Here is a 56,738-nt window from a genome sequence, read left to right as displayed (position 1 = left end):
CGGGAACTTCAACCAGCCCGACGGCTACATCGACCACTTCCAGATCGTGCACGCCGGCGAGGACGAGTCGGCCGGCGGCGGCGTCCAGGGCAGCAATGCCCTGTGGGCGCACCGCAGCTACGTCTACGGCACGCTGAACGGCACGGCCGGTCCGGCCGACAACAAGCTCGGCGGCACCCAGATCGGCAACACCGGCCTCTGGGTCGGCGACTACACCATGCAGCCGGAGAACGGCGGCCTCGGCGTCTTCGCCCACGAGTACGGCCACGACCTCGGCCTGCCCGACCTGTACGACACCGTGGGCCCGAACGACAACTCGGTCGGCTTCTGGTCGCTGATGTCCTCCGGCTCCTGGCTGGGCACCGGCAAGAACGCGATCGGCGACCGGCCCGGCAACCTGGACGCCTGGAGCAAGCTGCAACTCGGCTGGCTGAGCTACGACAAGGCCAAGGCCGGCACCGGCTCGACCCACCACCTCGGCCCGGCCGAGTTCAACACCAAGCTCCCGCAGGGCCTGGTCGTCGACCTGCCGAAGAAGACCGTCACCACCGAGATCAACACCCCGTACGCGGGCAAGGGCGAGTGGTGGAGCGGCGCGGCCGACAACCTCGACGTCGCGCTGACCCGTGACCTCGACCTGACCGGGAAGACCTCCGCGACCCTGTCCGCCAAGGCCTGGTACGCGCTGGAGAGCGGCTACGACTTCGGCTACGCCGAGGTTTCCAGCGACGGCGGCGCCCACTGGACCGCGCTGGACGGCACCTTCAACGGCACCGCGATCCCGCGCAACGCAGGCGACAAGGCGGCGCTGACCGGCGACTCCGGCGGCAAGTGGGGCGATCTGGCCTACCCCCTGACGGCCTATCTGGGCAAGACCGTGAAGATCCGCTTCCACAACACCACCGACGGCGGGCTGCACTTCAACGGCCTGGCGCTGGACGACATCACGGCCACCGCCGACGGTGCCACGCTCTTCAGCGACGACGCCGAGAACGGCGACAACGGCTGGCAGGCCACCGGGTTCTCACGGATCAGCGGCTCGTTCTCCAAGGACTACGCCCAGTACTACATCGCCGAGAACCGCCAGCCGATCAGCTTCGACGACACCTTGAAGACCGGCCCGTACAACTTCGGTTCGGCCGCCCGGCCCGGCTGGGTCGAGCACTACTCCTACCAGCCCGGCCTGCTGATCTGGCTCTGGGACACCTCGCAGAGCGACAACAACGTCAGCGCGCACCCGGGCCACGGCCTGATCCTGCCGGTCGACTCGCACCCGGCACCGCTCACGTGGGCCGACGGCACGCTGATGAAGTCCCGTCTGCAGGGCTACGACTCCACCTTCGGCTCGCGGCGCACCTCCGGCCTCAGCCTGCACAAGGCCGACGCGCTCACCACGATCCCGCGCTCGCGCGGGGTGGACGAGTTCAACGACGGACGCTCGTACTGGGACGCCACCGACCCGTACGCCGGCGTGATCGTGCCGAACACCGGCACCAGCATCGAGATCGAGAACGAGAGCTCGAACTACCTGGAGAGCTGGATCCGGGTCCGCCCGGTCGGCTGACCGGCGGGTCCGTGCACGCCGTCGCCCCTGCTCCTCCCCGGGCAGGGGCGGTGGCAGGGGCGGTGGCGTGGCCGGGGCCGGTCCCTGGTAGTCATAGGGCGTGCGCTTTGACACCGTTCCGATGCCGCAGACCGTCCAGACCAGGCCCCGCGACGCCCGCGGCTACCCGGTGCCGGCCATCACCCCGTGGGAGGGCGACGAGCCGCAGTTCGCGCTGACCGACTACGGCCGCAGCGCCGACTGCGCGCGCGAGCGGCTCTGCTCGGTCTGCAACACCCTGATGCCGCGCGGCAGCGTGTGGCGGGTGGTGGGCGCCGCCGAGGCCACCGCGATCGGCGAGGCGCTGGCCGCCGGGCGGCCCTACCGCAACCTCTCGCCGACCCTGGAGGCACCGGGGCACCGCGCGTGCATGCTGTACGCCTCCATGGTCTGCCCCTACCTGGCCCGGCCCAACGCCCGGCGCGGCCTGACCGCCGACCAGCCGGACGAGTTGACCGCCCACGTGGTCCGCGGCGCCGTGCGCGGCACGCTCGGCGCCGTGGTGGGCTTCGCCGACTACGAGTTCGCGATCACCGGGACCCAGGTGCTGTTCCGCTTCCTCGACGTGGTCGAGTTCCTGCCGCACGACACCGCCGACGCCCACCTCGCCGAGCTGGAGGCCGAACTCGCGCGGCGGGCCGCGCAGTAGAGCTGGGGTCAGCCCCGGTAGGCGGGCAGGCCCGCGACCGTGGAGATCAGCTTCGGGACCGCCGAACCGTTGACCGGCAGGGTCGCGACGCCCTGCGGGGTGCGGACCGCGATGGTCTTGCCGTCGGGCGAGAAGGCGGGCTCGGAGTAGTCCGTGGTGGCGGCCGGGGTGAGGTCCTTGGCGGGCTGGCCGGGGACGCCGTTGCCGGCGAAGAGGTGGTCGTGGCCGTCGACCGAGCGGACGAAGGCGATGGTCAGCTGGTCGGGCGAGAGCGCGGGCTCGGAGCCCTGCTGGTACACACCGCCCTGCTGGCGCAGGTAGTCGTCCCGGATGTAGACGTCGCCGTTGGCGGAGTTGGCGTAGACGGCGGAGCCGACCTTGCCCCCGACGTTGGGCCAGGCGTTCCCGGTCGTCGGGTTGGCCGGCAGGTCCTCGCCGCCCTCGATGTTCAGGCTGAGCTCCGCGGGGGTGCCGTGGACGGCGGTGGCCAGGACGCCTTCGAGCCGCGAGACGCCACCCTTGGAGGCGGCGAACAGGATGTTGTTCTTCGGCGGGACGCCGTTCGCGTCCCCGGAGGCCGTCACCTGCCAGGTGGGGTGCGACCAGCTCTCACCGCTGGGGGCGACGGCGACGGTGACCCGGCCGGTGCCGTCGGGCTTGCTGGTGTCGAGGTTGCCCGAGCCGTCGATGAAGGCGGCCCGGCTGCCGTCGGGGGACCACGCGAGGTCCCGCACGACCGTGCCGAAGTCGACCGAAGTCCCGTTCATCACCACGAAGTTCGTACCGTTGCTGATGGTCAGTCCGGTGTGCGCGGTGCCGTTCAGGCTCGGCGCGGCGACGGTGCCGGAGGGGCCGGCCGGGGACGTCGGGGACGTCGGGCGGGCGCTGCCGGTCGGCTTGGCGGAGGCGCCGGGACGGGCGCCGCCGGTCGGCGCGGCCGAGGAGCCGCCCGCGCTGATCGGCGCGGCGGAGGCGACGTTCCCCGGGCCGGAGGACTGGCCCGGGGAGCCGGCGCCGGGCGCGGCCACCGCGGTCCCGGGGGTGTCGGGCCCGCAGCCGGTCAGCAGCGCCGAGCCGGTGACGGCGGCGATCAGGGCGACGGCGACGAGGGTGCTACGGCTGCGGGTACGAGCGGACATGAGCGGTTCCCCCTGGGACGTGAAAAGCGGCTTGGGAGAAGCCTGTCAGCCGATCGTCCAGGATCCGTGTGCCGTCCGTCACGGGCCTGCAACAGCAACCTTGTTCGGGAAGCCGGCACTTCTGTCAGTGCCATTCCTCGGTGTCCGGGGCCAGCGAGAGGGTATGGACGGCGGCGACGGCGCCGGTGGCCACGGCGCTGACGGCGGCCTGCCGGTCGGGGGCGGAGAGGGCATCCAGAGCGGCGGTGACGCCGAGGGCCGCGGTGAGGACGGCGGCCACGGCGAGGACGGTCTGCCGCTTGACGGTGCTGCCGAGCGCGGTCATCTCAACTCCAGGGTCCCGGGCGGTTGTTGCTGACGCCATGACAGTAGGTGACCGCCGCTTCGATCGCTTATCGTTTTCCTTTCGGCCCTGACCTGCGGCGATATCTCCGGCCGTCAGACCGCGAGTTCGGCCAGCGCGGCCTCCGCACGGCGGCGCGAGGGGGGCGAGTCGATCTGGGTGAAGAGCAGTTGGGCGCGCTCGAAGTGCCGGCGGGCCTCCGCGGTGCGGGCCTGGTCGCGGTGGAGCTGGCCGATCGCCAGCTGGACCCGGCCCTCCGCGAGTGGACTGTCGATCCGGCGGGCGATCCGCAGCGCGGCCATCAGGTCGCGCTCGGCGTCGCCCGGCAGGCCGAGCCCTACCCGGGCCTCGCCGAGGCCCAGCAGGACGTACGCGGTGCCCAGCAGGTCGCCCTTGGCCCGGACGATCCGCTCGACCTCCAGGAAGGCCTGCTCGGCCGAGCGCAACTCCCCCTGGACCACGTAGCCGCGGGCCAGCCGGTAGAGCGACTGGGCCGCGCAGCGGGTCTCCCCCGTGCCACGGGAGACCCGGACCGACTCGCGGCCGAGCCGGACCGCCTCGTCGGCGTCGCCCTGGTCGAGCGCGTTCTGCGCCAGATACCCGAGGGCGTGCGCCTGCGAGGAGGCGTCCCCGACCCGCTCGAAGATCACGGCCGCCTCGCGCAGCCGCTCCCCCGCGCCGTCCAGATCGCCCTGGAGGCGCTGCATCACCGCGAGATGGCGCAGGGCCAGCGCCCGGCCGTGCTCCTCGCCGAGCTCCTCGAACAGCTCCAGGGCCGAGCGCAGGCACCCGGCGGCCTCCTCGAGCCGGACGGCGCGGATCCTGCTCGCGCCCAGCTCGGTGAGCATGAACGCGCTGCCGCGCGGGTTGCCCGCCGCCCGGGTCGCCGCCAGCGCCCGCTCGCAGCAGAGCTGCCAGTCCTCCAGGTAGCCCCGGATGTCGAAGAGCACCAGCACCGATCCGGTGAGGTCCCAGGCCAGTTCGTCCCGGCCGAGCCGGGCGGCCTGCTCGATCACCGCGATCAGCGAGAGCCGTTCGGCCTCGTACCAGTCCAGCGGTGTGGCGATCAGCTCGTCCAGCAGGACGGGGTCCACCGGCCGGCGCGGGGAACTGCCGTGGATCACCGCGTAGTCGCCGCCGTACTCGCGCCGGTGCGCCTGCTCGGCGATCGCCAGCCAGCTCCGGAAGGCCCGGTCGCCGGCCTGCGCCGCCTCCTCGGCGCTCTCCTCCTGCTGGGCCCGCTCCTGGGCGAAGAGCCGCAGCAGGCTCTGGAAGCGATAGCGCAACTGGCCGGTCGCATCCACGCCCACGCCCTCCAGGAGTTGGACGTCGACCAGGTGCTCCATCAGCCGTTCGGCTTCGAAGAGGTCGTCGTCCAGCAGCGCCGCGCCCACCCAGCTGGTGAAGTCGGGTACCGGCAGCAGCGCGAGGCGGCGGAACAGCCGGGCGGCGTCCGGCGCGAGGTAGCGGTAGCTGAGTGCCAGGCAGGCCCGGACCTGCGACTCGCCCTGGCTCAACTCGTCCAGCCGGCGCCGCTCGTTCTCCAGCCGGGTGACCAGGTGGCGGACCGTCCAGTGCGGCTTGGAGGCCAGCCGGGCTGCGGCGATCCGCAGGGCCAGCGGCAGGCGGTCGCACAACTCGCTGAGCCGGGCCGACTGTTCGGGATCGGCCACGATCCGTTCGGCCGGCACGATCCGGGCCAGCAGCTCGATCGCGGCGGTCGGCGAGAGCACCCCCAGCTGCACCCGGACCGCGCCGTAGCGCAGCATCAGCTGCTCCAGCGGGTCGCGGCTGGTGACCAGGACGCAGCACTGGCCGTTGCTCGGCAGCAGCGGGGTGATCTGGGCGATCGAGCGGGCGTTGTCGAGCACCACCAGGATCCGGCGGTCGGCCAGCATGCTGCGGTAGAGCGAGACCCGGTCGGCGAGTTCGGCCGGGATCTGCTCGCTCGCCACGCCGAGCGAGCGCAGGAACCGGCTGAGCACGTCGGCGGGCGCGGCGGGCTCGTTCACCGCGTCGTGGCCGGACAGGTCGACGAAGAGCCGGCCGTCCGGGAACTGGCCGGCCACCCGGTGCGCCCAGTGCACGGCCAGGCCGGTCTTGCCGACCCCGGCGACGCCGGTGATGAAGCCGATCGCGGGCGGCTGGGCGTCGCTGCGCTCGCCCAGCAGGTCGTTGAGCAGCCGGGTCTCGGCGGAACGCCCGGTGAAGGAGGGGATGTTGGGCGGCAGGTCGGACGGCGCGACGCGGGGCTGCGCGGCCTCCGCGACACCCGCACCACCCGGCGGCTCGGCCGCGACGGCGCCGGCGGCGGGCTCGGCAGGGGTCAGCGCCGGGTCGTCCCGCAGGATCGCATCGTGCAACTCCTGGAGCGCGGGCCCGGGTTCGATGCCCAGCTCGCCGATCAGCAGCCGACGCCCCTCCCGGAAGGTCTCCAGCGCCTCGGCCCGCCGGCCGGCCCGGTACTGGGCCAGCATCAGCGAGTGGCGGGTCCGCTCGCGCAGCGGATGTTCGCGGACCAGCGGGACGAGCTGGCCGATCAGCTCCTGGTGGTTGCCGAGCGCCAGTTGCAGCGCGATCGCCTCGTCGTGGGTGACCAGGCGCAGCTCCTCCAGCCGCTCGGCCTCCTCCTCCACCAGCCGTCCGGTGACGCCGGACAGGACCGGACCGCGCCAGAGCCGCAGCGCGCGCTCGAAGTCCTCGGCGGCCTCGGCGGTACGGCCGGCGGCCGCCAGCCGTTCGGCGCCCTCCACCAGGCCGGTGAACTCCAGCAGGTCGACCCGGTGGCCGGCCGGATTGAGCTGGTAGCCGGGGTGGTCGGTGCTGATCAGCTCCTCGCCGAAGCCCTCGGCCTTGAAGATCTTGCGCAGCGCGGCGATGCAGATCGCGACCTGGGTCCTGGCGGTGGCCGGCGGGTCGCCCTGCCAGACCGCCTCGACCATCGCGTCCACCGAGACGACCCGGCCCGGGGATATCAACAGGAGGGCGAGAATGGTCCGTTGACGTGCCCCGCCGACCGTGATACGTCGTGCACCGACGGAGACCGCCAGCGGACCGAGCACGCCGAAGTCGAGCTGCCCGTTCACGAGACCCCCCGGATTGCGTCCCTTCGGCCCATTCAGAAGGGAGGCTACCCGGATCCCGGGCAATTGCGCCGGTGCTCGGAAAGGCCTCCGGAACAAATCTTGGCGACGTCCGGATGCCGGGCACCGGCGCCGGATTCGCACCGGGCACAGGATCCGCGATCCGAGGACCGATATCGAGTCAATATCCGGCCGATGCTCCGGTTCTCTACGCTTCGGGCCGCGGGGCCCAGACCCACCCCCGTTCAGGCCATGACCCGACGCGTCCGGGCGGCGCCCGCGGCGACGACACGAGAGAAGGTGCCCCATGGAGTTCCGCATCCTCGGGCCGGTCCACATCTGGACCGCCGGTCGACAGGACTCTCTCAGCGGAACCAAGCAGCGCACCACCTTCGCCGCGCTGGTGCTGGCCGGCGGCCGCGCCCTGACCGACGAGCAGTTGAGCCGGATGCTCTGGGACGGCAACCCGCCGAACACCGCCGCAGCGCAGCTGCACACCTACGCCTCGCGGATCCGCCGGCGGCTGGGGGACGCGGTGCCGCTGGTCAGAATCCGCTCCGGGTACCGGCTGCTGGCCGAGGGCATCCCGTGCGACTACACCGAGTTCGGCCGCCGCTCGCGGGCCGGCCTGCAGTCGTTGCGGGAGCAGGACTTCGAGCGGGCCAGCGAGCAGCTCGGCTCGGCGCTGGCGCTCTGGCAGGGCGAGGCGCTGGCCGAGGTCACCGACCAGCTGATCGACGCCGAGCGGCCGCAGCTGGAGGAGGAGCGGTTGGAGACCCTGGAGGCCTGGATCGAGGCCGAGTTGATCCTCGGGCGACACCGGCAGCTGGTCCCCGAGTTGACCCGACTGGTGGCCCGGCACCCGATGCGCGAGCGCTTCCGGGCGCTGCTGATGACCGCGCTCTACCGCTCCGAGCGGCAGGCCGACGCGATGTCCACCTACCTGGCCGGCCGGCGCCTGCTGGCCGAGGAACTCGGCGTGGAGCCGGGGCGGTTGCTCACCCGGACGTATCAGGCGGTGCTCAGCGGCGAGGTGCGCTCCCTGATGCCGCACCAACTCGCCTGACGAACGCGGACGACCGGCCCGGGGAGCACGGCTCCGCGGGCCTCGGCGTGTCCGGCCGCCGTGTTCAGCCTCCGTGCCCGGCCGCAGTGTTCAGCCTCCGTGCCCGGCCGCCGTGTTCAGCCGAACGGGGTCAGCGGGCCGCCGGTCAGCGCGGCGGCGGCCAGCGACGCGCCGTAGGCCACCGACCGCTCCGGGTCGCCCGGGCACCCGGCTGGGCCCGACTCGCCCAGCAGCGCGTGCAGTCGGTCCGCCAGCTCGCCCAGCGCCGCGCGCAGCCAGCCGGCCCCGGTCCAGAGCGGGCGCCCCGCCGCGGCGGCCGCGTGGGCGACCCACAGGTGCAGGCAGGCCGCGGCGGCGTAGAGCAGCCCGTAGGCCTCGGCGAGGACGCGGGCCACCGGCTCGCCGATGGTGCGCACGTCGGCCATCCGCCGGTGCAGCTCGTCGCCGGCCGCCAGCACCGCGCCCGCCCGCTCCCGGACGGCCGCGGGCGCGCCCAGGAGGGCCAGTTGACGGACGGCGGCCGGCAGCGCCTGCACCACGCTGCACCCGGCCCGGGTGGGCCGCCCCAGCAGCGCCCTGCCCTCCCCGACGGGCAGCGAACGGCCGGGGCGGGCGGCTTCGGCCACCGCGTCGAGATCCGCCGTCTCCGCCGCGAACGCGTGCACCAGCACCGGGAACTGGTCGATCAGTAGGTCCGCGTCCCCGAGTTCGGCCGCCTGCTCCCCCGCCGCCGCCCCGAGCAGCCGGGGCAGCACGGTGTCCACCACCACCGCCGTCACGGCCGCCTCACCGGGCAGCAGGCGGGCCGAGCGGCTGCCGAGCAGCGCGGCCGCCTCCGCCGCCGCCAGCAGGCCGCCGGCCCGGCCCGCCCGCCGTGCGCCGCAGGTCAGCGCGGCCAGCACGGTGCCTTCGGCGGCGTCCGACACCCGGGCCGGCCAGGCGTCCAGCTCGTCTGTTGAGGTGTCCATGTCCCCGCCTTCGGTCGTAGCTGTTCGCACAGCGTGCAACGCAGTCCTATGCGGACCCTGTAATCGGCCCATGCAGCCCCCTGGAACCGACCGCCGAACCCGCCCCACACCAGCTCTGAGCAGGACTTATATGCCACGCATGGGGGGCTGATAGAGGTCGCCCGAACACTTCACCTCACGGCGAATCGCTCACCAGTGCAGCCGAGTCCACAGGAAGGTGCGGGTTCATGGCACGAAGAGCCTTGGAAGGCCTCCCGAGAATCATCGGCGGCACACCCCTGATCGACCTGAAACGCCTCGCCCCCGACCTCCGCTCGCGCGTCCTGGTGAAGGCGGAGCGGTCCAACCCCGGCGGCAGCGTCAAGGACCGTACCGCGCTGGCGATGCTGCTGGACGCGATCGACAGCGGTGAGGTCGACCCCGAGCACTCGGTGGTCGTGGAGTCCAGCTCCGGCAACCTCGGCGTCGGACTCGCCCAGGTCTGCCGCTACTTCGGACTGCGCTTCGTCTGCGTGGTCGACGCCAAGACCACCACCCGCAACCTCCAACTGCTGCGCGCCTACCGGGCCGAGGTGGAGGTGGTCGAGCAACCCGACGCGGAGAGCGGCGAGTTCCTGCCCGCCCGGCTGCGCCGGGTCAGCGAGCTGGTGGCGGCCACCCCTGCGGCGTACTGGCCCAACCAGTACGCCAACCCCAACAACCCGCGCGCCCACCGGCGGACCATGCGGGAGATCGACCGGGCACTGGACGGCCGGGTCGACTTCCTGTTCGTCTCGGTCGGCACCTTCGGCACGCTGCGCGGCTGCGCCGAGTACATCCGTGAGCACGCCCTGAACACCCGGGTGATCGGCGTGGACGCGGTCGGCAGCGTCATCTTCGACCAGCCGCGGGCACCCCGGCTGCTGCCCGGCCACGGCGCGAGCATCCGCCCGCCGCTGACCGACCACGCGCTCGTCGACGAGGTGGTCCACGTCTCGGACCTGGACGCCGTGGTCGGCTGCCGCACGCTCCTGCAGCGTGAGGCGATCCTGGCCGGCGGCTCGTCCGGCGCCGTCACGGCGGCCCTGCTCGGCCACCGCGACCGGATCCCCGAGGGCTCCACCTGCGTCCTGATCCACCCCGACGGCGGCGACCGCTACCTGGACACCGTCTACGACGACGACTGGGTCTTCGACACCTTCGGCGAGGTCTCCCACCTGTGGAAGGAGGCGGCGACCGGATCCGCCGCGCCGACCGGCTGACCCGCTCCCACCCTGCCAATCCCCCGAGGGAGGTATCCCGTGAACACCAGAAGGATCCGCGCCCTGTTCCCCGGCCAAGGCAGCCAGGAGCCCGGCATGGGCAGGGCGCTGGCCGCCGCGTACCCGGCGGCGGCGGCCTGCTTCGACGAGGCGTCCGACGTGCTCGGCCTGGACCTGCGCGCACTGTGCTGGGACGCCCCGGCGGCCCGGCTGGCCGAGACCCAGAACGCCCAACCAGCCCTGCTCACCGCCGCGGTGGCGACCTGGCGGGTGCTGGAGGAGCACGGCGTCACGCTCGCCGCGACGGCCGGCCACAGCGTCGGCGCGTTCGCCTCGCTGGTCGCCGCCGGCAGCCTGCCGTTCCCGCAGGCCGTCGAACTCATCCGACTGCGAGGCGAGTTGATGGCGAGTGCGCCCGGCGAGGGCGGCATGTGCGCGGTCATCGCGGTCGGCCCGGACCGCGCCGAGGCCCTGGCGGCCGTCGAGCGGCACGGCCTGGACCTGGCCGCCGACAACAGCCCGCGCCAGTTCGTGGCGGCCGGCGCACTGGCCGACGTCCGCGCCTTGGCCACCGAACTCGGCGCACGCGCCAAGCTGTTGGAGGTCTCACATGCCTTCCACAGTCGCCTGATGGCGCCGGTCGCCGAGCGCTGGGCGCAGGCCGTCCAGCGGACCGAGATCGCCGACGCCGCCGTACCGGTCGGCCTGGTGGCCATCGGCTCGTTCGGCACCGACGCCGCCGACCTGGCCAAGGATCTCGCCGCGGCACTCTGCGCGCCGGTCCACTGGCAGCAACTGATGACCGAACTGGGCGCCGAAGGGCCCCCGTTGGCGGCGATCGGACCGGCCAAGGCACTGGTCGGCCTCGCCAAGCACTTCCCCGACCGCCCCAGACCCACGCTCGTGAACACGCCGGTATCGCTGGAGGCCTTCGTGCGCCGGCTGGAGACAGAGGACAGATGACGACACCCGAATTCGCCCCGGGCACGGTGGCCCTGGTCACCGGCGCCTCGCGGGGCATCGGCCGGGGCTGCGCCCTCGCCCTGGCCCGGGCCGGCTGCGACGTGGTGGTGCACTACGCCACCCAGGAGGAGGCGGCCAAGGAGACCGCCGAGGAGATCCGCGCGCTGGGCCGCGAGGCGATCACCGTGCGGGCCGACGTGGGCGTCGAGGCCGACGTCAAGGAGCTGTTCCGGACCGTCCGGACGACCTGGAAGCGGCTCGACGTGGTGGTGGTGAACAGCGGCATCACCGCGGACGGCTTCCTCGCCACGATGAGCCTGGACAAGTGGCAGCGGGTCATCACCACCAACCTCACCGGCGCCTTCCTGACCTGCCGCGAGTCGGTCAAGCAGATGCACCGCACCGGCGGCTCGATCGTCGTGATCGGCTCGACCAGCGGCATCGTCGGACAGCCGGGTCAGCTCAACTACACCGCCAGCAAGGGCGGCGTGATCGCGCTGGCCAAGGGCCTGGCCCGGGAGGTGGCCGACCGCTCGATCCGGGTCAACGTGGTCGCCCCCGGCTTCACCGAGACCGACATGCTGCGCGGCATGGAACCCCGGGCCCGCGACCAGCTGGTCGGCCTGGTGCCGATGAAGCGCACCGGAACCGTCGAGGAGGTGGCCGCCGCGGTGGCCTTCCTCGCCTCGCCGGCCGCGAGCTACATCACCGGCAAGGTGCTCACCGTCGACGGCGGCCTGACCTCCTGACCGCCGGCCCCCCATACCCGTCCCTGTCCCCCAAGGAGAACGAAATGTCGCAGTCCCACGACGCGTTGCTGTCCACGGCCCAGGCCCGCGCGGCCCTGAACCAGCGGGTGAAGGTCCTGCTGGTGGAGAGCCTGGGCCTGGAGATCCAGCCCGCGCTGATCGGCGACGACCAGCCGCTCTTCGGCCGCGGCCTGGAGCTGGACTCGCTGGACACCCTGGAGATCGTGGTGATGTTCGAGGAGCACCTCGGCGTCACCATCTCCGACGACGACCGCGCCGCGTTCGGCTCGGTGAACAAGCTGGTCGACTTCGTGGTCGAGGCCCTCGGCGAGATCCCGCGCATGGAGGCCCTGGCATGAGCGCGGCCGCACCGGTCGTCCCGGACGGGCGCAAGCTGAGCTTCGACGCCAACCAGATCCGCCAACTCCTGCCGCACCGCTGGCCGATGCTCTTCGTCGACCGCGCCTACGACGTCATCCCCGGCAAGTCCGGCTACGGCATCAAGAACGTGACCGTCTCGGAGCCGTTCTTCGCCGGGCACTACCCCGACCAGTCGATCATGCCGGGCGTGCTGATCGTCGAGGCGATGGCCCAACTCACCGCCGTGGTCTACGCCTCCGCCTGGAAGGAGGAGACCGCGCCGGACGACGAGGCGGGGGTCGACACGGCCGGCCGGGTGGGCTACCTGGGCGCGATCCGGCAGATGAAGTTCAGCCGGCTCGTGGTCCCCGGCGACCAGTTGGTGCTGCGCGCCGAACTGGGCAACGCCTTCGGCACGCTCACCCCCGTCACCGTGCAGGCCAGCGTCGGCAACGAGCTGGTCGCCAAGGGATCGCTGACCGTCACCGAGCGAGGGAGCGGAGGCGGGAATGGCCTCCAGTGACCTCGTGATCCGACCCTTCGCCGACGGTGACGCGGCTGCGGTCGCCGAGCTCTACAACCGGCACGCCGACGCCCCCAACCGGGTCGAGCGGACGCTGGACGCGGCGATGGTACGGGCCGAACTCGCCGAGCGGGGAACGGTTCTGTTCCTCGTCGCGGAGGAGGACGGCGAGGTCCTGGGCACCATCGGGATGTTCCGCAGCACCGGGCGGCGCGCCGTTCCCGAGGGCGAGGTGGTCGGGGACATGTTCTTCCTCAGCCCCCGGGTCCGCGGCGGCGCGCCGGCCGGGCGGCTCTTCTCGCAGGCCTTCCGCACCCTGCGCGAGCAGGGCGTCGAGGCCATCCGGCTGACCGTGAACCCCGGCAACCAGCTGGCCCTGCCGCTCTACCGGCAGCTCGGCTGCGTGGTGAGCGGACCGGCCGAGGCCGGCGAGGACGGCAACATCGAGATGGTCAGCTACATGCCGAAGATCGTCACCCGGCTGCGGCGCGACCACGCGGAGCTGATCCCGGCCTCCCTGCGGATGACGGCCGCCTGGCGCTACCAGGTGGACGGCATCGCCGGGCAGCAGCTGGGCCGCGAGACCGAGCAGCTCGGCGGCCGGACCGTGCTGCGCACCGCGCTCGCCGTCGGCGACCTGGTGTTCCGGGCGATCCTGGACCCGGAGACCGGCGAGATCCTGCACACCGCCGTCGGCGCGGACGCCGGGCCCGACCCCGACCTGCCGGCGAAGCCGGACCGGCCCGCGCCGACCGTCTCCAGCCACCGGGTGGGACCGCTCACCCTGACCGTCCGGCACAGCGACGGCGCCGTCCGGGTGTTCCACGACGACCACATCGGTCCGGTGCTCCAGGAGACCTGGCCGGTGGCCGGCCCCGGCTATCTGACCGGCTGGCGCCAGGCCCTGCGCCGCGAGCTGACGGTCCGCCCGCTGCCGGACGGCTGGCTGGTCAGCGAGCAGCACCCGGACGGCGTGCTGCACCGTGAGAGCCGACTGGTCGGCGCGACCCTTAACCAGCGGATCCGCTGGACGGGCGGCCCGGCCCCGGCGGGCCGGCTGCGCACCGTCCTGCACAACGGGCTGCGCACGGCCCTGTTGCTGGACGGCACGGGCTACCTGCCGGCCGGCCGCGGGCTCGCGCCGATCGACGCGACGGAGTTCGGCGCGGCCCGCACCCGCCTGGCCCCGGAGCACCCGGTCGGCTGGTGGGACGCCCGGACCGGCCTGGCCGTCCGGGTGCACTGGGCCCAGCCCGCCGAGGCGGGCCTGCTGACCGACTCGCTGCTGACCCTGGACCACCCGGCCTCCTACACCTACCGGGTCTGCCTCGACCCGGCGACCGAACCCGAGCAGGTCGTCCCCGACAGCCGCCCGGCCGCCGCCACCGGCCTGGCACCGCGACCCGGCGAGCCGGCGACCCCGACAGCCGTTCCCCGGCCCGCCGGACCGGCCACGGGTGTCCTGGACGAGCGGGTGGTGGCCCGCCGCCCGGTGCACCGGCTGACCTGTGCGGAGCACACCGTGCTGGTCGACCCGGCGGCCGGCGGGGTGGTCTCCTGGCAGTCGGCGGGCCGGCCCGTGCTGGCCACGCCGTTCCCCAAGTCCCGTGCCTTCGCCCGTAATCCGTCCTGGCGGTGCGGGCTCTGGGTGACCTCGCACGGTGTCCGCGAGGACGAGAACCGGGGCCTGGGCTGGGGCGGCACGAGCACCGACACCCGCTGGCTGGTCGAGCGGCACGACAGCGCCGCCGTCCTCGGATCACCGGGCCTGCGCTGGTCGTTGGAGCCCGCCGAGGGCGGCTTCACGCTGGCCGTCCGGGCTCCGGGCGGGGCGGCGGACGGCGAACTCGTCGGCTGGCTGACCCCGGCGGGCCGCAAGGCGCCCGAGTTCCTGCTGCCCGGCCGGCCCGGCGAGCTGTGGTCGCTGACCAAGCCGGGCGCCTGGCAGCGCTGGACGGACCGGGTGGCGGTCCGGCTGGCCGACGGCCGCTGGCTGGCCACCGCCGCCGAACGTCCCTCGCAGGCCGAGATCCTGGTCCGTTCCACGCCGTCCGGCCCGCTGCTCGCGCTGGTCGCCCGGCACCCGCGCGGCGAGGCGGTCACCGCCCACTGGCCGCTCACCGTCCTGGCCGACACCGCGGCCGCCGAGCAGTACCTGCGCGCGGGCACCGACCCGTTTACTCACTGAACTTCCCTTCCCCGCAAGGAGATCACCATCATGACCGGCACCGCTCAGCACTACGACCGGATCCGCGCCACCGTCGGCGTCTACACCCCGGGCAGCAGCCTGGTCGCCGTCTCCGGCCTGGAGCGCGGCGTCGTCCTCGGCCGGATCCTGGCCAAGGACAGCGAGTACGTCGAGCCGGACACCGCCCGCGACACGCTGATCCTGGACGAGCAGGGCGGCATCTGGGACGCCGTCATCCACATCGAACTGGACAACACCAGCTGGCTGATCGCGCAGTCCCGCACCGACCTGGCCGAGCTGCTCCGGGAGGCCGCCGCCGACCTGGAGGACGTCGAGGTGGTGGACGCCGCCGAGGAGCAGAGCGCCGTCGCCTTCGAGGGCCCGAAGGCCTGGCGGATCGCCGCGAACCTGGTCGACTTCGAGATCTCCAGCCTGGTGCTGCACGGCGTCACCGCCGTCGACCTGCCCGGCGCGGAGGGCGGCGAGTCCGGCGTGCTGGCCCGGATCGGCACCACCGGCGAGTACGGCTACCTGCTGCTCGCCCCGGCCGGCGCCGACCCGCTGGCCACCGTGCTGCGCCAGGCCGAGGCGCTGGACGGCGGCGAGGTCGACCCGGCCGCGCTGGCCCGGGCCCGGGCCGAGGTGCGCCACCCGCAGATCGCCGAGCAGACCGCCGGGCTGACCGTGCGCGAGGCCAACCTGGAGTGGCTGGTGAGCTGGAACCGCGAGGACGAGTTCCGCGGCGGCGCGGCCCTGCTGGAGGCGCCCGCCCCCGAACGCGGCCTGGTCACCGTCAGCGCTCCGGCGGGCTCGGCACCGGCGGCCGGCGCCGCGGTCCTGGCGGGCGAGGTGGCGGTCGGCGAGATCCGCACGGTCTTCCCGAGCGCCCCGGGCGCCGACGAACTGGCCCTGGCGCTGCTCGCCAAGCCGTTCGACGTCCCCGGCTTGGAGCTGCACAGCACCGCCGCCGACGGCTCCGCCGTCACGCTCAGCACGGTCGCCTCCCCGGTGGTCGTCCCGCAGTCCTGGACCGAGCGAATCGGAGCCTGATCGCCATGCGCATCGTCATTACCGGGCTGGGCATGATCTCAGCCGTCGGTACCACCGCCGACGAGTGCTGGGCCGCCATCCAGGCGGGCCGCAGCGGCGTCGGCGAGGTCACCGTGGTGGACACCACGGGCCTGGTCACCAGCAAGGGCGGCCAGTCACCGGTCCCCGACCAACCGGGCGTGGACCGCTGCCTGACCCTGGCCGTCACCGCCGCCACCGAGGCCGTCGAGCACGGCAGGCTCGCCGAGGCCGGCTACCGGGCCGACCGGGTGGGCGTGGTGGTGGGCAGCAGCCTGGGCACCAGCCGCAGCGTCGAGAAGTTCCACGAGCAGTGGATCAAGGAGGGCCTGCGCAAGGCCGACAGCCGGCTGCTCAAGGGCTACGCCCTGCACAGCGTGGCCGACCTGCTGGCCGAGCGGCTCCAGCTGACCGGACCGCGCTCGCTGCTCTCCAACGCCTGCGCGGCGGGGGCGGTGGCCATCGGCTACGCCTGCGAGCTGCTCTGGAGCGGCGAGGCGGACGCGGTGCTGGTCGGCGGCGTCGACCCGCTGGCCGGGCTCTCCTTCCACGGCTTCAACTCACTCGGCGCGCTGGACTCCGGCTCCTGCTCGCCCTACACCCGCTCGGCCGGGCTCAACCTCGGCGAGGGCGCCGGGTTCCTGCTGCTGGAGAGCGCCGAGCGGGCCGCCGCGCGCGGTGTCCCGGCGATCGCCGAGGTGGCCGGCTACGGCCTCTCCGCCGACGCCCACCACCAGACCGCGCCCGACCCCGGCGGCGACGGCGCGGCCCGCGCGATGGCCGCGGCGCTGCGCAGCGCCGGCCACACCGTGGACCAGGTCGACTACATCAACGGCCACGGCACCGGCACCCCGACCAACGACAAGGTCGAGCCCAAGGCGATCCGCAGCCTCTTCAGGACGCCGCCGCCGACCAGCTCCACCAAGTCGATGATCGGCCACACGCTGGGCGCGGCCGGCGCCGTGGAGGCGGTGGTCTGCGCGATGGCCGTGCGCGACGGCATCCTGCCGCCGACCGCCAACACCGGTGGCCTGGAGCCCCCGAGCGGGCTGGACATCGTGCCCGAGACGGCCCGCCGCGGCGCGGTCGACGTGGTGGTCTCCAACTCCTTCGCGTTCGGCGGGAACAACGCGGCGCTGGTGATCCGCAACGCCGCGCTGACCGACACCCCGCCACCGGCCGCGGTCGCCGCGGCGGTGGGCCGGGACGTGGTGATCACCGGCATCGCGGGCATCGCCGGCGCCGCGCACAGCCACGCCGAGCTGCTGGCCACCCTCGCCTCGGGCGAACCGGCCTACCGCGAGCAGATCCCGGTGGAGGGCTTCGGCACCCGCCCGGCCGGCACCGTCGACTTCAAGGCGATCGCGGCGGGCATCAACCCCGCCGTGCTGCGCCGGATGGACCCGACCAGCCGGCTGGCCGCGGCGGCGGTCGCCGAACTGCACCGCACGTACGGCAAGCCGAGCCGCCAGCAGGCCGAGCAGACCGGGCTGATCTTCGCGACCGGCCTCGCGCCGATCACCCCCGTGCAGGACTTCAACGAGGGGATCGTGCTGGCGGGCGGGCCCTCCGGCGCCAACCCGAAGTTCTTCCCGAACACCGTCGTCAACGCGGCCGCCGGCCATGTGGCGATCCTGCACCGCTTCAAGGGCATCACCGCGACGGTCTGCGCGGGCGGCACCAGCGCGCTCAGCGCCCTGCACTACGCCTACCGGCTGATCGCGCGCGGCGCCGCCGAGCGGATCGTCGTGGTGGTCGCCGACGAGTGCCCGGACGCCCTGGTGGCGGGCCACGTCAAGGTGCCCGGCTTCCTCAGCGACAAGGGCGTGCGCCCGTTCGCGGGCGGCGGCACGGTCCTCGCGGCCGGCGCCGTCGCCATCCTGCTGGAGTCCGCGGCCGGCGCCCGGGAGAACGAGAGCACGGTGCTCGCCAAGGTGGCGGGCTTCGGCCTCACCGGCGACGACAGCGGCATCGCGGGCCTGCGCCAGGACGGCGACGCCTGGTCCCGCTCGCTGGCCGAGGCGGTCGCCGGCGCGGGCCTGACCCCCGAGGACATCGGCCTGGTCGCCTGCGCCGCGATGGGCCGCGAGGTGGTGGACGGCGCCGAGATCGCCGCGCTGCGCGGCAGCGGCCTGGACCGACGGCCGGTCACCGCCACCAAGTCGCTCTTCGGCGAGACCTACGGCTGCGCGCCCGGTCTGGCCCTGGTCGCGGCCGTGCAGGCCATCCGGGACGGATTCCTGCCCGGCACCTGGGGCGCGGACGTGGCCCCCGAGGCGCTCCCCGGCCTGGTGCCGCAGGGCGGCCGGGCCGGCACCGTCGACCACGCGCTCGTCTCCAGCTTCGCCTACGGCGGCAGCTACCTGTCGCTGGTGGTCTCCCGGTGGGAATCATGACGATCGATCAGAGGGCAACGGACGGCACCGCGGCCCAGGCCGGCGGCACCGACGTGCTGGCCGCCCACGGGCTGGTCAAGCGGTTCGGCGACCGCACGGTGGTGGACGGCGTCTCGCTGCACGTCGGCCGGGGCGAGATCCTCGGCTTCCTCGGCCCCAACGGCGCCGGGAAGTCCACCACCATCGCGATGCTGACCGGGGCGCTGGCTCCCGACGAGGGCGAGATCACGGTGGACGGCGTCGCGCTCGCGGCCGACCCGATGCGGGCCAAGGCGCTGATCGGCGTCGTCCCGCAGGAGATCGCGCTCTACCCGAGCCTGTCCGCCCGGCAGAACCTGGCCTTCTTCGCCGGCGCGTACAAGCTGGCGCGCGGGCTGCGCAAGGAGCGGATCGACTGGGCGCTGGAGGTGGTCGGCCTCAGCGACCGGGCCGGCGAACGGGTCTCCTCGTACTCGGGCGGCATGCAGCGCCGGGTGAACATCGCGGCGGCGCTGCTGCACAAGCCCCGGCTGCTCTTCCTGGACGAACCGACGGTCGGCGTGGACGCGCAGAGCCGCAACCAGATCTTCGAGACCGTGCTGCGGCTACGCGCCGAGTTCGGCATGTCCGTGGTGTACACCAGCCACTACATGCCGGAGGTGGAGCAACTCTGCGACCGGCTGGTGATCGTGGATGCCGGCCAGGTCCTCGCCGAGGGCACCCAGCAGGAGTTGCTCAAGCCACTCGGTGAGGGCCTGCTCGAATGGGCCCTCAACGAGGCCGAACTCGCCCTGCTGGAGAAGGGGATCGACGATCTCGCGGTCGCCTTCACCGAGCACGGCGAGGTGACCGTGACCACCTCCGGCGACAACGTCCCGACCATACGGGTCCGGGTGGAGGACATGCCGGCCACCCTGCGCAAGGTCTCCGACTTCGCCGCCGAGAACTGCCTGGGCCTGGGCGGCATCCGGCTCGGCCGGCCCGATCTGGAGTCGCTCTTCCTCGACCTGACGGGTCGCCAGATACGGGACGGTGCCTGATGTTTCCGATGATCCGCAAGGAACTGCTGGTCCTGCTGCGGGACCGCGCCTCCCTGATCACCCTGTTCATCTCCCCGGTGCTCTTCATGACCGTGATGAGCTTCGCGCTCGGCAACTCCTTCGCCAACCTGGGCTCTCCGGGCAAGCTCAGCATCTCGATCGTCGACGAGGACCACAGCCCGGCCGCCCAGGCGGTGGTCAGGGCACTCTCCAGCAGTGGCCGACTCCAGGTCACCAGCGCGGTGGACGGCGTGCCGCTGAGCGCCGCGCAGGCACAGAGCCGGGTGCACGCGCAGACCGACGCCTTCAGCGTGCTGCTGCCGGCCGGCTTCCAGCAGCAGGTCGCGGACGGCGGCGCGCCGAAGATCGGCTTCGTCGTCGACCCGTCCTCCTCCCGGCAGGTGGTCGACCCGGTGGAGTCGGCGATCAGCAGCCTGGTCGTCACGGTCACCTCGCAGGAGGGCACCACCCTGGCGCTCACCCGGCTGAGCGACACCCAGAGCGATCCGGCGGTCAAGGCCGCGATCCAGGCCCAGGTGGCGGCGCTGGACAGCACCACGCACCAGGTGGACTCGACCGTCAGCTTCCCGGCGGGCGAGGGCGCGAAGAAGTACCCCTCGGTCTACCAGCAGGAGGTCCCCGGCTACACGGTGATGTACGTCTTCTTCATCGTCACCATCATGGCCGGCTCGATCATGGTCGAGCGGCGCGAGGGCACCTTCCGCCGGCTGCTCTCGGCCCCGATGCCGCGCTGGCAACTGCTGCTCGGCAAGGTCGCGCCGTACCTGCTGGTGGCGGTGGTCCAGGTGGCCATCCTGCTCAGCTTCGGCCGGTTCGTGTTCGGCATGAACCTGGGCCTCCACCCGCTGGCGCTGATCCCGATCAGCCTGGCGCTGGCCGCCTGCGCGGTCGCCCTGGGGCTGCTGCTCGCCTCGGTGACCCGCAGCGAGGCGCAGGTGATGGGCATCGGGACGGCCATGGTGCTGGTGCTCGCGGCGCTCGGCGGGTGCATGGTGCCCGGGGTCTTCCTGCCGCACTTCATGCAGAGCATCACCCACTTCATCCCGCAGGGCATCGCACTCAACGCCTACCAGGACGTGCTGGTGCGCGGCGAGTCGATGGGCGCGGTCCTCCCCGGGGCCGGGATCCTGCTGGCCGTCGCGGTGGCGATGTTCGCCCTGGCGGTGCCGCGGTTCCGGTTCGTGCGATGAGCGCAGCCGACCGGACGGGGGTGCTCCACCTCCACACCGGCCGCACGCCCCGGCTGCCGCGGGACGCGTTCGGCCGCCGGGCCAGCCCCTCGGGCCGGGCCCTCCTGCTGGACGCGGCCCGCGGCGGCGACCGGTCGGCCGGCCGCCCGGCCGGCGCGCCGGTGCACGGGCCGGACCGCCGCTGGTACTGGCCCGGCACCGGCTGGCGCGGCTCCGTCTCGCACGTCGGCGAGGCGGGGCTCGCCGGCCTGGCGCACGACGTCTGGATTGGCGTCGACATCCAGGACGAACGGCCCAGGCCCGCCGCGCTGCGCTGGCTGGCCCGGGTGCTGGACCGGCCCGTCGAGCAGGTCACCCTGCGGGACTGGGCCGAGACGGAGGCCCTGCTGAAGGCCCAGGGCATCGCCGGCACCCGCCCCGAGCGGGTCGACCTGCCGCCCTGGGAGCCGGGGTGGCGCCCGACCCGGTGCGGCTGGTGGGTCCGCAGCAGCCCGACCGCCCCCGGCGGCGTCCACCTCGCCCTCGCCGCCCAGGAGCCGCTGCCGCTGCGCTGGAGCGGCGACCGCGTCCACACCCGGCCGACCGAACGGAGCCTTCTCGGATGACCCCCGCCCCGACCCGCCCGCGCCCCGCGCCCGCCGGCTACAGCCGCCGCATCTCGCTGACCGAACGCAGCTACCTGATGGGCGCGTTGCTCGCTCCACCGATGGCCATCCAGGTCTTCGTGGAGGGGTTCGGCGCGCTCGACCCCGATCGGCTGGCCCGGGCCGTCGCCACCGCCTCGGCCGCCTGCCCCGGCGCCCGGGTGGTCCGGCGCGGCCCGTCCTGGGTGGACAGCGGGACGAACCCGCCGGTCACCGTCGTGGACGGCACGCGGATCGACCGGACGACCTTCGACGGCGCCGCGCTGCGCCGCCCGTTCGATCCGGCGCGCGGCCCCAACTGCGAGGTGCTGCTGCTCACCGGGGAGCCGGCCACGCTGGTCTTCCGGGTCTTCCACGCCGTGATGGACGGCAAGGGCGTGATGGCCTGGATCACCGAGGTGTTCCGCGCGCTGCGCGGCGAGAGCGCGCTGGGCGCCGCGGACACCGACACCGAAGAGGGCCTGGTCGCCCGGTTCGCCCCCGGCGCCGCCACTCCCCCCGCCGACACCGCGGCCGGGCGGGACTGGCCCTCGCCCTTCGACGCCCTGGCCGTCAGCGGCACGACAGCCGACAGCGGCAGCGACCTCGACTGGATCTGGCGCCGGCACACCGTCCCCGGCAGCCACGTCGGCCTGACCGCCAAGGCCGCCGTCGCGATCACCGCCGCCACCGGCGCGGCGGGCCGCTTCATGGTGCCGGTCAACCTGCGCCGGCACGACCCGTCGGTGCGCTCCACCGCCAACCTGACGCTGCCGGTGCTCCTCGACGTGCCGCCGGGCGCCACCTGGCGGGCGACCCAGGGCCGGCTGGTCCAGGCCCTGATGGAGCGCCGGGAACTCACCGCGGACGGCCCGCACGACGGCGCCACCCGGCTCGCCTCGCTCGCCGCCCTCGCCCCCGGCCTGGCGGACGCCCGCTCGGCCGGCGAGCGGCGCTCGCGCTACCGGGCCTCGGCGATCCTCTCCGAGCTCGGCAAACCCGACCTGCCGAGCCTGTGCGGCGCCGGCTTCACCGCCCGCACGGTCTACTCGCTGCCGATGTACGTGCCCTACGCACCGGCCTTCCTGACGATGTACCAACTCCCCGACCGGGTGGAGATCGGCCTGTCCTGCCGGAGCGGGCCGGGCATGGGCGCTAAGGCCGACGCCCTACTGAGCCTCGTCGAGGCGGCACTCAACTCCTGAGGAGGCACTCGTGAACGACCGTATCCGGCACGGCATCCTGGCCACCGTGGGGCACACTCCGCTGGTCCGCCTCACCGGCGTCGCGGCCGGCTCCGGCCTGGAGGTCCACGCCAAGCTGGAGCGCTTCAATCCCAGCGGCAGCACCGAGGACCGGACCGCGCTCGACCTGCTGATGCCGCCGATCCGGTCCGGGGAGCTCGTCCCGGGCCGACCGGTCGTCCTGGAGGCCGACTCCGGCAACCTGGCGGTCTCGCTCGCCCAGGCCTGCCGCTACTACGACCTCGACCTGCACCTGGTGGTCGACCCCGACACCCTCGCGCCCTGGCACCGCGCGATGCTGCGCGCCTTCGGGGCCCGGGCGCACGACGAGCGGCTCGACCGACTCGCGCAGCGGGCCGACGCGTTGGCCGCCACCCTGGCCGGCTCCTACCGGCCCGCACAGCCGGCCGGGCCGAACGGCGCGCTGATGCGCGAGATCTGCCAGGCGCTGCCCACCGACACCGACTACCTGTTCTGCCCCAGCAGCAGCCCGGGCGCGCTGCGCGGCGTCCTCGCCTTCGTGCGCAGCCGGCAACTCCCCACCAGGGTGGTCGTGGTGGCCGACGATCCGGCCGCCGTACCGGCCCTGGGTCCGAGCGACCTGGTGGAGAGCGTCGGTGCGGCGGCGGCCGCGGCCGGCTGCCGACGGCTGCTCGACCGCGAAGGCCTGCTGGCCGGACGTTCCTCCGGCGCGGTGGTGGCGGCACTCGCCCAACTGCACCGCCGGCTCGACCGCGGCGCCGTCTGCGTCCTGGTCCTGCCCGACGGCGGCGACCGCTACGCCGAGACCCTCTACGACGACGCCTGGGTGGCGTCCCAGCTCGGCACCCTTCCCGAACTCCCGCTCGGCCGCCAGGAGACAGCGCGATGACCCACTCCACCCTGCTCGACCTGCTGGCCGAACGCGCCGCCACCGCGCCGCAGTCGCCCGCCCTGCTCACCTCCGAGGGCCGCGCGCTGAGCTACGCCCGACTGGACGCCCTGGTCCGGGCGACCGTCGTGCGCCTGGCCGGGCTCGGCCTCGAACGCGAGGACCGGGTGATGGTCTGCGCGCCGGGCGACCTGGACGGCGTGGTGCTCCAACTCGCGGTCATCAGCACGGCCGTGTGCTGCCCGGTCAACCCGCTGCTGGCGCAGGAGGAGTTCGGGCAGGCGCTGGAGCTGCTCGAACCCTCGGCCGTGCTCGGCTTCGGTTCGACCTCGGCGAAGCTGCTCCGCGCGGCCGACCTGCACCGCACCGCGGTGATCGAGGCGGTTCCGCAGCTGTTCGGCGAACCACTGGAACTCCACTTCGCCAGCGGTGAGTTGCACCCCGACCGGATGCAACCCCGGCCCGTCGCGGGAGAGTCGCTGCTGCTGCGCACCTCCGGCACCACCTCGGCCGGCAAGCTCGTCCCGCTGGCGATGGGCCAGCTGCTGGCGGGCGCCATCGCCTCGGTCCGCGCCTTCGGCCTCGGCCCCGCCGACCGCTGCCTGAACGTGATGCCGATGTTCCACATCCAGGGCCTGGTCGGCTCGGTGGTCGCCTCGCTGGTCGCCGGGTCGAGCGTCGTCCTGCTCCCGGCCTTCGACGCCAAGCAGGCGCTGCGCTCGCTGGAGGACACCCGGGCGACCTGGTTCTCCGCCAGCCCGACCGTGCACCGCCTGCTGCTCGACCGGCTGGGCGAGGAGCCGGTCGACCGCGGCAGCCTGCGGTTCACCCGCTCCGGCGCCGCGAGCCTCCCGGCCGCGCTCCGCGAGGAGCTGGAACTCGCCTACGGCGTCCCGGTGCTGGAGACCTACGGGATGTCCGAGGCGCACCAGATCGCCTCCACCCTGCTGCCGGACGGCGGCCCCCGGCCGGTCGGCATGGTCCCCACCGGCTCGCGGGTCGCCGTGCTGGACGCCGAGGGCGCGGTGCGCACCGAGCCCGGCCCGACCGGCGAGCTGGTGGTGCGCGGCGCCAACGTGATCGAGCGCTACGTCCGCCCACAGGACGGCGCCGACGCGTTCGTCGACGGCTGGCTGCGCACCGGCGACCTGGGCCGGCTGGCCGCCGACGGTTCGGTCCAGGTCACCGGCCGGATCAAGGAGATGATCAACCGGGGCGGCGAGAAGGTCTCCCCGTACGAGGTGGAGGAGGCTCTGCTGCGGCACCCGGCCGTCCGCCAGGCGGTGGCCTTCGGGGTGCCCGACGAGGTGTTCACCGAGCAGGTGGTGGCCGCCGTGGTCCTGCATGAGGGCCGCACGGCGGACGAGGCCGAGCTGCGGGCGCACACCGCCGCGCACCTCGCGCCGTTCAAGGTGCCGTCGCGGATCGTGCGGCGGGAGGCGCTGGCGGTGAACGCGGTCGGCAAGCTGGTCCGGGCCGACTTCGCCCGCGACTTCGCCGAAGCCCCGGCGGTCCCGGCGGTCCCAGCGGCCCCCGAGGCCGCCGCCTGCGCCGCCGACGTCCCGCTGCTGCCGCGCACCCCGGTGGAGGCGGCGCTGGCCGGCCTCTGGGCGCACGCGCTCGGCCGCGCCGCGTTCGACGGCGTCGACGAGGACTTCTTCACCGCGGGCGGCGAGTCGATCACGGCGGTCGCCCTGCTGCAGGGCATCCAGGAGGCCTTCGGCGTGGCGATCTCCCCGGCCGGCCTCTTCGACGACCTCAACACGGTCGAGCGGCTCGCCGAGGCCGTCCGCACGGCGATCAGCGGCACCGCGCCCCTCCCGCCGGGTGGTGCTGCTCACAGCGCGACGGGCTGATACGAGGGCCGATAGGGGAACGCGCCGGGCGTACGGACGCCGTCGCGGGCACCGCCGATCCGGTCATCAGGCGCTCCGAGCTGACGATATGAACGTCGGATAAAGAGATCACTCCGCCAAGCGCCTGAAATTACCTGTCCGACCGCACTACACGCCGTAGTAGTTGATCGGATTTCGGTACTGCCTCACCGACGGTTACACCTGAATGGTCCCCCAGCGAGTGCCCCGTCCAGGCCTGGCTCCACGCTGCCCCGAATCGCTGCGAGGTCGTGCACGATGTCCCTTCATCCGTCCCAGCCGTCCCACCCATCCGACCCGTCACCGGAGTCCCCTGCCGGCCGGTCCGCGTCCATGTGGGCCGCCGCCACCCGACTGGCCACCGCCCGACTGACCGCCGCGCGCGCCCTGCCGCTGCTGCCCCTGCTCCCGCTGGTCCCGCGCACGCCGGCCGCGCACGGCCTGCCGCGCGTCGACCCGTACGCGGTCTTCTACGGCCCGCACCGCCGCAAGGCCGCCTCGGCCGCCGCCGCCGGCGCCGTGCTGTTCGGGGTCATACTGGCCGCCGTACCGGGCAGTGCGGCCGCCCAGACCGTGCGGCCGACCACCCCGGGCAGCTCCGCGTTCACCGCCGAGCACGGCGGCCCGGCGCAGACCGCCGTGGTCCAGCTCGCCGAGCCGACCGCCTACCTGCTGCCCGGCGGCGCCGGCAGCTCGCAGGACGCCGTCGCGGTGGCGCTCAACCTCACCCCCGGCACCCCGCCGGCCCCGCCCGCCCCGGCCGCCGCACCCGCGCCCGCCCCGGCAGCGCCCGCGCCCGCGCCCGTCCTGCACTGGTCCGCGCCCGTCCCCGGCGCGCCGATCACCAACCCGTACGGCGTGCCGAACCGCGAGTACGCGGCCGGCTACCACACCGGCGTGGACTTCGCGGTGGACCAGGGCACGCCCGTGCTCGCGGTCGGCGACGCCACCGTCGTCTCGTCCGGCTGGGCCGGTTCGTACGGCAACCAGATCGTCCTGAAACTGTCCGACGGCCGCTACGCCCAGTACGCGCACCTCTCCAGACTGGCCGTCAGCGAGGGCCAGCAGGTGCCCTCGGGGCAGCAGATCGGCGCCTCCGGCAGCACCGGCAACTCCACCGGCCCGCACCTGCACTTCGAGATCCGCACCAGCAACAGCTACGGCGCCGTCACCGACCCGATCGGCTACCTCTCCGGACACGGCGTCCACGACTTCTGACCGCCGCCCCGGGGGGGACGGGTCAGGAAACCGGGTCAGGAAACCGTGGTCCCGGCCTCGATCCGCGCGGCGATCTCCAGCGCCACCGTGAGCGAGGCCGCCACGGCCTGCTCCAGGGTGGCCACCTCCTGGCACTCCACCGGGTCCGGGCCGTCGTCGAGGTCCTGCTTGAGCAGGAAGAGCGCGGAGTTGACCGAGAAGAGCGCCATGGTGGCCCGCAACCGGTCCTCGAAGGAGGCGTTCGGGCCGTGCACCAGGCGGATCATCCCGATCATCCGCGCCTTGAACTCCAGCCCGGCCGGGCTCCCCCGCAGGGCCGGCTGGTTCTCGTGGAAGAAGCGCAGCAGCGGCGCCCGTTCGACCATGCCCGCCGCGAACCGGCGGACCAGCTCGTCCCGGAGCTCCGGCGACCAGGGCCGGTTCTCGCCCCAGGCGATCGCCTCGTCGATCGGCTGCGCCATCGTCTCGACGATGCCGTGGACGATGTCGTCCTTGGTCTTGAAGTGGTAGTAGAGCGCGGCCTTGGTCACCCCGAGCCGGTCGGCGATCTCACGCAGCGAGGTCTTCTCGTAGCCGTTCTCCGAGAACAGTTCCAGCGCCACCGTGATGATGCGTGAGCGGGTGTCACTGCGGGGGCTCAGTGTCGTACTCATGGCTTCTCGGCCTGCCTTGATAGCTGCGCTGGAGTGGGGGCGCCGGCGCCCGGGGGCACCAGCCGGCATCTGACCGGTTCCGCCACATTCTCGCCGACGGGGAGGACGTGGCCGAAACCGGCTTGACGCCTGGCTTACACAGACCTTACCGTGCCAACGGACAACAAACTAGCCGGGCGGCAAGTAAGTACCCCGCCCCCAAGGCCCGCCGAGCCGCCGAGCCGCGGTCCGCACTGCGCTTCCGGGAGACGCACCATGGCACAACAGCAGGTCGACGCGAAGGCGGCCACCCCGCCCTCACCCGTCGAGGGGGAGGCCGGCACACCGGCGCAGACGCGGACCCACCGCGAGATAACGCTGGTGATGATCGGTCTGGTCATCACCATGCTCCTGGCGATGCTCGACAACCTGATCGTCGGCACCGCCATGCCGACGATCGTGGGCGACCTGGGCGGCGCCAACCACCTCTCCTGGGTGGTCACCTCGTACACCCTGGCCACCGCGGCGGCGACGCCGATCTGGGGCAAGCTCGGCGACCTCTACGGCCGCAAGGGCACCTTCCTCACCTCGATCGTGATCTTCCTGGTCGGCTCGGCGCTGTCCGGGCTCTCGCAGAACATGACCGAGCTGATCGCCTTCCGCGCCCTGCAGGGCCTGGGCGCCGGCGGTCTGATGGTCGGCGTGATGTCGATCATGGGCGCGCTGGTCTCGCCGCGTGAGCGTGCCAAGTACCAGGGCATGTTCGCCGCGGTGATGGCCCTCGCCACGGTCGGCGGCCCGCTGCTCGGCGGCTTCATCACCGACCACTTCAGCTGGCACTGGATCTTCTACATCAACCTGCCGCTGGGCCTGATCGCGCTCGCCGTGGTCACCGTCACGCTGCACCTGCCCAAGGTCCGTTCCACCGCGAAGGTCGACTACCTCGGCGCCGCGCTGCTCACCACCGGGATCACCTCGCTGGTGCTGATCACCACCTGGGGCGGCGGGCAGTACGCCTGGGGCTCCAAGCACATCATCGGCCTCGCCGTGCTGGCCGTCGCCGCGCTGATCGGCTTCTGCTACACCGAGCAGCGCGCCGAGGAGCCGATGCTGCCGCTCGGACTCTTCAAGAACCTGAACTTCTCGATGGTCTCGATCATCGGCTTCATCGTCGGCTTCCTGATGTTCGGCGCCGTCGCCTTCCTGCCGCAGTACCAGCAGTACGTGCAGGGCGCCTCGGCCACCAACTCCGGCCTGCTGCTGATGCCGATGATGTTCGGCATGCTGGTGGTCTCGCTGGTCGTCGGGCAGATCGTCAGCAAGACCGGCAAGTACCGGATCTTCCCGCTGATCGGCACCACGGTGATGGGCGGCGGCGCGCTGCTGCTCTCCACGCTGGGCACCGACAGCACCCGGTTCACCTCCAGCTGCTACATGGTGGCGCTCGGCGCCGGCATGGGCTTCCTGATGCAGATCACCATGCTGGTGGCGCAGAACAGCGTCGAGCTCAAGGACATGGGCGTGGCCAGCTCGACGGCGACGCTGTTCCGCACCATCGGCGGCTCGTTCGGCGTGGCGCTCTTCGGCTCGCTCTACACCCACCGGATCACCACCGGGCTGAGCCACGTGCCCCAGCTCGCCGGGCACGCGTCGGACGCCTCCGCGGCCAACGCGCTCACCCCCGCGACGCTCAAGGCGAAGCCCGAGTGGTTCCAGGACGCCTTCCGCCACGCGGTGGCCAGCGGCATCCACTCGGTCTTCCTGTGGGCAGCCGGGATCACCGTGATCGCGATCGCCGCGGCCGTCTTCCTGCGGGACATCCCGCTGCGCGGCGGCCCGCAGACCGAGAGCTCCATGGAGGCGGCGGCCATCTGAGCCGCCCCCGCCCCGCAACGCCGCTGCCCCCGCCCGGATCCGTCCGGGCGGGGGCAGCGGCGTTCACACCCTAGACCGACCGGTCTTACTGCGGGAGGCGGTAGACCCCCGGCGCGACCGGCTCCACCAGCCCGTCGGCGACCAGGCCGTCCAACGCCCGGGCCCGCTGGACCGGCTCGGGCCAGACGGCGTCCAGCCGGTGCTGCGGCACCTCGCCGTGCGCGTCGCGCAGTACGGCGAGGAGCTTGCCGCGCACCTGGCGGTCGGTGCCCTCGTACGTCTGCCCGCGCCGGGCCGGACCCTCGTACGGCGGACGGCCGGCCCGCTGCCAGGCGCAGTGCGCGCGCAGCGGGCAGCCGCCGCACTCCGGGCTGCGGGCCGTGCAGACCAGGGCGCCCAGCTCCATCACGCCGACCGCCCACTCGGCCGCCGTCCCCGCCACGTCCGGGAGCAGCTCGCCGGCGGTCCGACGCTCGGCCGCGGTGGTCGCCTGGGCCGGGTACTCGACGCCGGTGACCGCGCGGGCGAAGACCCGGCGCACGTTGGTGTCCAGCACCGCGTGGCGCTGGCGGAAGGCGAAGGAGGCCACGGCGGCGGCGGTGTACTCGCCGACCCCGGGCAGCGCCAGCAACTCGGCGTGGTCGTCCGGGACCTCGCCGCCGTGCCGCTCGGTGATCGCCGTCGCGGCGGCGTGCAGCCGCAGGGCACGGCGCGGGTAGCCGAGCCGCCCCCACATCCGGACCGCCTCGCCCGGTGCGTCGGCGGCCAGCGCGGCCGGCGTCGGCCAGCGCTCCACCCAGGCCGCGTAGGCGGGCAGCACCCGCTTCACCGGAGTCTGCTGCAGCATGAACTCACTCACCATCACCGCCCAGGGCGAGGCGTCCGGGGTGCGCCAGGGCAGGTCGCGGGCGTTCTCCCGGTACCAGTCCAGGACGATGGAGTGCAGCAGCGGGGCGGGGGTGCGGGTACTCGTCGGCATAGCACCTCCGATCCTCGCACAGTCGCCGGACGGGCGGGGGTGCCGACAGGCTCGCTCGGACGGACCAAATGGCGGATCATGTGAAAGAAGGTGCCCGAGGATGGTGTTGTTGCGTCTGGCGGTGCTCCGACTCTCGTAGAGTTTGATCGTGCCTTCTCTGCGTCAGCCCGTCGGACCGCTGCCAGCCTCGATCTACTGGCGGCGGCGTTTCGTCATGCTCGCCGCCGTGGCGGTGGTGGCCCTCCTGGTGGCGTGGTTGACGCTCGGTCAGGACGGCGGCGGGACGAAGCCCGTCGGCGCTCATCCCGCACCCGCCCCCTCGGCGGTCACCTCGATCACCCCGGGCGCGACCCCCACCGGCCCCGCCATCAGCACCCACCCGGGCGGCACCGGCGGCGGCACGGGCTCCGGAGGCAGCACGGGCACCGGTACGGGTGGGACGAACCCGACGACCGCCCCGACCGGCGGCACGGACAGCACGGGCGGCACCACCGGCGGCACGGACACCACCGGCGGCACCGGGACCACCGGCACCTCGGGCGGCGGCGGCTCCGCGACCGGCGGCGTTCCGCCGGTCAACACCGGTGACGTGATGGCCCTCCCGCTCTGCACCGCCTCGCAGCTCACCCTGGAACTGGCCGGCACCCAGAACGCCTACCAGCCCAAGGAGAAGCCGACCTTCGAGCTGAAGATCCGCAACGCCTCCGGCTCCCCCTGCCGCGTCGACCTGAGCCAGGCCGCCTCCGCGATCACCGTCAACTCGGCCAGCGGCGAGCGGATCTGGTCCTCCGCCGACTGCGTCACGGACAAGCAGGGCCGCTGGGTCCAGATCTCCCCCGCCACCGCCCTGACCGAGACCTTCGTCTGGGACCGCACCCGCAGCAAGCCCCAGTGCCCCACCCCGGCGGACACCACCCCCGCCCCCGGCGGCAACTACCTCGTCCAGGCCGAACTGACCGGCCCCGCCGGGGGACCCGTCCCGGCCCGCACCTCCACCCGCCTGGACGGATAGCCGACCCGGCACAGATCACGCCCGCAGGGAATGTCATGCCCATTTCCCGGCGAATGATCGATATCACAAGACGGAAACAAAAGGCCGTCCGGCCCGACCACCCCCGAGAGAATTCACGCACCCCCTGCTACGCTCCCGACCACGAAACTGACGGGCAGTCAGTCTCTGTCGTCCGAGATGAGGCAGGTTCCGGATGAATCCAGCGGAAATGCGGGCACGGCTCGACGAGGTCGAGGCGGAGATCGCTTCGCTCAAAGCCTTTGTCGATGCCGTCGAACGCGGTGAACACGACGACGAGGACAGGATCGCCTCAGCGGTCGCTCGCATGCCCCGTCCGGAGGCCGAGCCCCGACCCAAAGGCCTCTTCGGCCGCAAGCAGCAGCCTGCGCCCGACAACCGGGCCGAGCTGGTGCGGAGCATCCAGCGGTCGGCGCTCCAGAAGAAGGCGCTGGACCGTATAAACCAGGAACTCTATCCGGAGCTGCACGAGCTGCGTTTCAAGCTCGGCCTGCGGTAGAAAAGGAGATCCGATGTCGTACACGGGCGACCAGAAGGACAAGCACTGCAAAACCTGCAGGAAGAAGCAGACCTGGGTCAAATGTTCGAACTGCAACGGCCGAGGCCCGACCTGGTCGACCACCTGCAAATTCAAGTGCACCGAGGGCTACAAATGCGCCACCGCCCCGACGAATCCGCATCACCCCCTCACTGAATAGACCTGAGGCCGCACTCCGGCCGGACAGCCAGCAGCGCGAGGTGCGGCGTCACCAGCGCATCCCCGTCAAACCGGAACACCGACAGGCCGACGTGGTTCTCCGCGTCGGCCGTCGCGCTGTACCGCGTCTCCACACCAGGTACGCCCCGCAGCCTTGGGGGTGTGTGGCTGACCGTTTCTCCACAGGGGGTGGAGGGTCAGACGTAGCGTTCCAGGATCGAGGACTCGGCGAGGCGGGAGAGGCCCTCGCGGACCGAGCGGGCGCGGGTTTCGCCGACGCCCTCGACGGTCTGGAGGTCGTCGATGCTGGCGGCGAGGAGCTTCTGGAGGCCGCCGAAGTGCTCGACGAGGCGTTCCATCACCGTGTTGGGCAGACGCGGGATCTTGGCCAGCAGGCGGTAGCCGCCCGGGGAGACGGCGGAGTCCAGCGCCTCGGGGCTGCCGGAGTAGCCCATCGCCTTGGCGACCGTCTGGAGGTCGAGGAGCTCGGCGTGGGTGAGGGCTTCGAGGTCGGCGAGGACCTCGGGGACGGTGCGTCCGCGCTTGGCGGCGCGCTCGGGGAAGTAGTCGCGGGCGACCAGTTCGCGCTCGGGTTCGACGCCCGCGATCAGCTCGTCGAGCTGGAGCGAGAGCAGCCGGCCGTCGGTGCCGAGTTCCAGGACGTAGCCGGCGATCTCGGCCGCGATCAGCCGGACCATCTCCAGGCGCTGGGCGACGGCGGTGACGTCCCGGACGGTGACCAGGTCCTCGATCTCCAGGGCGGAGAGGGTGCCGGCCACCTCGTCCAGGCGCAGCTTGTAGCGCTCCAGGGTGGCCAGCGCCTGGTTGGCGCGGGAGAGGACGGTGGTGGAGTCCTCCAGGACCCGGCGCGAGCCGTTGACGTACATGGCGATCAGACGCATCGAGTGCGAGACGGCGACCACCGGGAAACCGGTCTGCTTGTTCACCCGTTCGGCGGTGCGGTGCCGGGTGCCGGTCTCGTCGGTGGGGATCGAGGCGTCCGGCATCAGGTGCACGCCGGCCCGGACGATCTTGGTGATGTCCTTGTCGAGCACCACCGCGCCGTCCAGCTTGCACAGCTCGCGCAGCCGGGTGGCGGTGAACTCGACGTCCAGGACGAAGCCGCCGGTGCTGACCGAGTCGACGGTCTTGTCGAAGCCGAGCACGATCAGGCCGCCGGTGTTGGCGCGCAACACCCGCTCCAGGCCGTCCCGCAGGGGCGTCCCGGGCGCGATGGCTTGGAGGGAGGCGCGGAGCAGGGCCTCCTCACGGGGGGACTTCTCCACCCGGTCGCTCGCTGCCACGTGACTCCTCCGGCCGGCCCGGTCCGCTCGCCGCGGTGGCCCGTGGCCCCGGTCCCTCGATCGCAAACTGCCTGATTTGGTGCTGGACAGGCAAAGTCTACGATGCGGGCGCCGCGCCGGGGCCGCGGTCAGGCCAGTTCGTCCGAGTCGACCGGTTCCCAGCCCTCCATGAGCTCCTCCGGATAGGCGGCCGGCGCGGGCGCCGGAGCAGGGACGACGGCCGGCTTGCGGGCCGCGTCGCGCGGCTTCGCGGCGGCCCGGCGGCGGCCCGGGATGGCCTGCAGGGCCTCGCCGATGTCGGCCACCTCGACCACCTTCATGCCGCGCGGCACCTTGCCGGGGTCCGGCGGGACGAGCGCGTGGGTGAAGCCCAGCCGGTGCGCCTCGGCCAGCCGGCGCTGCACGCCGGTGACCCGGCGGACCTCGCCCGCCAGGCCGACCTCACCGATCGCCACCAGGTTGTTGGGCAGCGGGGTGTCGGAGGAGGAGCTGGCGACGGCCAGCGCGATGGCCAGGTCGGCGGAGGGCTCGGAGAGCTTCACGCCGCCCACGGTGGCCGTATAGATGTCCTGCTTGCCGAGCTTGACGCCGCCGTGGCGCTCCACGACGGCGAGGATCATCGCGATCCGCGGCGACTCCAGGCCCGAGGTGGTCCGGCGCGGGGAGGGGATCTGCGAGTCCACCATCAGCGCCTGCACCTCGGCCACCAGCGGCCGGCGGCCCTCCAGGGTGACCGTCAGGCAGGTTCCGGGGACGGGCTTGTCACGGCGGGTCAGGAAGAGGCCGGACGGGTCGGCGAGGCCGGAGATGCCCTCGTCGTGCAGCTCGAAGCAGCCGACCTCGTCGGTCGCGCCGTAGCGGTTCTTGATGCCGCGGATGATTCGCAGCCGGGCGTGCCGGTCGCCCTCGAAGCTGAGCACCACGTCCACCAGGTGCTCCAGCAGGCGCGGGCCGGCGATCGAGCCGTCCTTGGTGACGTGGCCGACCAGCAGGGTGGCCATCCCGCGGTCCTTGGAGGCCCGGATCAGCGCGGCCGCCACCTCGCGGACCTGGGCGGTGCCGCCGGGCGCGCCGTCCAGCTCGGCGGAGGCGATGGTCTGCACCGAGTCGAGCACCAGCAGGCCGGGGTTGACCTGGTCGACGTGGCCGAGCACCGCGCCCAGATCCGATTCGGCGGCCAGGTAGAGGTGCTCGGAGAGCGCGTTGATCCGGTCGGCGCGCAGCCGGACCTGCCCGGCCGACTCCTCACCGGTGACGTAGAGGGTGCGGTGCTGGGCGGTGGCGGCCTTGGCGGCGACGTCCAGCAGCAGGGTGGACTTGCCGACGCCGGGCTCGCCGGCCAGCAGCACCACCGCGCCGGGGACCAGGCCGCCGCCGAGCACCCGGTCCAGCTCGCTGACGCCGGTGGTGCGGGCGGTGGCCACCTGACCGTCGACCTGGCCGATCGGCCGGGCCGGGGCGCTGACCGGGCCCGCCGCGGTGGTCCGGATCGGGACGGCGCCGTACTCCTCCACCGTGCCCCAGGCGTTGCACTCCGGGCAGCGGCCGACCCATTTGGGCAGCTGGTTGCCGCACTCCGTGCAGCGGTAGGCCGGGCGGGGCTTGGCGGTGGTCTTCACGGTGCGGGCTGCCATGCGGCCCACCGTAGCGGGTGGGTCCGACAACGCCGTACCGCCGCTTTGTCAGGCAGTGGTCCGTGTTGTTACCCGAAAGAAGTACAAGGGCCGGGATCCGCCGGGGGCGCTGGGTCCGGCTCTCTACCGTCGAAGGCGTGAACACCAGCAGAGCACAGGGCCGGGCCCTGGAACAGCAGTCCGCCGACCACGTCGCGATGACCGTGCTGCCCGCCTACGGGCGGCTGGCCGACGGGCTGTTCACCTACTGCCTCTCGGTGCTCTGCGACCACGACGCGGCGCTGGCCGCCGTGCGCGAGACCCGGGAGCTTGCGCTGCGCAACGGTTCGCGGCTGGCCGCGCCCGGGCTGCTGCGCGCCTGGCTGTACTCGTTGGCGCGGTACGCCTGCATGCGACGGCTGGCCGAGGGGCTCGCGGTACCGGTGCGTCCCGCCCCGGGCGAGGCGACCCGGCGGCAGAGCGAGCTGGCCTCGCTGGCCTGGCCGGAGGCGGCGGGGACGACGGCCGAGCAGCGCGAGGCGTTGGAGCTCTCGGTCCGCCACCGGCTCACCCCGCTGGAGGTCGCCGCGGTGCTCGGCCTCGGCATCGAGGCGACCCAAGCACTGCTCGCGGCCGGCGGCGCCGAGGTCGCCCGGACCAGGAGCGCGCTGCTGGTGTTGGGCGTCGGCAACTGCCCGGAGCTGGCCCGGCTCGGCGGGCCGGGGGCCGACCACTGGCGGGCCTGGGTGCTCGGCCCGGCGCTGCGGCGCGAGCTGCTGCGGCACGTGGTGGAGTGCCCGACCTGCCGAGGGACGGCCGAACGGGTGACCGGCGAGCTGCGCGAGGGCCTCCCCGGCCTGGCGGTCCTCGCCGCTCCCGCGGCGGCCCGCACCGCGGCCCCGGACGCGGCGCCCGAGCGTCCGGCCGCGCCCGAACCGACGGCGGCGGCGACGGCGGCCGAGCCCCGACCGGTCCACTTCGACCAGCGCGGCTTCCCCCGGCACCGCGTCCCCGGGCTGCTGGACCGCCACCGCGCGGGCGGCGACCTGCACGGGCGCACCGTGCTGGTCCGCCAGCGCGCCCTCACCGCGGGCGTCCTCGCCGCCGTGCTGTCGGCCCCGCTGGTCGCCCTCTGGGTGGCGCACCGGGACGGCAGCGCGACGGACGCCGCCGCCACCGTCTCCGCCGTCCGGGTGGACAGCGGCGGGCCCGACGGGCAGCCCGACGGGCCGGTGACCGCCGTCCCGCTGCCCGGGGGCGGGGCCGGATCGACCGTGGCCGCCGCACCGGCCCTCGGCGGACAACGCGGCGGCAGCCTCTCGGCGGCCCTGCTCCACTCCGCGTCTGCAGAAACGTTGCTTCCGGCGGTCCAGGGGATCGCCGTCCCCGTCGCGTCCCCCGACGCCGTGCCGCTGGGCAGCCCCCAACTGGCCGCCGAGCCGGCTCCCCCGCTGCCGCCCGTGTCGGCCGCCGGGGGTCAGCTGACGGTCGAGGCCACCCCGTACGGCGCCCGGACCGTGCTCACCCTGACCAACACCGGCGACACCACCGTCGACTGGCAGGCCGTCACCACCTGCGACTGGCTGCGCCTGAGCCGCGACTCCGGCAGCCTGGCCCCCGGCCAGCGGATCACCGTCACCGTCACCGTCGACGACGACCGCGCCCCGCAGGATCACTGGACGGCGCAGATCGCGCTGCCCCCGTCCGAGGCCGTGGTCACGCTGGAGGGCGGCGCGGACCGGCGCGGCGGGCCGACCCCGACGCCCTCGTCCGGCCCGACCTCCGCGGGGCCCGCGCCCAGCGCGAGCGCGAAACCGAGTGGCAGCGCCAGCAGCAGCGCCGCGCCGACGCCCAGCACCGGCAGCAGCGCCAGCAGTGGGCCGAGCAGCAGCGCGCTGCCGAGCGCCACCTCCAGCTCCGGACCGACCTCCTCCGCCGGCCCCTCCTCCCAGCCCTCGGCCGGCCCGTCCGCCCGACCGACTACGTCGCCGACCACTGCCTCGCCCGTCACACCCACCACAACCGCCTCCTCCGCACCGACCCGTTGACCGTCCACCCCTTGCACTCCCCACCCCGCCCTCGCGTTGCAGCACCGGGCCGGTCGGGCATCAGTTCTGCCCGACCGAGCCAGGCTGTACGGGCTGGACGGGCGGCAGCCGGTAGGAGCCGTCCAGGACCGCGGCCTGCGGCTGGTAGAGGCGGATCATCGGACGGAAGTCGCCCTCCGGCGTCGGCAGCCAGTTGGCCGCCTGCGCCGCGGTGGCCGGCCGCTCGCGCTGGAGGTAGAGGGTGAGCGAGCCGTCCTCGGCGTACACCAGGCCCGGCGTGCGGTCGCCGATCGAGTAGCGATCGTCCGGGTTGGCGACCAGGAAGTAGTCGGGCAGCGCGTACATGGTGACCGACCAGAACGCGTCCACCGGCGGCGGGCTGTCGAAGGACAGCATGTACGCCTGCGCGCCGGTCAGCTGCTTGCCCTCGGCGTCGGCGAAGGTGCTGGCGTAGACCGCCTCGTAGGCGTGGTTGCCCCAGAGGCCCTCGCGCGCGGCGACGGCGCGGGTGAGGTAGGCCGCCCGGCGGTCCGGGATCCGCCACTGCGGGTCGTCCACCGTGCCGGGGCCCAGGTGGTCGATGTTGTAGTCGAACAGGTGCAGGTTGAAGCTCCAGTCACCGGCCGGAGTGCCCTCGGGCGGCCTGGTCGCCGCCTCGATCCGCTCCTTGCCGGCCGCCAGCCCCCTGGCCAGCGCGGCCGCCCAGTCGGCGTGCGTCGCGGTGTACGGCGACGGGCCGGCGTCGAGCAGACCGAGCGGGGCGAACCGCTGCTGGTACTCGACGTCCGGCGCGGCGGGCGGGAAGGCCGCCATCCAGAGCCGCAGCCGCTCGAAGAAGCGCAGCTCCTCGGGGACCGCCGGGTCGGGCTGCGGAAGTCCGGCGGGCACACCGCCCGGCTCCAGCGCGGTGAGCGTCAGCTGCCGCTGGAGCGCGGCCACCCGCGGCAGGTCCGCCGGGCCGTCGCAGGCGCTGCGCCCGACGATGCTGGCGACCGTGGTGGGCGAGGTGATCACGGGCATCCCGTCCGGCGGGGTGCCGTGCCAGCCGGGCGGGACGATCAGCCAGGTCTGCTCGGCGGTACCGGTGGCGCGGCGGCCCACGTAGGCGAAGTTGTTGCTCCAGGCGTCGACGAACTGCAGCACGTAGTAGGCCCCGGCGTAGTCCGGCACGTGCAGGACCTGCGGGCCCTCGGAGAGGTCCAGTTGGGCGACTGAGTAGACGGTGTCGTTGTTCACCGAGACGAAGTGCTCCTGCGGGCCGGCCAGCTGGTCGGCGTGGGCGAAACGGTTCGCCGGGCCCGGCCCGACCGCGCCGAAGCCCTCGCGGAGGAAGCGGTCGACCATGCTGAGGTCAAAGACCAGCGGATAGCCGTAGACGTACGCGTCGGCGGCCAGGGCGGACAGGGCGACGTGGTCGTGCTCGGGCATGCGGGGTCCTTACAACGGGGGTGGCGGGTGTCAGGGGGCCGGGCTCAGGGGGCCGGGGTGAGCGGCGGGAGGCTCCAACTGCCGTCCGTGACGGCCGGATCCGGCCCGTACACCCGGATGACCAGGGCGAACGGGCCGTCCGGCGCGGGCAGCCAGTTGGCGGCCCGGGCGGGGTCGACGGGCTGCCGGTGGGACACCCACAGGGTCAGCCCGCCGTCCGCGTCGTGGACCAGGCCGGGGGTGCGGTCGCCGATCGAGTAGCGCCCGATGGCATTGGCCACCAGCAGGCGGTCCGGGAGCCCGTACAGGGTCGCCGACCAGAAGAACCGGGCCGGCGGCAGCCGCCCGGGCGGGAAGCGCAGCAGGTAGTCGCGCTGGTGCGCGTCGGGCGGGCGGTGGCCCTCGCTGTCCTGCGGCCAACCGCCGTACCAGGCCTCCTCGGTGGGCAGCCCGTACAGGCCCTCCCGCACGCCGACCGCGCGGCGCAGGTAGTCGGTGCCGAGCTGCGCCCGGGTGCCGAACAGGCCGGCCGAGTCCGCCGCCCCGGCGGACGCCCGGTCCAGCTGTGCGCGGGCGTCCGCGATGCCCAGCAGGACCGCCTCACGGACCGCGGCGGGCAGCGCGGCGGGCTCGAAGTCACCGGACCCGATGCCCAGTTCGGCGAGGCGGCCGCGCAGGTCGGCGTCGGCGGGGAGCTCCGGGAAGAAGCCGAGCAGGAAGTCCAGGAAGCCGAAGAACTCGATGCCGTACCGGGCTTCCTCGCGCCAGAGCGGCCAGACGGGCTCGGCCGCCGGGGGCGGCGGCTCGGTGCCGAGATGGGCGCTGAGCGGGCGCAGGCGGTACTGCTCCTGGACGGCGGCCAGCTGCGGGACGTCCTCGGGGCCGGCCAGGTACGTCCGGCCGAGGATGCCGACCAACTGGGTGTCCGCGTGCAGCACGCCGTCGAAGCCCTCGGGGGCGGCGGGGTGCGCGACGGCCTGGGTGGGGCCGGTGACCAGGTAGCGGCCGGCCCCCGGGCCGGTGGTGCGGGAGCCGACGAAGCCGACGTAGCTGGTGTCCAGGTCGTGCAGGGCCAGCACGTAGTAGCGGTCGGTCGCCGGGACCTCGACCACCCAGGGCTCGGTGCGCAGGTCCAGCCAGGCCCAGGAGTACGGGGTGTCGTTGTTGGGCGTGACCACGTCGGTGTTGGCCGGGCCGAACGGCTGCGGGTAGTGCCGGAACGTCCCGAAGCCGCCGACATGGCGGGGATCCGCGTCGTCGACGGCCTGCGGGTACATCGTGCGGTAGTTCTCGACCAGGGCGAAGCCCCAGATCCAGCCCTCGGCCGCGGTCCGGCGGGCCTCCTCGGGCGTGGGCGGGGTGAGCGGGCCGAGCGGCAGTCCGGTCGGGGTGAAGCTGACGGCGCTCAGGTCGCCGCGCGCCGGGTCAGCCGAGGTCTCGCCCGCCATCTGTTCGCTCCCACCGTCGTCAGAAGTGCTGACAGGTGGATGCTACGTGCACAGCAGGTGATCGGCATGTCGCCGTGCGTACGCTCAGCGGGGTGGGGGGAGCCGGTCCAGGAAGACCTGGAAGGCGGTCGGCCTGATCGCGGCGTCCCCCGCGAACGGGAAGTTCAACTCCTTGATGACGACCAGGGAGAGCACCACCAGGCCGCCCAGCGACAGCACCATCAGGGTGTGCGCCAGGGTGTTGGGCAGGCCGAAGAGGAAGGTGAAGCCGACCGTGAGCACCGCGCCCAGGATCAGCGCCACCCAGAGCAGCACCGGGACCTCGTCGTCCACCTCGTTCAGCCGGGCGCGGCGCTCGGAGGCCAGGTCCTCGACATGGGCCACCGCGTGTTCGTAGAGCACCTGCTGCTGGTCGCCGACGGGGGTGATCGAGAAGACCGTGTCGCGGATCTGGTAGACCAGTTGGGTCGCGGCGGGGCTGCTCTCGTGGTGCGACATCAGCGGCCACTCGGTGGTCATCACGGTCTGCGCGTACGCGAGCGTCTCGTGCTCCAGCTGCGGCCCGACCGGGGCGGGCAGGTCCCGGGAGATCCAGTAGATCCCGGCGAGTGCGTCGGCCTCCTTGAAGGTGGTCTGCCGGGCCGAGTCGTTGGCCGTCCAGACGGTGATCACGACGAAGCCCAGCAGCACCGCGTAGAGCACGCCGACGGCGGCGAAGATGAAGCCGGCGACGTCGTTGTGGGCCTCCCGTACGTGGTGGGGGATGAAGCGCTGGAGGAACCGGAGGGCTACCGCCAGGACGACCAGGACGAGGAGGACGGTGCCTATGTCCGAAAAGCTCATGTGAGGGCGGTCCTTCAGTGGGTTCGGCGGGTCACCAGCTCGGCCAGGACGAGGAGTTCGTCGGCCGCCTCGGGCACCGGCACCGCCGCCGCGAGGTGCTCGATGGCCGCGGCCATCCGCTCGCAGGACTCGCCCTGTGCCCAGGCGCGGCCGCCCGCGCGGTCCACCGCGTCGGCGGCCCGGTGCAACTCGTCGTCGGTCAGCGGGCGGTCGAGTGCGTAGAGCGCGGCCAGCTCGGCGCCGGCCTCGGTGCCCGAGCAGAGCGCGTGCACCACTGGGAGCGACTTCTTACGGGCCAGCAGGTCCGCGCCGGCCGGCTTCCCGGTGACGTCGGGGTCGCCCCAGATCCCGATCAGGTCGTCGATCAACTGGAAGGCGAGGCCGATCTCGCGCCCGAAGGCGTCCATCGCCCGCGCGGCCTCCTCGCCCGCCCCCGCGTACAGCGCGCCGACCGCGCAGGCGCAGCCGAGCAGCGCCCCGGTCTTGGCCTCCGCCATCGCCAGGCACTCGTCGAGGGTGACCGAGCTGCGCTGTTCGAAGGCGCAGTCGGCCTGTTGGCCGTCGCAGAGTTCGACCACGCACTGGGCGAGCCGGCGCATCGCCGCGGCGGCGGCCGGGTGCGGGTCCTCGGCGAGGGTGCGCAGCGCGAGGGAGTGCATCGCGTCGCCGGCCAGGATGGCCTCGGTCGACCCGAACACCCGCCAGGCGGTGAGGCGGTGACGGCGCGTCTCGTCGCGGTCGATCACGTCGTCGTGCAGCAGCGTGAAGTTGTGCACCAGCTCGACGGCGGCGGCTGCTGCCACGGCGGACGGCCGGGCGTCGGGCCCGGCCGGGGCGCGCGGCGCGCAGGCCTGGGCGGCCGCGAGGACGAGGGCGGGGCGGATGGCCTTGCCGGGATCGGCGTCCGAGAGCGTGCCGTCGGCCTCCCGCCAGCCGAAGTGGTAGGCGCCGATCCGTGCCATCGACTCCGGCATGGAGTCGACGGCGGTGCGCAGGACGGGGTCGACGACGGCGCGGGTGCGGGCCAGGATCTCGGCCGCGGTGCGCTCCTCGGCCGGGCCCGACCGTGGCTGTGGGTCGACGGCGGTGTGCGTCGGCCAGGACCGGCCGGTGCGGCCCGGGCGGTCCTGGTTGTCGCGGCTGAGCGTGTGCGTGCCCATGACTGCTGGTCCCCCCAGATGTCGGACGTGCGTGCGAGTTTCGTGGATCTCTGCCGGACGGAGGTCGGCGAACGTCGCGAGATGCGGCGGTGCGGACGACGGACCCGGCAGCCTGGGCTGCCGGATCCGTCGGGTCGAACCGCCGTGCGCCCGCCGCCGCGGGAATTGCCCGGGGCGGCGGACAAGGGGTCTGTCAGTCCCTGGGACGGGCGATTTCGACGTTCTCCAGGACGCCGATGGCATCCGGCACCAGAATGGCGGCCGAATAGTAGGCGCTCACCAGGTAGGAGATGATCGCCTTCTCGTTGATTCCCATGAATCGGACCGAGAGGCTGGGCTGGTACTCGTCCGGAATTCCGGTCTGGTGCAGGCCGATCACACCCTGGTTGTCCTCACCGACACGCATCGCGAGCACGGAGCTGGTGTGGCCGTCCACGATCGGGATCTTGTTGCACGGGAAGACCGGCACGCCGCGCCAGGCCGGGACGTGGTGGCCGTGCACCTCCAGCGGGGCCGGGTAGAGGCCCCGGCTGTTGCACTCGCGGCTGAACGCGGCGATCGTCCGCGGGTGGGCCAGGAAGAACTTGGTGCCACGGCGGCGGCTCAGCAGCTCGTCGAAGTCGTCCGGGGTGGGCGGGCCGGAGTGGGTCTGGATGCGCTGGTCGTAGTCGGCGTTCTGCAGCAGGCCGAATTCGGGGTTGTTGATCAGCTCGTGTTCCTGGCGCTCCCGGAGCGCCTCGATGGTCAGCCGCAACTGCTGCTCGATCTGGTTCATCGGCTGGTTGTAGAGGTCGGCGACCCGGCTGTGCACCTGGAGCACGGTCTGCGCGACGCTCAGCTCGTACTCACGCGGCGCCAGCTCGTAGTCGACGAAGGTACCGGGGAGTTCGTGCTCGCCCTCGTGGCCGGCGGCGAGTTCGATCTCCCGCTCACCGTGCTTGTTCTGGGACTGCTGCGAGTCGGCGAGGAACTGCAGGACCTGGTCGCGCAGCGCCTCGGAACGGTCGGCCAGCTCCTGGAAGGACGGCCACGGCAGGGCCAGCAGGGTGCCGGCCGTGGCGGCCTTGACGCCGTACGCCCAGACGCCGTCGGAGTCGGTCAGCGCCTCGTCGCCCAGGTGGTCGCCGTCGGCCAGCAGCCCGACGACGGCCTGCTCGCCGTACTTGCTGGTGCCGACCTTGTTCACCTTGCCGTGCGCGATCAGGAAGATCTCGTTGATCGGCTGCCCGGCCTCGACCAGGACCTCGCCCGGCTGGAAGTCGCGCTGGGCGAACCGGGTCGCCAGCTCCTCCAGCAGAGCCGCGTCCTGGAAGCCGCGCAGCACCGGGATCTCACCGAGCGTGGGCGGCACTACGCGCACCGAGGCGCCCGTCTTCACGAAGCTGACCCGGCCCCTCCCCACCGCGTAGTTCAGTCGGCGGTTGACCCGGTACGTTCCACCGGCCACCTGGGTCCAGGGCAGCATCCGCAGCAACCAGCGCGAGCTGATTCCCTGCATCTGCGGCTCGGACTTGGTGGTGGTCGCGAGGTTCTTGGCGGCTGCAGTACCAAGGCTCAGCTGCTGCTGGCCGCCCTGTGCAGGAATACCAACATTGGTCTCAGTCGTCATGCCCGGACTCTCCCCCAAGAAGGTTCAGGTTGTTGAGATCAGAGTGACGCCCGAATGGCGGTCAGACAATCACTCGTTCGGGTGACTGAAGAGTCGGAGTAATTAGTACGACTGGATATTGTGCACGATTTCCCGCTAATCCAGCGAAAAATCTATTCATATTCGGTCAGAAGTTGTCGTAAGTCGATGCAGGGCGGTCGGCCCCAGCCTGACCCCCGGCCTCCGGCCCGGCGTACCGAGCCGCTCGCGCGACCGCTACAGTTCCGCCTCAAGGGCAGCGCCGGAGTACCGGCCACCCGAGCAGCGGGCGTGCCCGAGGCCCCCGTCGGCATGCGCCGGACGAGCCCGGACCCGAGACCGGGCCGGGTCGCGGCCCCCGTCAACCGCCCCGCTCCGCAGGGAGACCGCCATGAGCGCGCCCGTACGGGTCTGGCTTAACCGGACCTACGCCGAAAACGTCTTCTTCATCGGTCAGTTGCGGTCGAATCCGGACAGCCGGGCGGTCACGGTGTTCGCCACCCACACCGACCCCGACTCCCCGGTACTCGCCGCCGCCGACCACGCCGCCCTCGAACCGGACGGCCTCGGCGCCGAGGCCTACACCGACTACGCCCTGGACTACTGCGCCCGCAACGCCGTCGACGTCTTCGTCCCCCGGCTGCACCAGTACGCGGTCGGCCTGCACCGTGAGGCCTTCGCGGCGCTCGGCACCGCACTGGCCACCCCGCCGCCGCACGCCGTGGCGGCGCTGGCGAACAAGGCCGACGGCTACCTCGCGATGGCAGCCGCCGGCCTGCCGGTCCCGCCCTGGTGGCGGGTCCGGACCGCGGCGGAGCTGCTGGAGGCGGTCGAGCTGATCGAGGCCGCCGGCGACCGGCCCTGCCTCAAGCCGGTGGCCGGCGCGGGCGGCCAGGGGTTCCGGGTGCTCTCCCGGCAGCCGTTCTCCCTCGACCGGCTGGACGGCAGCCCCGATCCGACCGTCCCGCTGGACCAGGTGCTGCGGGCGCTGAGCGGTGCCGGGGCGGCGGTGGACTGGCTGGTGATGCCCTTCCTGGCGGGCCCGGAGATCTCCGTCGACTGCCTGGCCGCGCCCGACGGCACACCGATCGCCGCGATCGGACGGACCAAGCAGGGCCGGCGGCGCGGCTTCACCCTGGACCCCGCCTATCTGGCGCCCGCCCGGGAGCTGGTCGCGCACTTCGGAGTCGGGTACCTCTCCAACGTGCAGTTCCGCCACCACCGCGGCCGGCCGGTGCTGCTGGACGTCAACACCCGTCCGTCCGGTGGGCTGCACCAGCTGTCGCGCTGCGGGCTCAATCTGCCGTGGGCGGCCGTCCGGCTGGCGCTCGGCGAGCGGGTCGAGCCGTTCCAGCCGCTCGCGGTGGGGGCGGACTACACGCTGGTGTCGGGGGTCCAGTCGGTGCTGGCGGAGCTGCTGCGGCCGGAGGTCGTGGCCCAGGACCTGCGAGTCCCGGCCTGACGCGGCACTAGAGTGGCCCGTCCCAGTCGAGGGTGGGCGGCAGCCAGCCCTCCAGGGTGAGCAGCCAGCGTTTGACGTCGATGCCCACCAGCCCGCCGCCGAAGCCGCCGAGACCGTCGGCGGCCACCACCCGGTGGCAGGGCACCAGCAGGGCTATCGGGTTGGCGCCCATCATCGAGCCGACCGTCCGGGCCGCCAGCCCCGGGCTGTCCGCGATCTCCTCGAACACCCCGCTGCGCTCGGCGAGCCGGCCGTAGGTGACGGTCTCGCCGTACGGCACGGTGCGGTACAGCGTCTCCAGCACCACCCGGTGCGGTCCGGTCGCCAGCCGCAGGTCCAGCGGGAGCCCCAACTCCCGCCGCTTGCCCGCGAAGTACTCCTCGAAGCCGGTCAGCACCGCGGCCACCCGGCGCTCGTCGGCGCAGCGCGGGGCACCGGCCTGCGCGGACGGCACGTACTGCGCCGCGGCCACCCCCAGGTCGGTGACGCCGACGGCCATCGGCCCGCTGGGCAACGGCGTCGGCACGGTGATCCACCCGATCTGCACGTCTCTCACTCTGCCACCGCGCCGCCGTCCGACGCCAACCGGTCCAGACCCGGATCTGCCACCAGCGACTGGGTGTCGGGCCCCGGTCCGTGCAGCTCCTGCAGGGTGGTCTCGCGTTCCCAGCGTGCCAGGTGGGACCGGGCCGCGCAGCCCGGGCCCGCGCGGTGAGGCCCCGGCGATGTGCAACTACCGGACAGTGGCAGCTTTTTCCGGCCATGGTGCTGCGAGGATTTCCGCGGCGGGGGCCAGCGGCGCACAGCGCCAGCAGAGAGAGGACTCGCCACATGCCGAGCCAGGACGAGTGGGACGCCGTCGTGGTGGGAGCCGGAATCGGGGGGCTGGTCTGTGCCGCCTACCTGGCCGTCGCGGGACGCCGGGTCCTGGTCCTGGAACAGCACGACGTCGCGGGTGGCAGCACGCATGTCTTCCGGCGGCGCCGGGCCTACGAGTTCGACGTCGGCGTGCACTACCTGGGCGACTGCGGACCGGACGGCATGCTCCCGGCGATCTTCGGCGGTCTGGGGCTCGCCGACCGGGTGAGCTACCGGGAGTTGGACCCCGAGGGCTTCGACCGGATCGTCCTGCCGGGCGTCACGCTGGACATGCCGGCCGGCTGGCCCGGCTACCGCCGGCGCCTCAAGGAGGCGGTCCCGCAGGACGCGGCGGGCATCGACACCTTCCTCGACGTCTGCGCGGCCGTCGCCGCCGAGATGCGCGCGACGCTGCTGGCCGACGAGCAGCTGACCGTCGCCGAACTGGTCCGGCGCACACCGACGGTGCTCAGCTGGGGACAGCGGCCGCTCACCGCGCTGTTCGAGCACTGCGGCCTCTCCGCCCGGACCCGCACACTCCTCGCCGCGCAGTCCCCCAACTACGGCATGGGCCCGGCCCAGGTGACCGTGGCGATCCACGCGAGCGTGACCGACCACTACCTGCGCGGCGCCTACTACCCGGTCGGCGGCGGCCAGATGCTGGCCGCCGCGCTGGTGGAGGCGCTGGAGGCGAACGGCGGCGAGTTGCGCACCCGCCGCCGGGCCGAGCGGATCACCGTCGAGGACGGCGCGGTCACCGGCGTGCTCCTGGACGACGGTTCGTCGGTCCGCACCGACCTGGTGGTCTCCAACGCGGACTACCCGCGAACCGTGCTGGAGCTGGTCGGCGCACAGCACTTCACCCGCCGGCTGGCCGCGCGGACCAGCGCCGCCGTGATGACGTACCCGTTCGCCTCGCTCTTCGTGGCGCTGGACACCGAACTGCCGCAACGCCCGAACGCCAACCTCTGGTGGTACCGCGGCGAGGACGTCGAGCAGGACTACGCCCGCCTCGCCGCCGGTGAACTCGACCCCGTTCCCTTCCTGTTCGTCTCCTTCGCCTCGCTGAAGGACCCCGGCTCCGGCTCGGTCTGCCCGCCGGGGCACAGCAACTTCCAGGTGATGACGCTCTGCCCGCCCGACCACGCCTGGTGGGGACTGGACGAGGAACCCGCGCCCGGCACCCGCGGCACCCGCTACCGCCGCAGCGACGGCTACCTGGCCCGCAAGCGGCAGCTCACCGAGGCGATGCTCGACGCGGCCGAGGAGGCGATCGGCCCGTTCCGCTCGCACATCGTGCACCTGGAGTCGGCCTCGCCGATGACCCAGGAGCGCTACACCCTGGCCACCGGCGGCACCCCGTTCGGCCTGGCCCGCTGGGGCACCGAGCACCACCGCCCCGACACCCGCACGACCGTGCGCGGCCTGCACGTGGTCGGCGCGAGCGTGCGGTACGGCAGCGGGGTGACCGGGGTGGCGGTGGGCGGCCTGGCCTGCGCCGGGCAGATCCTGGGCCGCCGGCTCGTCCACGAGGTCCACGCCGGCCGGGTGCTCGGCGACCCGTCCCGGCTCCCCGAACGCGCCGCCGGCTGGGACCCGCTGGCCGTCTCCCGCGGCCTGGCCCGCCGCACCGCCCGCGGCCTCGCCAGGATCGGCTGACGCCGGGGCTGCAACCCGTTCGCTCGCCGCGGTGTTCCCCCTGGGAGCGGCTGCTCCCCGGACCCGGGGAGCGAGATCGGAGGACGACGGATGGAACGCGACCGGGGCGGCGCCATCGCTCTGCTGGTGCTGCTGCTGGGGCAGGCGATGGCCAACATCGACCTGGCCGTCGTCAATCTGGCGGCGCCCGCGGTGAGCGTCGACCTGCGGGTCAGCAGCACCGAGTTGACCCTGATGGTGACGTCCTACGCGCTCTGTTCCGCGGTGCTGCTCGCGCCGGCGGCCCGGCTCGGCGAACGGCACGGGGTCCGCCGGGTGTACTTGTGCGGGCTCGGCCTGTTCACCCTCGCGTCGCTCGGCTGCGGCCTCGCCCCGGTGCCCACGGTCCTCATCGCCGGGCGCTGCGCCCAGGGTGCGGCGACCGCGCTGATGATCTCCCAGGTGCTCGTGGGCATCCACCGGTGGTTCAGCGGTCCGGCCCGGGCGCGGGCCCTGGGGTGGCACGCGCTCACCCTCTCCGGCGGTGCGGTGCTCGGGCAGGTGCTCGGCGGGACGCTGGTGTCGGCGAACCTCTTCGGCACCGGCTGGCGGGCGGTCTTCCTGCTCAACGTCCCGGTCGGGGCGCTGATGCTGGCCGCCGGCCTGCGGCTGCTGCCGCACGACAGGCCGTCGGGCGCGCGAGCCGTCGACCCGGGTTCCGACACGCCCGGTGGCCTGCTGCTCGGCGCGGCCACGCTGGCCGTCCTGCTCCCGCTCAGCCTCGAACACCCCTGGTGGCTCTGGCTGTTCCTCGCCCTGGTCGGCCCGCTGGGGGTGGCCTTCGTGCGCACCGAACGCCGCGTCATCGCGCGCGGCGGGCGGCCGGCCCTGGACCTGGCCGCCCTGGGAACCCCCGCCGTCCGCTGGTCCCTGCTCGCCTTCTGCGGAACCACGCTGACCTACATCGCGCTGCTCTACCTGCTGGCACTGCACCTGGAACAGCACCTGCGACTGCCCGCCTGGCAGGCCGGGCTGGTGCCGCTCGGCTGGGTGATCGCCTTCGGCGCGGCGGGATCGCTGCTGCCCCGCGCACCCCGCCGGCTGGCCCGCCGACTGCCGATGGCCGGCTGCCTGCTGCTGACGCTCTCGTACGCGCTGGCGGCCGTCGTCCCGGCCGGCCGGGGCCTGGCCGTCTGGCCGCTGACGGTGGTGCTCTGCGTCGGCGGGTTCGGCCTCGGACTCGCCCACACCTCGCTGCTGGTGCTGCTCACCTCGTCCGTCCCGGCGCGCTCGGCCCCCGACCTGAGCGGCACGGTCAACACGCTGTCGACCGTCGTCGGTGTCATCGGCGTCGCGGTCTTCGGCGCGCTCTACCCGTGGCTCGGCGGTCAGGCGTGGTCCGGGCCCGCCGGCTCCTGGCGGCTCACCTGCGGCGGACTGGCCCTGGTGGCCGCGGGCAGCGCCGTCAGCGCCCTCGCGGCGGTCCGCGGCGCGACAGCGTCCGAGGGCTCCGCCGACCCGACGGACCACCCGGCCACACCCCCCACGAACACCGACCCTCACAAGGAGCCACCATGTGGACTGCCGGAATCGCCTGGGACGGATCGGGCTACGAAGTCGCCTGCATAGCCACCGACGGGACGACCGCGCCGACCGCCCGCTTCCGCGCCGACGACGTCCCGGGCCTGGTGCGGCACCTCGGCGCCGTCTGCGGCGCCCAGGTGCTGGGCGTCGTCGACAGCACCAACGGACTGCTCGACGGCCCGCTGCGCGGCGCCGGCCTGCGGGTGCTGCGCGCCGACCCGTGGGACCTGCCGGCCCGTCCGGTCGCCGGCTCCGTGCCGGCGCTCACGCTGGCCCGTCGCGGGCAGGCGCAGGACCCGCGGCTGGTCGAAACCGACACCGCCTCGGGCACCCTGAAGGGACGCGATGCCGACCTGGCACGGGCCCAGCAACTGAGCGCACCGGTCGCGGACGCGCTCGCCCGCGAGGGCCTGTTCCTGGAACGCGGTCCCGCCGGACTGCGCCAGGTCGCCCTCACCTTCGACGACGGCCCCAGCGCGCCCTACACCGACCGCGTCCTGGACGTGCTGCGGGAGTACGCGGTCCCGGCGACGTTCTTCTGCGTGGGACTGCACGCCCAGGCCGCGCCCGCGGTCCTGACCCGGATCGCGGACGAGGGGCACTGCATCGGCAACCACACCTGGTCGCACCCCTTCCTGCCGGACCTGACCCGCGACGAGGTCCTCTTCCAGGTGGACGCGACCACCCGGGCGATCGCGGCCGTGACGGGCGAGGCACCCACCCTGGTCCGCCCGCCCTACGGCTCGCAGACCCCGGACGCGCTGGAGTGCCTGGCCGAGCGCGGGCTGACCACCGTCCTGTGGGACCGGGACACCACCGACTGGGCCCAGCCCAGCGCCGACACGATCACGGCCAACGCGCTCGACGGCATCGTCAACGGCTCGGTGGTGCTGATGCACGACGGCGGCGGCGACCGCTCCCAGACGGTGGCGGCCCTGCCGGTCATCATCGAGGCGCTGCTCGCCGCCGACTACCGCCTGGTGACGGTCGACCGGATGACCGCCGGCTGAGCGCCGCTGTCCTCACGCGTCGTGGAACACGAGCCCCAGCGCGTGCCGCCGCCCCGAACGCACCGTGCTCACCCCGTGCCGCACGTGCAGGGCGTTCCAGTCCCCCGGCCCGTACCGCAGCAGGATCTGCGCGGACTTGCCCTGCCCGGCCGCGTGACACAGCGCGATCCACTCCCCACAACCCCCCAACTCTGCGCCGCCCCCCACCACCCTGTCCGGCGGAATCCGGACATCACCCACCCACCCGCCGCCCCGACGACAGAAGCCCGGCCCCGCCAGTGAGTGGCGGGGCCGGGCTTCTCGTTCCACGACTGAGCCCCCTGTCGGATTCGAACCGACGACCTACGCATTACAAGTTTGCCCAACCGCCGTCCACCGTCGTCCGCGACGGTACGACGCCCAGTTCAGCGGGCCTGCATGGACTGCCACGGACCACCAGGGACGGCATGGACTGAGACCAGGATTGAGACCACCCGACCGTCCACGTTGCGGCGTCACGCCAGCCACGGTGCCGTGACCAACGACCGTGAGGAGCACGTCACGCAACCAGTTGCCTGCCGTCGTGGGCCCGGATCGCCGGATCCCCGGTGCCCAGCGCATCCCTCACGCGAATGGCGTACATCTCACCCATCCTTCCGAGAGCGTCATCAGGCGAGAGCCACTCGACAGCACTGGACTCGGACGACGTGCACAGCGCCCCTCCCGCAGGGCTGCACCGGAAGACCAAGGCAACGACGCCGAGCGACATGTTCTTGTAGACGCCCGTCAGACGTTCAACCACGACCCTGAGGCCGGTCTCCTCCTGGACCTCCCGGCGCACACCGGCCTCCACCGACTCGCCCAGCTCCAGTACCCCGCCGGGCGGCTCCCACGTGCTGTTATCCGCTCGGCGGATCACCAGCACCTTCCCGTCCTCCCGTACGACGACGCCAGCCACCGATACGGAGTGAAGCGGCGTTGACCGGCCCTGCCGAGTGCTGTTACTCATGTATATGAGCATAGGAGGTTCCACCCGATGAGGAGTGGAAGCACCCGCGAGACGTCCTCACCCCGGTACCTGCAGATTGCCGAGGAGCTCGCGGAGCAGATTGACAAGGGCATCTTGCCCCCTGGGGCGAAGATCCCCAGCGAGTCCGAACTGATGGACCGCTACAAGGTCGCACCAGGGACCGCCAGGAAGGCAGTGGCTGAGCTTCGGACAACCGGCCGGATTGAGACGCACCACGGTCGCGGGTCCTACGTGAAGTCACGTCCGCCCGTTGACCGCAGGTCATCCGACCGCTTCCGGCGTTCCCACCGGAACGCCGGCAAGGCGGCCTACATCGCCGAGACCGAGCAGGCCGGAGCCAAACCCTCGGTACGCGTCCTCTACATCGGCCCCACCGAGGCACCGGCAGACATCGCCGATCGACTCGGTGTCCCGCACGACGCGCAGGTGCTGGCACGGCGCAGGCTGTACTTCCGGGACGGCACGCCGACAGAGGAGGCAACCTCGTACCTGCCATGGGACATCGCGAAGGACATCCCGGAGCTGTTCTCGGAGAACCCCGGCGGAGGCGGGATCTACGCGCGGCTGGAGGAGAACGGCCACACCTTGGCGGAGTTCACCGAGACGGTGCGAGCCCGGCTGGCCACGAAGCCCGAGACCACAGCGCTGAGCCTCAGTCCCGGCACCCCAGTCTTCCACCTGACCCGCAATGCCATCTCCGAGGCTGGTCGCGTGGTCGAGGTCTGCGACACCCTGATGGCCGCTGACCAGTTCGTTCTGGACTACCGCATCCCAGCAACGGACTGACTCCAGCCCCCATCAGGGACCAACCCCCGCGCCAGGACAGGCGCGGGGGTTGACTTATATATAGGAGCAGGGCACTCTGATGCATGTCACTCCTATACATAAGTGCATGAGCACTTGTGTATAGGAGGCGCACCCGATAGGGCTGCTCTGACGTGCACAAACGCATGAATCAACAACTCAAGAGCGTGATCCACCACCGCAGTCCTACCGTGACCACGCCGGTCGGGGTGAGTGGAGACCAGTCGGTAGAGAAGGGGCCTACGCCCTGACACCTCGGTCCGCCCTTAAGACGGCGGGCCGTACATGGGACACGCAGCCGACTCAAAAGACCGACGCGGCTCAACTTAGCCAGCGACGACCTCCGGGAGGGATCTCCCCGGAGCGAGCTTGGACCCGCGTCCAGATGAGACCCAACCCCGCATCACCAGCAACCACGGCGCCCGACATCCCCACACAGCAGCTCACGTGCTGGCGGATGTCGGGCCCCGTGGCCGCTCGTGTCATTTCGAGCAGCCCGGCCTGACAGGTCGGGGCCGCCGCGTCTTCCTTGGCCGGAACGCGGCAGCCCCTCGGGCCCACCTACGACAGCAGAAGAGGTAGTCCCGTGAAGTCGATTGTTGCAGGACAGCGCGCCGTGTCGGCGCTGGAGTTCACCGAGCTGGCGCTCGGCGTGGATGCGGATCCGTTCGGCGCCCTGTTCGCCGGGGTGGCCGGCGAGTCGGCCGCCGACTGGGCGGCGCGCACCGACGTGGCGCGTGAGGTACTGGCGGAGCTGAGGGAGTCCGACCCGGAGTCGGCGGCCGTCGCGGCCGAGTTGCTGCGGAGTGCGCCGGTCCCGATCCGCCGTAAGTCCGCCGGCCGCCGCTCGGCCTGGTCGGGGGTGGCGGCATGAGTGACCACAGCACGAACGGCGGCTACGGCCACCAGCCGCTGCCCGCACCCCGGCCCACCCCGGGCACGCCGAGTGAGGGGAAGGGCCAGTGAGCCGGAAGGCGAAGGTCTTCATGGTGCTGGGCCTGCTGGCCGTGGTCGCCATGGCGTTCCGGGTCTCGTGGAACGCGTTGCGGGATGTGGCCCGCTCGATCGGGGCCGACCCGACCGCAGCGACCGTCTACCCGTTGGTGGTCGACGGGCTGATGGCGTTGGCACTGGTGGCGGCGCTGATCCTGGTCGGGTCCGACCGGCGGTTCGCGCTGCGGGTGCTGGGCGGGTACACCGCCGCCTCACTCGTCCTCAACTACGTGCACGGCCTGGTGCCCGCCCTGCACGGGGCCGGTCGGGCCCACTTGGCCGACTGGGCCCCCGCCAACTGGGCCCTGGTGCTGCTGGCCACCTCGCTGCCGGTCGGGTCCATCTTCTTCGGGTCGGACCTGGTCGCCAAGGTCCTGCACCACCGACCCGAACCGGCAGAAAACACCCAGATCAACCTAAATCGGTCGGTATCTGACCTGCGCGAACCCGCCGACGCCGCCCCGGACGAGTCGGTCTACGAGCCGCCCGCCCCGGCGCCGACCGTAGAGCCGACCGCCCCACCGATCGTCAGCCCGACCGCTGCGGTGGTCGCGGTGGAACCGCTACGTCTGGTCAAGTCCCCTGCCCGGCAGGGGAGTCGGGTGCGTCGGGCGACCGGGTCGGTACCGCAGTCGGCCCGCAGTGCGAAGCCGACCCGCACGCCTGAGGAACTGCTGTCCGAGGCCCGGTCGGCCACCGCCGACTGGTCGGACAAGCAACTGACGGCCGACCGGATCCGGGAGGCGGTCCGCACCTCGTCGGACAAGGCCCGCACCCTGCGCGACACCCTCAAGGCCGAGCGCACCGAGGTGGCAGATCGTCTTCTGCTGGGCGAAGGACTTCACCTTGCTGGCGCTGCGGCCGGCGCCTGATGGGCCGCCCACGGTTCTGGGACCCGGACGGGTCCCGGTTCGGGGGCATCCCCACCTTCCCCTGGCGGATGGCCCCCGACGGCTACCTGACCCGCCGCCAGTTGCGCGCCCATGGCCTGCGCCCGGGCGGGCAGCAAGTGGCCGCTCAGATCCTGTGGGCTTCCCGCCGCAGCAAGGGCGGCGTCCGAGCCGCTTACCTCTACCGCGCCGACCTCGCCAAGCCCGTCCGGCCGATGACCCCGGGCCGGGCGGCGGCACTGGCGAAGGCCAACCTCGCCCGGCGCACCTGCCCGCAGTGCCACCGCGACGCCGGATACGTCCTGCCGACCCGGTACGGCACCTGCCTGCCCTGCGCCGACAGCATTCAGATCGCCGCCTGAACCCCCAACTTTCCTGCACCGCAACCCTGTTACAGGAGCTGCCGTGAACACCGCCCGCGCTGCCCGCTTCGCCGCCGCCTACGCCCTGCTCCGCGCTGCTGCCGACGTCGCCGACCACTGGATCCAGAGCGACCACCAGGCCCGTGTCAAGGGCCAGCACGACCACACCGAGGGCCAGTCCAGCGCGGCCGGCCGCCGCGCCTGCGCCGCCCACGTCGCCACCTACACCGCCACCCAAGCCGCCGCCCTGCTCGGCGGGACCGCTCTGCTCGGCATCCGGCTGCGCCCGGGCCCGGTGGCCGCCGCCCTGATGCTCTCCGCCGTGACGCACTACGTCGCCGACCGGCGCGACCCGCTGCGCAAGCTGGCCGACGCCACCGGCAAGGCCAACTTCGTCCGGCTCACCGACCACGGCATGAACGGCGCCTACGCCCTCGACCAGGCCTGGCACCACGCCTTCGAGACCGCCGCCGTCCTCATCGCCTCCGCCTAGCCACCAGCCCCGGAAGGACCATCCGATGCCCGACGTCGAGATCCTCTCGTTCGGCTACCTGCACGGCGAACCGCCCACCGCACACATCGTGCTGGACCTGCGCCACCACTTCCGCGACCCGCACATCAGCCCCGAACTGCGCCATCTGACCGCGCACGACCAGGCCGTGCGCGACACCGTCGCCGCCACCCCCGGCATCGCCGAACTGGTACGGGCGACGGCCGCCGCCGTCGCGGCCTACCGCCTCGGCCCCAGCGCCACCGCACGGCCCCTGATCGTCGCCACCGGCTGCGCGGGCGGCCGCCACCGTGCCGCCAGCGTCGCCCTGGAACTCCAACTCCTACTCTCCAGTGCCGAGTTCGACTTGAGCGTCTCCGTCGCGCACCGCGACCTCGCCAAGCCCGTCGTCAACCGCTGAAAGGCCAGGCCACCACCATGTTCAACCGCGACCGCAAGTCCCCCTCCGACGCCGAGGTCAGCGACGCCGTCAGCACCGAGGTCGGCCGCCGCCGCGCCGTCGCCTTCGACCCCGACGCCGCCGCCATCCTCAAGACCAACGCGCTGGAGACCGCCTACAGCAAGAAGGCCGCCGCCCGCTTCGAGGCCGAGGTCGAGACCTACGCGGCGGTCAAGAAGGCCAAGGGCCAGGGCGGCCTGGGCAAGTTGTTCTTCGGCTGACCCCACCCGCCACCAGGACCAGTGCAACCCCGAGCATCCAACTTGCAAGCAGGAGAACCGACATGGGTAAGAAGAACCGCTCCGAGGTCAGCAACAGTGCCAGCTCCAACGTGAACGGCATGCTCATCCAGGCCCGCGACGTCACCATCCACGGCGACGTCCACAGCGGCACCGAGAACGTGAAGCAGGGCGACGTCCACGTCCACAACAGCGCCCCCGTCATCACCGGCAACGGCACCACCTACATCGCGGGCGACAACGCCGGCGGCATCCGCAAGACCTTCCGCTGACCCCCAGCCCTCGCGCACCCCGGGGCGGCCGCTCCTGCCGGCAAGCTGACCGGCCGCCCCGGGGCTCCACCCGCACATCTCTGTGAGGAAGGAACCACCAGTGAACCAGCCCCATCAGCCCAACCCGCACAACCCCGGCGGCGTGGTCGTGGACCTGGACAAGGCCCGGGCCGCCCGCACCACACCCGCGCTCGGCACCGGCCCGGTGGACGCCGTCCCGCCGGGCGAGGCGATCGAGGGCATCGTCCTTCCCTCGCTCGACCGCCCCGGCCTGCCGGCCGCTCCGGTGTGGGTGCGGGGCCGCCGCGCGGTGCGGGTGCTGCTCGCCCACGACCGCACCCGCACCACCGCCCAACTCACCGTCCGGCACAGCGCCTACGTGCTGGCCGGTGGCACCATCCTCGCCCGCCGCGCCTGGGACGGGCGCAGCACCGCCCGCTACGAGCGGATGATGCGCACCGCCGAGGCGGCCGGCCAGCATGAGGTGGCCCTTGAGTGGGAGATGCGGGCGGCGGCGTTCCGCAGTGCCCGTCACCAGCGCCGCATGGACCTGCTGAGGGCTCCTCAGCACCTGGCCAAGAGCGCTGCGGTCGGTACTGCGGCTACTACGGGCGGGCTGCTGTTGCTCGGGGTGGCGCTGGCGATCGCTGAGAAGAACATCGCCGACGTCGTGGCGCCGGTGATGACCGTGATCGAGGTGATCCGGTGGGCGGTGGTGTTCGTCAGCATCGTGTGGGGCCCGCTGCTGGCCGTCGGCCCCTGGCTTGGCCTGCTGGGCATGTGGGCCGTCGGCAGGCAGCGTCAGGCCGCGCCCGCCTGGACGCTGCCCGCCGCCGACCGCAGCACGTCCGACGCGCCGATCACTCCGTCCGTCGTGGTCACCGCGCTGCGCGACCTCGGGGTCGCTCAGCTGCGGGCCGCGATCCGGGAGATGGGGGACGCGGGGGCGGGGATGCTCGGTCCGATCCGGATCGCCGGGTGCGGGGTCGAGGTGGACGTCACGCTGCCGTCGGGGGTGTCGACGGATGAGGTGCAGAAGCGGCGGCGCAAGCTCGCTGAGAACCTGAACCGGCACGAGCACGAGGTGTTCATCTCGATCCCGCAGGCCGCTCGCACGGTGCGGCTGTGGATCGCCGACTCGGGGGCACTGGACGAGCCGATCGGCCTCTCCCCGCTGGTCATCGACCCCGACCTGAGCGCCGACCTGTACAACGGCCGGGCCCCGTGGGGGCAGGATCTGCGCGGGGACGCGGCGGCGCTGAGCCTGCTTCAGCGCCACCTGCTGATCACCGGGCTGTCGAACCAGGGCAAGACCGCCTCGCTGCGGGCGTTGGCGCTGTGGCTGGCGCTGGACAGCAGCGTGGAGTTCCGCATCGCCGACCTCAAGGGCGTCGGGGACTGGCGGATGTTCGACGGCCTGGCCACCGTCCTGATCCAGGGGCCAACCGATGACCACGTCATCGACGCCACCGAGATGCTGGAGGACATGGTCCGGGAGATGGAACGGCGCCTGGTCCTGCTGGAGCAGTCCGGCGCCACCGACGGCGTCACGCGGGACATGGCCCGCACCGACCCCCGCTTCCA

The 56,738-nt window shown here is 73.1% G+C and carries 50 protein-coding genes and 2 pseudogenes (2 of these 52 cut by a window edge); 35 read left to right on the top strand and 17 right to left on the bottom strand.

The window, feature by feature from the left end; all coding sequences use genetic code 11:
• Both BS80_RS24335 and BS80_RS24330 read left to right on the top strand, forming a co-directional pair.
• On the top strand, nt 1-1,564 hold the 3' portion of the coding sequence (locus tag BS80_RS24335; protein ID WP_035800628.1) for an immune inhibitor A domain-containing protein. Its footprint begins 788 nt before the window's first position; only the last 1,564 of its 2,352 coding nucleotides appear in the window; the start codon falls outside the window, past its left edge; its stop codon occupies nt 1,562-1,564.
• A 121-nt stretch (nt 1,565-1,685) separates the two neighbouring features.
• On the top strand, nt 1,686-2,252 hold the full coding sequence (locus tag BS80_RS24330) for a hypothetical protein (protein ID WP_035800626.1): 567 nt from the start codon (nt 1,686-1,688) through the stop codon (nt 2,250-2,252).
• Between the two features lie 8 nt (nt 2,253-2,260).
• Here the strand turns inward: BS80_RS24330 and BS80_RS24325 are convergent, their stop codons facing one another.
• From BS80_RS24325 to BS80_RS24315, 3 genes are all read right to left on the bottom strand, one after another.
• Nucleotides 2,261-3,391, bottom strand: coding sequence for a TolB family protein (locus BS80_RS24325; protein WP_035800623.1), 1,131 nt, complete (start codon nt 3,389-3,391; stop codon nt 2,261-2,263).
• Nucleotides 3,392-3,515: 124 nt separating this feature from the next.
• Nucleotides 3,516-3,755, bottom strand: a complete 240-nt coding sequence (locus tag BS80_RS24320; RefSeq protein ID WP_198045603.1) for a hypothetical protein — start codon at nt 3,753-3,755, stop codon at nt 3,516-3,518.
• 74 nt (nt 3,756-3,829) lie between these two features.
• The gene (locus BS80_RS24315) at nt 3,830-6,820 is read right to left on the bottom strand and encodes an AfsR/SARP family transcriptional regulator (protein ID WP_232246589.1); all 2,991 of its coding nucleotides are present in this window, start codon (nt 6,818-6,820) and stop codon (nt 3,830-3,832) included.
• Between the two features lie 304 nt (nt 6,821-7,124).
• Between BS80_RS24315 and BS80_RS24310 the strand changes: the two genes are divergently transcribed.
• Nucleotides 7,125-7,883: an AfsR/SARP family transcriptional regulator gene (locus BS80_RS24310; RefSeq protein ID WP_035800616.1), complete on the top strand. Its 759-nt coding sequence runs from the start codon at nt 7,125-7,127 to the stop codon at nt 7,881-7,883.
• A 116-nt stretch (nt 7,884-7,999) separates the two neighbouring features.
• Here BS80_RS24310 and BS80_RS24305 read toward each other — a convergent pair whose 3' ends face one another.
• Nucleotides 8,000-8,851, bottom strand: a complete 852-nt coding sequence (locus tag BS80_RS24305) for a hypothetical protein (RefSeq protein ID WP_035800614.1) — start codon at nt 8,849-8,851, stop codon at nt 8,000-8,002.
• Between the two features lie 227 nt (nt 8,852-9,078).
• On the opposite strand from BS80_RS24305, the gene sbnA reads away from it, so the two are divergent.
• The 15 genes from sbnA to BS80_RS38025 all read left to right on the top strand — a co-directional run bounded on the left by sbnA (nt 9,079) and on the right by BS80_RS38025 (nt 26,399).
• The gene (gene sbnA / locus BS80_RS24300) at nt 9,079-10,092 is read left to right on the top strand and encodes a 2,3-diaminopropionate biosynthesis protein SbnA (protein WP_035800611.1); all 1,014 of its coding nucleotides are present in this window, start codon (nt 9,079-9,081) and stop codon (nt 10,090-10,092) included.
• 39 nt (nt 10,093-10,131) lie between these two features.
• A complete protein-coding gene (locus BS80_RS24295) occupies nt 10,132-11,055 on the top strand; it encodes an ACP S-malonyltransferase (RefSeq protein WP_035800606.1) in 924 nt (307 codons plus the stop codon).
• Nucleotides 11,052-11,804 (top strand): 3-oxoacyl-ACP reductase family protein, encoded by a 753-nt coding sequence (locus tag BS80_RS24290; RefSeq protein ID WP_035800605.1) that lies wholly within the window; start codon nt 11,052-11,054, stop codon nt 11,802-11,804. The genes BS80_RS24295 and BS80_RS24290 overlap by 4 nt, the downstream gene beginning before the upstream one ends.
• A 44-nt stretch (nt 11,805-11,848) precedes the next feature.
• Nucleotides 11,849-12,163 carry an acyl carrier protein gene (locus BS80_RS24285; protein WP_035800603.1) on the top strand — a complete coding sequence of 105 codons (315 nt, stop codon included), beginning with the start codon at nt 11,849-11,851 and terminating at the stop codon, nt 12,161-12,163.
• On the top strand, nt 12,160-12,687 hold the full coding sequence (gene fabZ, locus BS80_RS24280) for a 3-hydroxyacyl-ACP dehydratase FabZ (protein ID WP_035800600.1): 528 nt from the start codon (nt 12,160-12,162) through the stop codon (nt 12,685-12,687). Before BS80_RS24285 ends, fabZ begins: the two co-directional genes overlap by 4 nt.
• Before the next feature lie 4 nt (nt 12,688-12,691).
• Nucleotides 12,692-14,875, top strand: coding sequence for a GNAT family N-acetyltransferase (locus BS80_RS24275; RefSeq protein ID WP_198045602.1), 2,184 nt, complete (start codon nt 12,692-12,694; stop codon nt 14,873-14,875).
• Nucleotides 14,876-14,905: 30 nt separating this feature from the next.
• Entirely contained in the window at nt 14,906-15,925 is a 1,020-nt protein-coding gene (locus BS80_RS24270; RefSeq protein ID WP_035800595.1) for a hypothetical protein, read from the top strand.
• 5 nt (nt 15,926-15,930) lie between these two features.
• A complete protein-coding gene (locus BS80_RS24265; protein ID WP_035800593.1) occupies nt 15,931-18,339 on the top strand; it encodes a beta-ketoacyl-[acyl-carrier-protein] synthase family protein in 2,409 nt (802 codons plus the stop codon).
• A complete protein-coding gene (locus BS80_RS24260; RefSeq protein ID WP_051966989.1) occupies nt 18,336-19,358 on the top strand; it encodes an ABC transporter ATP-binding protein in 1,023 nt (340 codons plus the stop codon). Before BS80_RS24265 ends, BS80_RS24260 begins: the two co-directional genes overlap by 4 nt.
• An 8-nt stretch (nt 19,359-19,366) precedes the next feature.
• Nucleotides 19,367-20,569, top strand: coding sequence for an ABC transporter permease (locus BS80_RS24255; RefSeq protein ID WP_198045601.1), 1,203 nt, complete (start codon nt 19,367-19,369; stop codon nt 20,567-20,569).
• A complete protein-coding gene (locus tag BS80_RS24250) occupies nt 20,566-21,174 on the top strand; it encodes a 4'-phosphopantetheinyl transferase family protein (protein WP_157536549.1) in 609 nt (202 codons plus the stop codon). The genes BS80_RS24255 and BS80_RS24250 overlap by 4 nt, the downstream gene beginning before the upstream one ends.
• Nucleotides 21,171-22,397: a hypothetical protein gene (locus BS80_RS24245; RefSeq protein WP_051966987.1), complete on the top strand. Its 1,227-nt coding sequence runs from the start codon at nt 21,171-21,173 to the stop codon at nt 22,395-22,397. Before BS80_RS24250 ends, BS80_RS24245 begins: the two co-directional genes overlap by 4 nt.
• Before the next feature lie 10 nt (nt 22,398-22,407).
• The gene (locus BS80_RS24240) at nt 22,408-23,307 is read left to right on the top strand and encodes a pyridoxal-phosphate dependent enzyme (RefSeq protein ID WP_035800587.1); all 900 of its coding nucleotides are present in this window, start codon (nt 22,408-22,410) and stop codon (nt 23,305-23,307) included.
• Nucleotides 23,304-25,163 carry a non-ribosomal peptide synthetase gene (locus BS80_RS24235; protein ID WP_051966986.1) on the top strand — a complete coding sequence of 620 codons (1,860 nt, stop codon included), beginning with the start codon at nt 23,304-23,306 and terminating at the stop codon, nt 25,161-25,163. Before BS80_RS24240 ends, BS80_RS24235 begins: the two co-directional genes overlap by 4 nt.
• Before the next feature lie 351 nt (nt 25,164-25,514).
• Nucleotides 25,515-26,399 (top strand): M23 family metallopeptidase, encoded by an 885-nt coding sequence (locus BS80_RS38025; protein ID WP_051966985.1) that lies wholly within the window; start codon nt 25,515-25,517, stop codon nt 26,397-26,399.
• A gap of 35 nt (nt 26,400-26,434) precedes the next feature.
• Here the strand turns inward: BS80_RS38025 and BS80_RS24225 are convergent, their stop codons facing one another.
• Complete coding sequence (locus BS80_RS24225; RefSeq protein WP_035800579.1) at nt 26,435-27,052, bottom strand: TetR/AcrR family transcriptional regulator; 618 nt, start codon at nt 27,050-27,052, stop codon at nt 26,435-26,437.
• 255 nt (nt 27,053-27,307) lie between these two features.
• On the opposite strand from BS80_RS24225, the gene BS80_RS24220 reads away from it, so the two are divergent.
• Complete coding sequence (locus tag BS80_RS24220; RefSeq protein ID WP_083975148.1) at nt 27,308-28,906, top strand: MDR family MFS transporter; 1,599 nt, start codon at nt 27,308-27,310, stop codon at nt 28,904-28,906.
• Between the two features lie 85 nt (nt 28,907-28,991).
• On the opposite strand, the gene BS80_RS24215 is transcribed toward BS80_RS24220, so the two are convergent.
• Nucleotides 28,992-29,885, bottom strand: coding sequence for an HhH-GPD family protein (locus BS80_RS24215; protein ID WP_035800578.1), 894 nt, complete (start codon nt 29,883-29,885; stop codon nt 28,992-28,994).
• A gap of 148 nt (nt 29,886-30,033) precedes the next feature.
• Between BS80_RS24215 and BS80_RS24210 the strand changes: the two genes are divergently transcribed.
• Both BS80_RS24210 and BS80_RS24205 read left to right on the top strand, forming a co-directional pair.
• A complete protein-coding gene (locus tag BS80_RS24210; RefSeq protein WP_035800576.1) occupies nt 30,034-30,897 on the top strand; it encodes a hypothetical protein in 864 nt (287 codons plus the stop codon).
• 193 nt (nt 30,898-31,090) lie between these two features.
• On the top strand, nt 31,091-31,414 hold the full coding sequence (locus BS80_RS24205) for a hypothetical protein (RefSeq protein ID WP_157536548.1): 324 nt from the start codon (nt 31,091-31,093) through the stop codon (nt 31,412-31,414).
• Nucleotides 31,415-31,641: 227 nt separating this feature from the next.
• On the opposite strand, the pseudogene BS80_RS43025 reads toward BS80_RS24205, so the two are convergent.
• The 3 genes and pseudogenes from BS80_RS43025 to radA form a co-directional block, all read right to left on the bottom strand.
• Nucleotides 31,642-31,767: pseudogene (locus tag BS80_RS43025) on the bottom strand (XRE family transcriptional regulator); the annotation flags it as partial.
• A gap of 42 nt (nt 31,768-31,809) precedes the next feature.
• Nucleotides 31,810-32,916, bottom strand: coding sequence for a DNA integrity scanning diadenylate cyclase DisA (gene disA / locus BS80_RS24200; RefSeq protein ID WP_051966983.1), 1,107 nt, complete (start codon nt 32,914-32,916; stop codon nt 31,810-31,812).
• A 128-nt stretch (nt 32,917-33,044) separates the two neighbouring features.
• Nucleotides 33,045-34,550 (bottom strand): DNA repair protein RadA, encoded by a 1,506-nt coding sequence (radA, locus tag BS80_RS24195; protein WP_035800572.1) that lies wholly within the window; start codon nt 34,548-34,550, stop codon nt 33,045-33,047.
• Between the two features lie 137 nt (nt 34,551-34,687).
• Between radA and BS80_RS24190 the strand changes: the two genes are divergently transcribed.
• A complete protein-coding gene (locus BS80_RS24190) occupies nt 34,688-36,577 on the top strand; it encodes a BACON domain-containing protein (RefSeq protein ID WP_051966982.1) in 1,890 nt (629 codons plus the stop codon).
• A gap of 60 nt (nt 36,578-36,637) precedes the next feature.
• Here BS80_RS24190 and BS80_RS24185 read toward each other — a convergent pair whose 3' ends face one another.
• From BS80_RS24185 to BS80_RS24165, 5 genes are all read right to left on the bottom strand, one after another.
• Nucleotides 36,638-38,005: a DUF1254 domain-containing protein gene (locus BS80_RS24185; RefSeq protein ID WP_035800569.1), complete on the bottom strand. Its 1,368-nt coding sequence runs from the start codon at nt 38,003-38,005 to the stop codon at nt 36,638-36,640.
• A 44-nt stretch (nt 38,006-38,049) separates the two neighbouring features.
• Entirely contained in the window at nt 38,050-39,453 is a 1,404-nt protein-coding gene (locus tag BS80_RS24180) for a DUF1254 domain-containing protein (RefSeq protein WP_083975146.1), read from the bottom strand.
• Between the two features lie 84 nt (nt 39,454-39,537).
• Nucleotides 39,538-40,296 carry a bestrophin-like domain gene (locus BS80_RS24175; RefSeq protein ID WP_035800567.1) on the bottom strand — a complete coding sequence of 253 codons (759 nt, stop codon included), beginning with the start codon at nt 40,294-40,296 and terminating at the stop codon, nt 39,538-39,540.
• A 14-nt stretch (nt 40,297-40,310) separates the two neighbouring features.
• A complete protein-coding gene (locus BS80_RS24170) occupies nt 40,311-41,456 on the bottom strand; it encodes a family 2 encapsulin nanocompartment cargo protein polyprenyl transferase (RefSeq protein WP_035800565.1) in 1,146 nt (381 codons plus the stop codon).
• Nucleotides 41,457-41,649: 193 nt separating this feature from the next.
• Entirely contained in the window at nt 41,650-43,065 is a 1,416-nt protein-coding gene (locus BS80_RS24165) for a family 2B encapsulin nanocompartment shell protein (protein ID WP_035800563.1), read from the bottom strand.
• 409 nt (nt 43,066-43,474) lie between these two features.
• Between BS80_RS24165 and BS80_RS24160 the strand changes: the two genes are divergently transcribed.
• A complete protein-coding gene (locus tag BS80_RS24160; protein ID WP_051966981.1) occupies nt 43,475-44,545 on the top strand; it encodes an ATP-grasp domain-containing protein in 1,071 nt (356 codons plus the stop codon).
• 7 nt (nt 44,546-44,552) lie between these two features.
• Here the strand turns inward: BS80_RS24160 and BS80_RS24155 are convergent, their stop codons facing one another.
• A complete protein-coding gene (locus tag BS80_RS24155) occupies nt 44,553-45,092 on the bottom strand; it encodes a methylated-DNA--[protein]-cysteine S-methyltransferase (protein WP_035800560.1) in 540 nt (179 codons plus the stop codon).
• Between the two features lie 284 nt (nt 45,093-45,376).
• Between BS80_RS24155 and BS80_RS24150 the strand changes: the two genes are divergently transcribed.
• The 3 genes from BS80_RS24150 to BS80_RS24140 all read left to right on the top strand — a co-directional run bounded on the left by BS80_RS24150 (nt 45,377) and on the right by BS80_RS24140 (nt 49,635).
• Entirely contained in the window at nt 45,377-47,062 is a 1,686-nt protein-coding gene (locus BS80_RS24150; RefSeq protein ID WP_035800557.1) for a phytoene desaturase family protein, read from the top strand.
• A 90-nt stretch (nt 47,063-47,152) separates the two neighbouring features.
• Nucleotides 47,153-48,670 carry an MFS transporter gene (locus BS80_RS24145; protein ID WP_051966980.1) on the top strand — a complete coding sequence of 506 codons (1,518 nt, stop codon included), beginning with the start codon at nt 47,153-47,155 and terminating at the stop codon, nt 48,668-48,670.
• The gene (locus BS80_RS24140) at nt 48,616-49,635 is read left to right on the top strand and encodes a polysaccharide deacetylase family protein (RefSeq protein ID WP_035800555.1); all 1,020 of its coding nucleotides are present in this window, start codon (nt 48,616-48,618) and stop codon (nt 49,633-49,635) included. The genes BS80_RS24145 and BS80_RS24140 overlap by 55 nt, the downstream gene beginning before the upstream one ends.
• Before the next feature lie 12 nt (nt 49,636-49,647).
• On the opposite strand, the pseudogene BS80_RS24135 reads toward BS80_RS24140, so the two are convergent.
• Nucleotides 49,648-49,809, bottom strand: a pseudogene (locus BS80_RS24135) (2OG-Fe(II) oxygenase); the annotation flags it as partial.
• Between the two features lie 364 nt (nt 49,810-50,173).
• Nucleotides 50,174-50,635 carry an NUDIX hydrolase gene (locus tag BS80_RS24130; RefSeq protein ID WP_035800550.1) on the bottom strand — a complete coding sequence of 154 codons (462 nt, stop codon included), beginning with the start codon at nt 50,633-50,635 and terminating at the stop codon, nt 50,174-50,176.
• A gap of 15 nt (nt 50,636-50,650) precedes the next feature.
• Here BS80_RS24130 and BS80_RS24125 point away from each other — a divergent pair, with 15 nt between their 5' ends.
• The 9 genes from BS80_RS24125 to BS80_RS24085 all read left to right on the top strand — a co-directional run.
• The gene (locus BS80_RS24125) at nt 50,651-51,430 is read left to right on the top strand and encodes a GntR family transcriptional regulator (RefSeq protein WP_035800549.1); all 780 of its coding nucleotides are present in this window, start codon (nt 50,651-50,653) and stop codon (nt 51,428-51,430) included.
• Nucleotides 51,431-52,034: 604 nt separating this feature from the next.
• The gene (locus tag BS80_RS24120) at nt 52,035-52,322 is read left to right on the top strand and encodes a hypothetical protein (RefSeq protein ID WP_035800547.1); all 288 of its coding nucleotides are present in this window, start codon (nt 52,035-52,037) and stop codon (nt 52,320-52,322) included.
• A gap of 88 nt (nt 52,323-52,410) precedes the next feature.
• A complete protein-coding gene (locus BS80_RS24115; RefSeq protein WP_035800545.1) occupies nt 52,411-53,313 on the top strand; it encodes a DUF2637 domain-containing protein in 903 nt (300 codons plus the stop codon).
• The gene (locus BS80_RS24110) at nt 53,313-53,693 is read left to right on the top strand and encodes an RRQRL motif-containing zinc-binding protein (RefSeq protein WP_035800542.1); all 381 of its coding nucleotides are present in this window, start codon (nt 53,313-53,315) and stop codon (nt 53,691-53,693) included. Before BS80_RS24115 ends, BS80_RS24110 begins: the two co-directional genes overlap by 1 nt.
• 43 nt (nt 53,694-53,736) lie before the next feature.
• Complete coding sequence (locus tag BS80_RS24105; RefSeq protein WP_035800539.1) at nt 53,737-54,186, top strand: hypothetical protein; 450 nt, start codon at nt 53,737-53,739, stop codon at nt 54,184-54,186.
• A 25-nt stretch (nt 54,187-54,211) separates the two neighbouring features.
• A complete protein-coding gene (locus BS80_RS24100; protein ID WP_035800537.1) occupies nt 54,212-54,604 on the top strand; it encodes a RapZ C-terminal domain-containing protein in 393 nt (130 codons plus the stop codon).
• A 17-nt stretch (nt 54,605-54,621) separates the two neighbouring features.
• On the top strand, nt 54,622-54,864 hold the full coding sequence (locus tag BS80_RS24095; RefSeq protein ID WP_035800535.1) for a hypothetical protein: 243 nt from the start codon (nt 54,622-54,624) through the stop codon (nt 54,862-54,864).
• Between the two features lie 62 nt (nt 54,865-54,926).
• Nucleotides 54,927-55,154, top strand: a complete 228-nt coding sequence (locus BS80_RS24090) for a hypothetical protein (protein WP_035800534.1) — start codon at nt 54,927-54,929, stop codon at nt 55,152-55,154.
• A gap of 205 nt (nt 55,155-55,359) precedes the next feature.
• A protein-coding gene (locus tag BS80_RS24085; protein ID WP_083975369.1) for an FtsK/SpoIIIE domain-containing protein crosses the window boundary here: on the top strand, nt 55,360-56,738 show its 5' portion. 769 nt of this gene lie beyond the right edge of the window; 1,379 of the gene's 2,148 nt are visible here — the first part of the coding sequence; the start codon lies at nt 55,360-55,362; the stop codon falls past the right edge of the window.

It is taken from the genome of Kitasatospora mediocidica KCTC 9733 (assembly GCF_000744225.1).
GTDB lineage: Bacteria > Actinomycetota > Actinomycetes > Streptomycetales > Streptomycetaceae > Kitasatospora > Kitasatospora mediocidica.
Note: the sequence above shows the minus strand (reverse complement) of the source record. Positions and strands in the feature narration are given on the sequence as shown.

Bases quoted from the DNA above. Each gene is read 5' to 3' on its own strand.
- BS80_RS24250 (WP_157536549.1), top strand. From the start codon at position 20,566: ATGAGCGCAGCCGACCGGACGGGGGTGCTCCACCTCCACACCGGCCGC.
- BS80_RS24185 (WP_035800569.1), bottom strand. From the start codon at position 38,005: ATGCCCGAGCACGACCACGTCGCCCTGTCCGCCCTGGCCGCCGACGCG.
- sbnA (WP_035800611.1), top strand. From the start codon at position 9,079: ATGGCACGAAGAGCCTTGGAAGGCCTCCCGAGAATCATCGGCGGCACA.
- BS80_RS24270 (WP_035800595.1), top strand. From the start codon at position 14,906: ATGACCGGCACCGCTCAGCACTACGACCGGATCCGCGCCACCGTCGGC.
- BS80_RS24170 (WP_035800565.1), bottom strand. From the start codon at position 41,456: ATGGGCACGCACACGCTCAGCCGCGACAACCAGGACCGCCCGGGCCGC.
- BS80_RS24215 (WP_035800578.1), bottom strand. From the start codon at position 29,885: ATGCCGACGAGTACCCGCACCCCCGCCCCGCTGCTGCACTCCATCGTC.
- BS80_RS24285 (WP_035800603.1), top strand. From the start codon at position 11,849: ATGTCGCAGTCCCACGACGCGTTGCTGTCCACGGCCCAGGCCCGCGCG.
- BS80_RS24090 (WP_035800534.1), top strand. From the start codon at position 54,927: ATGGGTAAGAAGAACCGCTCCGAGGTCAGCAACAGTGCCAGCTCCAAC.
- BS80_RS24165 (WP_035800563.1), bottom strand. From the start codon at position 43,065: ATGACGACTGAGACCAATGTTGGTATTCCTGCACAGGGCGGCCAGCAG.
- BS80_RS24110 (WP_035800542.1), top strand. From the start codon at position 53,313: ATGGGCCGCCCACGGTTCTGGGACCCGGACGGGTCCCGGTTCGGGGGC.
- BS80_RS24235 (WP_051966986.1), top strand. From the start codon at position 23,304: ATGACCCACTCCACCCTGCTCGACCTGCTGGCCGAACGCGCCGCCACC.
- radA (WP_035800572.1), bottom strand. From the start codon at position 34,550: ATGGCAGCCCGCACCGTGAAGACCACCGCCAAGCCCCGCCCGGCCTAC.
- BS80_RS24145 (WP_051966980.1), top strand. From the start codon at position 47,153: ATGGAACGCGACCGGGGCGGCGCCATCGCTCTGCTGGTGCTGCTGCTG.
- BS80_RS24330 (WP_035800626.1), top strand. From the start codon at position 1,686: ATGCCGCAGACCGTCCAGACCAGGCCCCGCGACGCCCGCGGCTACCCG.
- BS80_RS24225 (WP_035800579.1), bottom strand. From the start codon at position 27,052: ATGAGTACGACACTGAGCCCCCGCAGTGACACCCGCTCACGCATCATC.
- BS80_RS24125 (WP_035800549.1), top strand. From the start codon at position 50,651: ATGAGGAGTGGAAGCACCCGCGAGACGTCCTCACCCCGGTACCTGCAG.
- BS80_RS24320 (WP_198045603.1), bottom strand. From the start codon at position 3,755: ATGGCGTCAGCAACAACCGCCCGGGACCCTGGAGTTGAGATGACCGCG.
- BS80_RS24245 (WP_051966987.1), top strand. From the start codon at position 21,171: ATGACCCCCGCCCCGACCCGCCCGCGCCCCGCGCCCGCCGGCTACAGC.
- BS80_RS24095 (WP_035800535.1), top strand. From the start codon at position 54,622: ATGTTCAACCGCGACCGCAAGTCCCCCTCCGACGCCGAGGTCAGCGAC.
- BS80_RS24310 (WP_035800616.1), top strand. From the start codon at position 7,125: ATGGAGTTCCGCATCCTCGGGCCGGTCCACATCTGGACCGCCGGTCGA.
- BS80_RS24255 (WP_198045601.1), top strand. From the start codon at position 19,367: ATGATCCGCAAGGAACTGCTGGTCCTGCTGCGGGACCGCGCCTCCCTG.
- BS80_RS24205 (WP_157536548.1), top strand. From the start codon at position 31,091: ATGAATCCAGCGGAAATGCGGGCACGGCTCGACGAGGTCGAGGCGGAG.
- BS80_RS24100 (WP_035800537.1), top strand. From the start codon at position 54,212: ATGCCCGACGTCGAGATCCTCTCGTTCGGCTACCTGCACGGCGAACCG.
- BS80_RS24150 (WP_035800557.1), top strand. From the start codon at position 45,377: ATGCCGAGCCAGGACGAGTGGGACGCCGTCGTGGTGGGAGCCGGAATC.
- fabZ (WP_035800600.1), top strand. From the start codon at position 12,160: ATGAGCGCGGCCGCACCGGTCGTCCCGGACGGGCGCAAGCTGAGCTTC.
- BS80_RS24305 (WP_035800614.1), bottom strand. From the start codon at position 8,851: ATGGACACCTCAACAGACGAGCTGGACGCCTGGCCGGCCCGGGTGTCG.
- BS80_RS24130 (WP_035800550.1), bottom strand. From the start codon at position 50,635: ATGCTCATATACATGAGTAACAGCACTCGGCAGGGCCGGTCAACGCCG.
- BS80_RS24325 (WP_035800623.1), bottom strand. From the start codon at position 3,391: ATGTCCGCTCGTACCCGCAGCCGTAGCACCCTCGTCGCCGTCGCCCTG.
- BS80_RS38025 (WP_051966985.1), top strand. From the start codon at position 25,515: ATGTGGGCCGCCGCCACCCGACTGGCCACCGCCCGACTGACCGCCGCG.
- BS80_RS24180 (WP_083975146.1), bottom strand. From the start codon at position 39,453: ATGGCGGGCGAGACCTCGGCTGACCCGGCGCGCGGCGACCTGAGCGCC.
- BS80_RS24175 (WP_035800567.1), bottom strand. From the start codon at position 40,296: ATGAGCTTTTCGGACATAGGCACCGTCCTCCTCGTCCTGGTCGTCCTG.
- BS80_RS24220 (WP_083975148.1), top strand. From the start codon at position 27,308: ATGGCACAACAGCAGGTCGACGCGAAGGCGGCCACCCCGCCCTCACCC.
- BS80_RS24140 (WP_035800555.1), top strand. From the start codon at position 48,616: ATGTGGACTGCCGGAATCGCCTGGGACGGATCGGGCTACGAAGTCGCC.
- BS80_RS24265 (WP_035800593.1), top strand. From the start codon at position 15,931: ATGCGCATCGTCATTACCGGGCTGGGCATGATCTCAGCCGTCGGTACC.
- BS80_RS24290 (WP_035800605.1), top strand. From the start codon at position 11,052: ATGACGACACCCGAATTCGCCCCGGGCACGGTGGCCCTGGTCACCGGC.
- BS80_RS24260 (WP_051966989.1), top strand. From the start codon at position 18,336: ATGACGATCGATCAGAGGGCAACGGACGGCACCGCGGCCCAGGCCGGC.
- BS80_RS24160 (WP_051966981.1), top strand. From the start codon at position 43,475: ATGAGCGCGCCCGTACGGGTCTGGCTTAACCGGACCTACGCCGAAAAC.